Below are 57,671 nucleotides of genomic sequence, written 5' to 3'. Positions count from 1 at the left end.
ATGGCTCACCGACGAACCGTTTGTGCTGACAACGGTAGATACCATCTTCCGCGAAGACGAATTCAAGGCGTACATCGACGCTTTTACACGGGCTATCGGCAACGGTGTGCAAGCCTACATGGGCGTAACGACTTACATAGACGACGAAAAGCCGCTCTATGTAGGTACGGACGACGAACGCAACATTACAGGTTTCTACGACACGAACGAGGCGAACTGTGTCTATATATCGGGCGGCATCTACGGATTGCACCCGAAAACGCTCCGCACGCTCGACGATTGCATGCAGCGAAACGAAAGCCGAATGCGCAATTTTCAGCGTGCACTGATTGCCGACGGACGCAAAGCGGTGGCACACCCCTTTACAAAGGTGCTCGACATCGACCACGCTTCCGACATAGAAAAGGCGGAACAGTTCTTAAACAGCACGGCATGCGGACAATAGCCATACAGCGCGACCCACGCTTTTCGCCCAATTCGGTGGAGAAAGACCTTGCCATTCTCACGGCAGTGGCATTGCCGATGGGGGGCAGAATTGTAGCCGAGAGTCGGCTGAATATCGTCGATGTTGCCGAGGCGGACACGATATTGAACATGGGACGAATGCCCCAAACACTGGCTTTGCTCGAAGAAAACGCAGCCGAAAAGTGCATCGTGAACCCGGTGGCAGGCATCAGAAACTGCCAACGCAGCCGAATAACGGCACTGATGCGCAACGCCGCCATTCCCATGCCGCCCCAAGAGGGCAACAACGGCTATTGGATAAAGCGTGGCGACGAAGCTGCGCAGACACGAAACGACATACGCTATTGTGCCGACGAGGCGGAACTGGAAGCAGCAAAGGCAGCTTTCCGCAGTCGGGGCATCGCAAACACCGTGGTGCAGGCGCACATCGTGGGCGACATCGTGAAGTTTTACGGTGTCGAGGGTACGGCATTTTTTCGCTACTTCTACCCTACCGACGACGGCACGACAAAGTTTGGCGACGAGCAACGCAACGGTATTGCCCACCATTACCCCTTCGATTGGGAAGCATTGGCAACGACAGCCAACCGCCTTGCCGCAATTGCCGAAACGCCGGTGTACGGGGGCGACGCCATTATAACGGCTGACGGAGCGTTCTGCATCATCGACTTCAACGATTGGCCGAGCTTCTCAAGGTGCAGAGACGAGGCTGCAAAGGCAATAGTTGCCTACGTTGCGGCACGGCAGGAAATGTAGGAACGAAACCTGTCTGTTTCGTTTCCGAAGTGTAAGAAAACGAATTATGAACATAGAAAACAAATCTTTCAGCGAGCTGTTGAAGGCCTCCATGAAGTCTGACGAAACGGAGGAATGGCTCGATATATACTTCACACGCCCCGTCGGCTTGGCTTTTGCCTTGCTGTGGTATCGGTTGGGTGTTACGCCAAACACCATTACAATCTTGTCAATCTTCTTGGGTGTGGCGGCAGGGGCTATGTTCTACTTCCAAGACGTGTGGTATAATATAATAGGTGTAGTGCTTTTGGTGTTGGCAAACCTTTGCGATTCTACCGACGGACAACTTGCCCGGCTCACCAACCAACGTTCTATGAAGGGGCGATGCTTGGACGGTTTCGCAGGCGACACGTGGTTTGCAGCCATCTATCTTGCCATTGTACTGCGCATTTGGCATCAGCCCATGCCGGGCACAACAGAGGTTTGGGGATTTCTCGGACTCGCTTTGGGTGCCATTGCAGGGTTTGTTTGCCACGCACAACAAAGTTCGTTGGCTGACTACTACCGACAAATACACCTTTATTTCCTCAAGGGGAAGGCGGGTTCGGAGCTTGACAGCTATGCAGCGGAGCATGCTATCGTGGAGCGTTTGAAGGGAAAGAAGGGCGTGTTTTGGGATTGGGCGTTCCATTCCAACTATCAGAACTACTGCAAAAACCAAGAACGACGCACGCCGGAGTTCCAGAAACTGCGCCAAGAACTCAACGAACGCTACGGAACAGTGGAGAATATACCCGCAGAATGGAAGGAAAAGTTTCTCGAAGGTAGCCGTCCGCTGATGCCGATAGCCAACTTCCTGACGTTCAACTCGCGTGCCATACTTATTTATATAACGGTGTTGGCAGGCTGTCCGTGGGTTTATCTCTTCGTTGAAATTCTGCTCTACACCGTCGTCTATATGTTTATGCACAAACGACACGAAGACCATTGCCGAGTAATGAGAGAACTGTTAAATGCTTAAAGCACTATGATAAAAGGATATATATTCGACTATGGCGGCACCATAGACACCGCCGGCTGCCATTGGGGTATGAAGATTTGGCACGCCTGCGAGCAGCTTGGCTTCCCGATAACAGAGGAACAGTATCGCAAAGCCTATGTTTATGCCGAGCGAACATTGGGCAAAAATCCGATTATACAGCCCGACTTCACCTTCCGCCGCACATTGGAAGAGAAGATAAGGCTGCAATCCGAGCACCTGCAACTGCAAGGGCTTGTTGCCGCAACGGGCTTTTCGCTTGCCAACAAACGCGCCAAGATGGTGGAACTGCTCTACAACGACGTTGTCAGAACAGTGGCAGAAAGCAAGGAAGTGCTGCTGAAACTCAAGGAAAGCTATCCGCTTGTATTGGTGAGCAACTTCTATGGCAACATCGGTGTGGTGTTGCAGGAGTTCGGTTTGGACGGTATCTTCCAAGAAATCATAGAGAGCGCAGTGGTAAACGTGCGCAAACCCGACCCACGCATCTATCAGTTGGGCGTAGAAACCTTACAGTTGCCTGCCGAAAACGTCGTTGTGGTGGGCGACAGCTACACAAAAGACATTGTGCCTGCCCACTCCATCGGCTGCAAAACCGTATGGATAAAAGGTGAAAGCTGGACGTCCGACGAGCCGGAACAGGGCGTGGCAGACCGCGTAATAACGAGTTTGAAAGAACTGAATATATGAAAAAGACTAAAAGCATATATAAAAATAACAATAAATAGTCTAACAATCCGTTCAAAATTTTAAAACTAATAATAATGAAACAGGGAAAAGTTGCACCCGCAGAAGGTAAATTGGGAATTATGGTCGTAGGTTGTGGAGCTGTAGCGACTACATTCATGACCGGTGTGTTAATGGCTCGTAAAGGCTTGGCAAAGCCTATTGGCGCAATGACACAGTACGACAAGATACGTGTCGGGAAAGGAAAAGACAAGAAGTATCTTCACTACAAAGACATCGTACCGATTGCCGAAATGAACGACATCGTGTTCGGAACATGGGACGTGTACCCGCAAAACGCTTATCAGGCGGCTGTATATGCCGAAGTTTTAAAAGCAAAGGACATCGAACCTGTACGCGATGAGCTTGAGGCAATAAAGCCATTGAAGGCTGCTTTCGACAAGAACTATGCGAAACGCATCAACGGCGACAACGTGAAACAAGGCGTAACGCGTTGGGGAATGGTGGAAGAACTGCGCAAAGACATTCGGAACTTCAAGCAGGAGAAAGGCGTCAGCCGCATCGTAGTGCTGTGGGCAGCATCGACAGAGATATATGTGCCATACGAAGAAGACTTCCACGGCACGCTCGAAAAGCTCGAAACAGCCATGAAAACCGACGACCGCGAACACATTGCACCCTCTATGTGCTATGCCTACGCTGCACTTGCCGAAGGCTGTCCTTTCATTATGGGTGCGCCAAATACGACGGTAGACATTCCTGCCATGTGGGAACTGGCAGAGAAAACACGTATGCCGATTGCGGGAAAGGACTTCAAAACAGGGCAGACACTCGTGAAATCGGGATTTGCGCCTATCATTAAAACACGGTCTTTGGGCTTGAATGGCTGGTTCTCAACCAACATTCTGGGCAACCGCGACGGACTTGTGCTCGACGAACCTGCCAACTTCCGCACGAAAGAAGTGAGCAAACTCTCTACCTTGGAGACGATTTGCAAAGCCGACGAGCAGCCCGACCTCTACGGAAACATCTACCACAAGGTGCGCATAAACTACTATCCGCCTCGCAACGACGACAAGGAGGGGTGGGACAACATCGACATCTTTGGCTGGATGGGCTATCCTATGCAAATTAAAATTAACTTCCTCTGCCGCGATTCTATCCTCGCCGCACCGCTGTTGCTCGACCTTGCGCTCCTGAGCGACCTTGCTGCGCGCGACGGACGCTACGGCATACAACGCTTCTTGAGCTTCTATCTCAAGAGTCCGATGCACGATTATACGCAAGGAGAGGAAGCTGTGAACAACCTCTTCCAGCAATACACCATGCTGAAGAATGCTATCCGCGAAATGGGCGGTTACGAAGCTGATGAAGAAATTGATTAAAAGAACACAAAAAAACCGGGCAGCAAGAATGGCTTTCTTGCTACTCGGATTATTTATCGGGATAACAACGGCAGCAGCGCAAGACTTGCACTGCACTGTAATTGATGCACAGACGCAAGACACTATTGCGTATGCAAATGCCACATACAGAAGTTTAAAGATTGCAACAGCGGGCGACCAGTACGGCAAATTCACCATTGCAAGGCACAACGGACAAATGCTCGAGGTTACCGCAGTAGGCTACAAACCACGCAAAATAAGGATAACGGAAAAGACACCGAACGAACTTTTAGTTACTTTAATATCAATAACGAAGCAATTGGAAGGTGTTGTGGTAAAGGCGAAACGACGCCACAGGTATTCAAGAAAGAACAATCCGGCTGTGGAACTTATGCGAAGGGTTATTGCTGCCAAGCATAAGACCAACTTAAACAACCACGACTTCTATCAATACGACAAGTATCAAAAGGTTACGATGGCACTCAACAACATCACCCAAGCACAGTTGGAGACGGGAATGTTCAAGAATGCGCCGTGGTTAAGGGAACAAGTGGAAATGTGTCCTTACAATAACAAGATGATATTGCCTATCTCCGTAGACGAAACGGTTACGCAACACGTTTACCGAAAGTCGCCGAAAGATGAGAAAGAAATCATAAAGGGGCAGAGCACAAAGGGTATTTCGCAACTCATACAGACAGGCGAGGCGATGAATACCATCGTGAAAGACCTTTTTAAAGACATCGACTTGTACGACGACCAGATAGAATTGCTGCAGGCACGCTTCCCCTCTCCCATCGGTTCTACTGCCATCTCGTTCTACCATTTCTACATCGACGACACGGTAAAGGTGGGCGACGACGAGTGCATACGCCTCCAGTTTATGCCCGCAAACCAGCAAGACTTCGGTTTCCGTGGCGAATTGTACGTGCTGAACGACAGTTCTCTGCACGTAAGACGTTGCGATATGCAGCTCCCGGCAGGCACGGGCGTGAACTTTGTCGCAGCTATGAAGTTCAGACAGGAATATTCCAAGCTCACAAACGGCGACTGGGTGCTTACCACAGACGACATGATGGCAGAGTTGGAACTTGTTTCCATGCTCCGGCAAGTGCTCGTTATACGCACCACAGGCTTGCAGAACTACGCATTTGAGCCGATAGACCCTCACCTTTTCAAAGGAAAAGCAAAGAAAGCATACGACCCGAACGCGAAAATGCGCGACGATGGCTTCTGGGAGCAGCACCGCACCACTGCCCTATCGAAGAGCGAACACAATATGGACAACTTTATTAAGCGCATGGGGCGCACCAAAGGTTTCCAAACCGTTATGTTCGTGGTAAAGGCTTTCGCCGAAAACTTTGTGGAAACAGGCTCGGAAAAGACAGCAAGCAAGGTGGATATAGGACCTGTAAACACCTTCATTTCGAAGAACTACATAGACGGAATACGCCTGCGAGCTGCCGCACGAACCACTGCCAACCTAAGTCCGCACTGGTTTGCAGAAGGCTATTATGCCTACGGAACAAAGTCGAAAGAACACTATTACGGCGGTAAGCTGACGTATTCGTTCAAGAAACCCGAGTACCAACCTACGGAATTTCCTATCCGCACACTCTCTTTCGAGTCGTATCGCGACTTGGAATCGCCGTCAGACAAGTATCTCATACACAACAAAGACAATATCTTTATGACTTTCCGCCCCGTAAAGGTGGAGAAACTGTACCTATACAACAGGCAAAGACTGGGCTTCCAATGGGAAACCGACTACGGTCTTTCCACACAGATACAGCTGAACACCGAGAGCAACCGCCCATTGGGAAAACTCTATTACGAACGTATGGACGGCTCGTTTGTCGATAAAGTGCGCATGACATCGCTCACCGTAGGCTTCGATTACCGCCCCGGACAAAGCTACATCAACTCGAAACAGCGTCGCTTCGAGGTGAATTTAGACGCTCCGCAGTTCACGCTGACCCACACTATCGGTCTTAAAAACGTCTTAGGCGGACAGTTCAGCTACAACCTTACCGAACTTTCGGCATACAAACGTATATGGCTCGGCAGCTGGGGCAAGTTCGACATGCGACTAAAAGCAGGTGCGCAATGGAACAAAGTGCCCTATCACCTGCTCATTATGCCCCCTGTAAACACGTCGTACTTCGAGCATCAAGGGTCATTCAACTTAATGGAGAACCTCGAATTCCTCAACGACCGCTACGCACAGTTCAACCTTGCGTGGAACTTGGAGGGCAAAGTGTTCAACCGTATTCCGCTCGTGAAGAAACTGAAGTGGCGCGAATACCTCGCTTTCAAAGGTATGTGGGGACACCTTACCGACAAGAACAACCCACTGTTGCCGCAGAATGCCGCCGATACAGAGCTTTATAAGTTCCCCGAAGGCACCAACGTAATGGGCAAAAAGCCTTATTTGGAACTCGTAATAGGTGTGCACAACATCTTAAAGATGTTTGAAGTGGACTATGTGCGACGCCTCACCTACACCGACCTACCGGGCATTTCAAAGCACGGCATACGCTTCGGCTTCAACTTGGTATTCTAAAACAACGACACAAAAGGTCTGAAACAGCTATATAAAAAAGAATGTAGAGGCAAATCGAACATTTGTCCCTACATTTTTTTATTGCCTATTTGGCATTACACCTTATTATATATAGTAGCTCTTAGTTTTATTTATAAGTATTTAATTTACATATTTGAGAGCTTTCTTCAGTATCTCATATCCTTTTATAGTTAAAGAAGCATACCGTAGAAGTGCTTCGTTATTAGAGCTATACTTTGCACCTCTAAAGATACTATATCCATCTTGGTCAAGACTAAATATCATTCTATATAATCGTCCGTTATAATATATATGCTTATATTGGCAAATAGAATCTGTATTCATTGCAAAGCAACCTAATAGTCCTATAAATTCTTCTTCTTTTTGCTCTTCTTTATACTTATCTCCTACTTTATCAAGCAACTCTACCATTTGAATTCTTTCTACTCCTAATCTTCCCAATGTCGCAAGTAACTTAACAAAAGGTGTATCAGATAAGAAGCAAAAATCATCTGTTACACTTACTTTCTCTTTTCTATAAGCATCTTCAAAGTTGTCAAGAACTTTGGCTATATCTCGCACAGATTTCAGTTCTATTTCGACACCTATTGAGTTTAAAGCCCAATCAAATATTCTCTGATTCATTCCACATTTTTCTTCAATATGTGTATACAGTAATTCGTGTGCATACGCAGCTATTGAATAATGAAAAACGCGCTTCGAGAAAAACTTGTTAATGTAGCCTTCATAGTTAGAGTTACCATAGAAATTCTCGAAAGCTGCTTTTGTTGAATCAGAGTCCATAACAAAGATTATCTTATCGAATCCAAACTTATTTGGAAGTTCATCAAATTGTTTTTCTTTACCATCTTTATTGATAGTCTTGTCGCTGCATAGATAATGCCTATCGATATGGGCAGAAAAGATATTCAAGATTCTGAACAAATGTGCAGGGTCTATGCGGTCGAGGTCTTCTATAATGAGTACAGACTTTCCACCTTTGTTAGCAATACTCTGCGCAATCAACCAGCTTATTAAGTCTAATTCGTATATATTTCCTGCACCTTCAGAGAGGTTACCAATAATTTTTACAGCTTTTTCAAAATTTCCTTCTGTAATTCCTGCTTTGAAATCGTCAAACTCTTTACTTTTCTTTTCGATACCTTTTACAAGTGCCGTTACTCCTTTTAAGACAGCAGCAAACTGATTTCCGCTCCCAATTATAGAGGGAGCAAACTTGATAATATCCTTTAGTATATCGAATGAATTCTCATATACATACCACTGAACCAAGATATGGTCAGGAATATCGTCAATTGGAATGAAACTGCCATTTTGAATCAGCTGAAAAAGCAAATCGTGCTTGATATACTCCATTATTTGTTCGTTGGGCGCAATCTGGTAATTGACAGGATAGAGTGTGTAGAAAGTGTATTCATTGCTATACTTTTCTTTGAACTGATGCAGAAACTCCGTCTTGCCATCACCGAATTTTGCCGAGAAGATAGTTCTGTCTACATCGGATGCATTCAAATGATGGTAAAATTCTTCCAACTTTTCTGTTATGTCTATGTATTTCATTGACTAAGTGTTTTTGAAGTTAATAACGAGCGAAAACGGTTCTAATTTTGCCTTTCTGCAACGCAAAGAAAAGCAAACAATTGTCGCTGCGGCTAACGAGAACAAAGGTACGAAATTATTTGTTATGCGAAATGGTTTCTGCAAAGTTTCTTAAACCCAAATCGGTAATTAGGACGCATTTGCTTATATTTGCTATTACTCTAATGCCGATTTGGGTTAAAAATGGTAGAAAAACAGCTGTAAAAAGGCTGCAAAAGCGTAAATATTTTTCGCAGAAATATGTGTTGCGTAACCATCTTATTACCAACACTTTACAATACCTATTGTTTTGCGTTCCAAAACCGTAGGTTTTGCACGGTAAAAGCGTAGGTTTTGCAATGCAAAACCTACGGTTTCGCAACGTCAAAGCGATTATATCACTTTTTAACAGAATTATCTTTACAGAATAAGGGAGATTTGGGGGTGTTTGCATCGAGCTGCAAAACGAAAACGATCGGACTAATTTTGTGTTGCCTTATCCTCCGTAGTTTGCGATTTTCTTGCTGTCCGTGCCTGCTCAATTTTATCCTTCATGCTCTTTACATGTGCGATGGCGTGTTTGCGGGCACTGATTATCTGATAGCGATAGACAAGGCAGGTGATGGAGAAATATATGGCGGCTTGCACCCAAAGGGCAAACACTTGGGTGCGTATGTCGGCAAATGTGCCCCCCATAGACGACAGACGGAGGAAGCCACGCACACCGAAGGTAGACGGAACGAGCCACGACAGACCTTCCCAAGCACCGGGAATATTGCTCTGCGGCCAACTGACACCCGTCAGGAAAAGGAAGGGAATAGAAGTAAACACGACAAGCAGCATTACGTTTTCGCGATAACGAACAAGGCACGAAAGCGTCATACCGAAGAAAATAACCGATAAAAGATAGGGCACAAGCAAGCGGATAAGGTCGGTGGGCTGCGCCAACATCGTGAAGTGGAAGAAGCGTGGCACTGCCAAAGTGATGTAAGCCGACACCACACAATATATCATGAAGTAGCAAAGCGACTTGCCCAACACTATTTTCAGTATGCCGTTGTGGTGCTTGCTGATGGGTACAAGGTCTTGATAGCGGTTATTTTCGCGTGCCGTACCTGCCGAAAGACCAATACCGAGCAGCAGTGTTTGTTGCAAAATAAGTATCAGCACGCCGGGAAGAATGGCGTTTCCGTATCCGCCCGTAACGTTGAAGATGGGTTCTTCGACTATCTCCATGGGTTGCGTTCTCAATTCTTCGTCGCGCACGGTAACCGTTCCTATCATTTCTTTTTGCCGTTCCTTGCCCATGTCGAGCGACACATAGACTGCCGTTAGGTAAATGGCTTTGTAGGCAAGCATTATGCTCATGTCGCAATAAATGCTGACATGGGCTTGCTCTCCGCGGTTCAGTGTGCGCTCAAAGTCTTCGGGAAAGAGCATAATTCCGTTGGCTTTTTGGTGTGCCACAAGGGCTTTGGCTTCGGGAAGACTGTTGCAATAGTAGGCAGCCTTTACTTCGGGCGAGGCATCGAACATACGAATGAACCGGCGTGAGGTAGCCGTGTGCGATTGGTCTACTATCACAACGGGCACATCGCGCACCACTTCGTTGTTGTAAATCCACGAGTAAAGGAGCGGATAAAGCAACGGAACAAGAATGAAGAAGATAAGCACGCCTTCGTCTTTGATGGTGTTCTTCATCTCTATCCACCAGATGTAGCAGATAGAAACTATCAAGTTGCCATTAACGTCAGTGCGACGATTGTTTGATTTCTTACCCATAAATCACGCTCGAGCCCTCTTTCTTGCAAAAGGAAATAAACTTAATGCAGGGTTTTATAATGTTTTATTCTATTATTGTTTTGTATGAAAAGCATTGCGAACCACGCTCCGACAGTTGCCTCAAGGTATATATACATACTCCAACATCGCCCGTCGAATATTGCGAACCGTGAGCAAAGGAAGGGCTGCAAATGCCACGAGTGCCACCACGTGCGGCCATGCGTCTATGAGCGGATAACCGTTGAAAATGCTCATTTGGTACACCATATAATAATGTCGGAGCGGTATGAGCTGTACAATTGCTATGATGGGCGAGTCCATTGCAAACAGCGGATAGGTGGCACCGCAAGCCGAAAAGCCCACTACTGCCCATAACGAACAAACACTCATCGACATACGGAGCGACGGCATCAGTCCGAAAACAAATATGCCGAAGCCTTGCGACGATGCCACGGTGAGCAGTGCGAGCAGCAGTATCTTGGCAATTCCACCGGGGTGAGGGAAGTCTAAGTATCCGTAAACATACCATTCGTAGCCCAAAAAGATGGTGAAGAACACAAGGAACTGCGGCAACAACTTGCCCGAAATGGCGATGAAGATATTCTTTCCTGCCATTTGCATCCACTCTCTCGAACGTCCGAACTTCAGTTCCGTACCAATCGAATACGCCGTAATGAGCAACATGAACAGCATTAACACACCCGGCACCATAATTGTAGACAGGTAGATGTTGTAGCTCAGCCACGGATTGCCTATCGTATGCACATCAAGAGCAATGGGTTGGAGCTTTGCTTTTATCTCGCGTTCGGTTTTTCCGAGCATCTCAAGCTTTGCCGAGCCGATGGCTGCAGAGCCAAGTGTGGTGATGATTTTCAGGTCTTTGAAGAGCAAAGCCCCTGCCATAAGGCTCACATTGCTGTAGTAGAACGACACTTTGGGCTGTCTGCCACTGATGAGTTTCGCCGTGGTGCCTTCGGGAATGTACAGAAACGCATAGATTTTGCCTTGCTGAATGGCGCGCCGTGCTTCGTTTACGTTCGTGTAATGTGCCACCACCTTAGTGTTCTGAAAGGCATCTAAACGACGCACAAGCGAACGGGTTACGGTGGAATTGTCGTTGTCTACCACACCACAAGGCATATCTTTGGGTTGTCCGGCATTCATAAGCGACGTGAAAAAGAACAGCACGATAATCGGAAAAATTACCATGCAGAACAAGTAGATAGGCGTATGTAGCATCTGCCCTACCTCTCGTGCAGCTATTCTTATGATGCGTCGGAACACGGTCGGGGTTGTTTTTGCTTTGCTTGTTCTATTCTTTTTGGCGTTATTTCTTCAGTATCACCGACATACCGGGGCGTAATCCGTCGAACTTGCCAATGGGTTTTGCTTTCACTTGGAAGGTTTTCAGGTCGTATTGTCCGTTGGCTTTTGTAGCTTTCCACACCGCATACGTACCTTGGTCTTTAATAGAGGTTACCTGCAAATCGATGTCTTTGTTGAACGCAGGCAAGAAAGCCTTCAGCTTTGTGCCCACTTTCATACCGTTCAGCTGGTCTTCACGAATGTTGAAGGTTACCCAGACGTCGTTCACCATCGATATACTCATGATGGGACTGCCCAGTCCTACGAGTTCGCCCACCTTCGGATAGATGGTAGAAACCTCACCGTCGGCAGTTGCCCGCTGCACTGTTTCTTTCAAAATAGACTTCACCACGTCTACCGCCGAGCGTGCCGCCTGTGCTTGTTTCTTTGCTGCCCGCTTCGTTTCCTCACGCTTTCCGCTCGTTGCAAGCTCGTATTGAGCACGTGCCACATCTACTGCCGACTTCGTTGTCTCGAAAGCGGCTTCGGCTTCGTCGCGCTTTTGGGCAGAAATAACGCCCTCGTTGTATAATCGGAGCAGGCGTCCGTAGGTCTTTTCGGCTATGTCGTTGGCAGTAATGGCTTGTTGATACACCTTGTAGGCTGCTGTTATAATCTCCTGTCGGTTAGGTGCTTCCGACAAGTCGCTTAATGCTTCGGTTGCGCCTGCTGCGGCGGCGGCAACCTTTTCCTGTGCGCTGACCTCCGGAATTTCGAGCACTGCCAGCACATCGCCTTTATGAACGTAGTCGCCTTCCTTTACTCGCAGCTCGGTAATGCGCCCCGGCAGTTTGCAAGCCACACGGTATTCGCTGACTTCCACTTCTCCTTGTATAATCTCTTCTTCGTTTCCTAATGTGAAATAGCCTATTACTGCCACCGATACAACTACGGTGGCAAAGCCGAGAATGGCTAAAAGAATATTGTTATGTTGCGATTTTGCTGACATAATGAAAGCCTTTTATATTGTTGGTTTTATTTCTGTTGCAATTTTGTTTCGATATTTTGAAGCATACGAAGCGAAGTTTGGCTGCTGCATTTTCTGCTGTCTTTAGCCGTTTTTACAGTTCGCCAAGTGCCTTTTTCAGTCCTACCTGTGCGGTGCGCACGGCTATTTCGGCATCTATAATGGCTGTTTTTGCCGACAGCCACGCCGTTTGTGCCTGCATAACATCGGTAACAGTCATTACACCTTCGGTAAACCCGAGGTTGGCTACACGCAGGTTTTCTTCTGCCGATGCCATATTCTTGTTCGCCGTAGCAAGGCGCGAGTTTGCATTTTTCAAACGGAAGCGGTTCTGTTCCATCTCCAAACGTATCTTGTGGCGCACATCGCTCAGTTCCATTTGTGCCATTTGGGTAGCCGCACGAGCAGCCCGCACCTTGTATTTGCCTTCTCCCCAGTTCCAAATAGGTACGTGCAAGACGAGTCCAACGCTCCAAACGTCTCTGAATTTCTGCTCGAAACCGTTGAACGCATTGGGGTTTGTAATGGTGTAACCTGCTGTCAGGGCAAGGTGTGGTCGATAAAGCGACTGAATGAGCTTAGTGCTTTGCTTGGTTATATCGACCGTATTCTGCAATATTCGTACTTCGGGACGAGCATTGAAGGCTGTGTCCACATTATTATAATTGGTGGGCGTGAAGGCTGAAAGCTCATCGGTATCTTCGTCTTCGAGTTTCAAATCGCCATCAAGAGGCAGTCCGCAGAGTTGGCAGAGTGCCATTTTCGCAAGCGAAATGCCGTTTTCTATTTCCGTAATGGTAAGGTTTGCCGTGTTCACGGCTACCGAAACCTTTAGTCCGTCTGCCTTTGTCGCTACGCCGGCATCGTACATTTTGTTCACGTTATCGTGCAGTTTGCTTATCAAATTGCGATATTGTGTGGCAAGTTGCTCCTTTTTTCGTAGCGAAACTATGAGCCAATAGGCGTTGTCTACAGCGAAAAGCACAGTCTGTCGTTTCAGTTCGATGTCGTTTTGGGCAAACTCTTCACCAATGGCAGCTATGTCGTTCATGGCTTTTATGCCACCTCCCATGTATATAGGTTGCGTAACCATGATGCCTGCAGCGTACATATTCTTTGTATTTGTGCGCAATCCTTGACGTATTGTCTCGCCAATGTTGTTGCCTGCCTGCGACAATGGGGCGGTTATATTGCCCAAAACATCGCCCAGACGTTGTGCTGCTTCGGCTGAAATAATGCCCTGCTGCACCAGCTGACTGATGTTTTGTCCTATTTGTCCGTTTAGTTTATCCACCGTAGCCGACCCCAACGACGATAAAGTTTTCTTCTGTTTATCGTTGAGCAAGGACACTTCGCGCGACAGGTGTTCGTATCCTGCAATACCTGTAACGCGCGGCAGATATTTTGTCTTGGCTGCTTTGTGTGTATTTTCGGCTATATCGGCTGTAACACGCGATATTGCAAGCTGCTTATTGTTCGCCAAAGCCATCTCGCGGCAGCGTTGCAGCGATAACGTTTCTTGCGAAAAAGCCGATGGAACAGCTGTGAATAATATGCTGAAAAGCAACGTTAGTCTCATCATATAAACTTTGTTGTAACCAGAATGCAAAAGTAGAATATTTTAAATGCAAAGCAAAGAAAATTGTTCTATATTTTCTTTATTTTCGTTAAAGGGCGGAATTTTAGAGATAAAATGAACAAGTTTTATTTTTTTTTCTTACTTTTGCATAAACAATTGAACTTAATACAAAACTTAGAACAATTTCATTAAATGAACAAGAAGGGCTTTTTATATAAGGTATTCGACCTTTACTATGACGGTTTCAGAAGTATGACGATAGGCAAGACGCTATGGCTGGTAATTTTAGTAAAGCTCTTTATCATGTTTTTTATTCTTAAATTGTTCTTTTTTCCTAACTTCATCAAGCAGAATGCGAAGAAAGGAAACGAAGCCAAATTCGTAGAAACGGAAATGCTGAAACGGAATTAACCCCGTCAGCATGGGACTTACGGAGCCCTTCGACGATGAAAGACTACGAACAACGAGAGGTTCTCGAAACGCTCTGAAAGCAAAAACCGTGAATTAAAAAAGCGAACAAAATAAATTCTAACAGTTATATTATTCAACAATGGGAAATCTATTATTAACCATCGACCCCGATGTAGTGAACTGGTCGCGTGCCCAGTTTGCGCTCACAGCCATTTACCACTGGCTGTTTGTGCCGCTCACGCTTGGCTTGGCACTCATCATGGGTATCATGGAGACGTACTATTATCGTACGGGAAAAGAGTTTTGGAAAAAGACCGCCCAGTTCTGGCAACGTCTTTTCGGTATTAATTTTGCGATGGGTGTTGCCACCGGCATCATCTTGGAGTTCGAATTCGGAACCAACTGGAGCAATTACTCTTGGTTCGTGGGCGACATTTTCGGTGCACCGCTTGCCATCGAGGGTATGTTGGCTTTCTTCATGGAGTCTACTTTCGTAGCGGTTATGTTCTTCGGTTGGAAGAAAGTGTCGCGAGGATTTCACCTTGCATCTACTTGGCTCACAGGTATTGGTGCCACCATATCGGCTTGGTGGATTCTCGTTGCCAATGCGTGGATGCAAAATCCTGTCGGTTGCGAGTTCAATCCCGACACGATGCGCAACGAAATGACATCGTTCTGGGAAGTGGCTTTAAGTCCGATGGCCGTGAATAAGTTTACGCATACCATTACTTCGGCTTGGGTTTTGGGTGCTGCTTTCTGTGTCGGCGTCAGCTGTTGGTACTTGCTGAAGAAGCGTCATGTAGAGTTTGCACGCAAGAGCTTGAAGATAGGTGCTGCCGTAGGGCTTGTATCGTCGTTGCTTACAGCGATGGTTGGCGACGAATCGGCTTATCTTGTTGCAAAGCATCAGCCTATGAAGCTGGCAGCCATGGAGGCTTTGTACGAAGGCGGTAAGGGCGAGGCACTCACGGCAGTAGCCCTTGTCAATCCGTTCTCGCAGCCCGACTATATGAGCGAAACCGAACCGCCAATGAAGATAGCTGTGCCTAAGGTGCTTTCGTTCCTTGCCACACGCGATTTCAACGGCTATGTACCCGGTATTCGCAACATTATAAACGGTTATACAAAGGACGACGGCACCGTCGAACCATGCTCAAAGAGAAGATGGAACGCGGAAAGCAAGCCATAGCAGCTCTCAAGGACTATCGCGGCGGACAGAAAACGGAAGCCAATATAAAGACGTTGAAGGAGAACATGAAGTACTTCGGCTATGGCTATATTAAGAATGCCGACGAAACCGTGCCTCCTATCGGCATCAATTTCTGGGCATTCCGCATCATGGTAGGCTTGGGTGTGCTGTTCATTCTCGTATTTGCCGTTATCTTGTTTGTGCTTTATCGCAAGGACATTACCCGCGCCCGCCTTTTGCAATTGGCAGGTGTTGCCCTTATTCCATTGGCTTATATTGCCAGCGAAAGCGGTTGGTTGGTAGCCGAATTCGGGCGTCAGCCTTGGACAATTCAGGATATGTTGCCAACGTGGGCAGCGGTTAGCGACCTCAACAGCGGAAGCGTAGCTCTTACGTTCTTCCTCTTCCTTTTCCTCTTCACTGCCATGTTGTTGGTAGAAGTCAGCATTATGTGTAAACAAATAAAGAAAGGACCGGAACTATGACATACGAATTTTTGCAACATTACTGGTGGTTTCTCATTGCACTCTTAGGCGCATTGCTCGTCTTCCTGATGTTTGTGCAGGGTGCCAACTCCATGATTTTCCAATTAGGAAAGACCGATGTAGAACGCCGTATGCTGGTAAACTCTACCGGACGCAAGTGGGAATTTACCTTTACAACGCTTGTTACGTTCGGCGGTGCATTCTTCGCATCGTTCCCGCTCTTTTACAGCACCAGCTTCGGCTCGGCTTATTGGGTATGGGTCATCATTCTTTTCTCGTTCATCATTCAAGCCGTAAGCTATGAATTTCAGAACAAAGCAGGCAATCTTCTCGGTGTTAAAACCTTCCAGACCTGCTTGATTATCAACGGTATCGTTGGTCCGCTGCTCCTTGGCGGCGCAGTGGCAACTTTCTTTACCGGGTCGAATTTCATTGTAGAAAAGGCGAACATCGTGAACGAAATGCAGCCCGTCATCTCGCATTGGGCGAACGCTTCCCGTGGTCTCGACGTGTTGTTGAACCCTTGGGTGGTAGTTTTCGGCATTGCGGTTGTATTCCTCGCTCGTGTATTGGGCATACTCTACATTAATAATAATGTGGCAGACGAAGCCATTCGTTCGCGCGTTCGTCCGCAGTTGCTCGTAAACACGGTGCTGTTCCTCGTCTTCTTCCTCGCTTTCTTGTTGAAAACACTGCTTGGCGAAGGCTATGCGGTAAACGCAGAAGGCACCATCGTGATGGAACCGATGAAGTATCTGAACAATCTTCTCGATATGTGGTACTTGGCTATCGTTCTCTTGGTGGGCGTGCTGCTGGTGCTTTTCGGCATCGTCCGCACCCTTATGCAGAAAGATTACATCAAGGGCATCTGGCCAACGGGCATCGGCGTGGTGTTGGTTGTTATCGTGTTGTTCCTCATTGCAGGCTACAACAACACGGCTTACTACCCTTCTACCGCCGACTTGCAAAGCTCCCTGACCATCAAGAACAGTTGTTCGAGCGAGTTCACCCTCACCGCAATGTTCTATGCCAGCCTGATTGCACCGTTTGTTCTCGCCTATATCTTCTATGCTTGGCGCAGTATCGACAGCAAGAAGATTGACCGTAAGGAGATAGAAGACGACGACCACGCATATTAAAATTCTTTTTCATTTCATCGTTTTATCCTAAATAGCGATAAAACAATAGCTTCCGCACGATGTGCCACAATGTTGGTGCATCGTGTTTTTTGTGTTTTAACAGGGAAGGAATAGCGGGGGGGGCTAGAAAATCTAGTTTTCCTAGAATTTCTAGAAACTCTAGCATAGAAGTTAATAATAATTTTGCTTCTGCCTCCACAAAATTTCTACTGCTCCGCAAGCGCATTGCAGCGAAAAAAAATGGCTTGCAAAGCACGATTATGGCACAATTATTGTACCTTTGTCCATCGAAAATATCAATATAAATCATACATTATATAATATATGGAGAGAAACGATACACCCGTCTTGCTGCTTACAGGATACCTCGGAAGCGGAAAGACAACACTCGTGAACAAAATTCTTAGCAACAATAAAGGTATAAAGTTCGCTGTCATCGTAAACGATATTGGCGAGGTGAACATCGACGCCGACCTGATAGAAAAAGGCGGCGTGGTAGACCAACAGGACGATTCGTTGGTGGCATTGCAGAACGGTTGCATCTGCTGCACGCTGAAAATGGACTTGGTGCAACAGCTTAGCGACATCGTAAAGCAACACCGTTTCGACTATATCGTAATAGAAGCCAGCGGCATTTGCGAGCCGGCACCCATCGCACAGACCATCTGCGCTTATCCGCAAATCTATCCCGACCTTGCAAAAGACGGGCGTGCGGTATTGGACAGCATCGTTACGGTGGTGGACGCACGCCGTATGTGCGACGAGTTTTCGGCAGGAAACGACCTGATGAAGAAGGAATTGGGCGACGACGACATAGAAAACCTGCTGATACAGCAGATAGAATTTTGCAGCTTCGTGCTGCTGAACAAGGCTGACGACGTATCGCCCGAAGAACTGCAGAAGGTGCGCAACATTGTCCGCGCACTGCAACCGAAGGCAGAAATAATAGAGTGCAACTACGGCGATGTAGATTTCGACCGCATTCTCGACACCAAGGACTTCGATTTCGATAAGGTGGCAACGTCCGCTTCATGGATTGCTGCCATAGAAAACGAGGGCGACGACGAGCACCACGAACACGATGAGCACCACCACGACGAGCATCATGACGAGGAACACAGCCACCATCATCACCACCATCACCACCACGACCATCTTGAAAACGAAGAGCACGGCGAGGCATTGGAGTACAACATCGACACATTCGTGTACTACGCACGCCGCCCATTCGACTTAAACTTCTTCGATGACTTCGTTGCACGCAAGTGGCCGAAGAGCATTATCCGCTGCAAAGGACTGTGCTACTTCGACAACGAGAAAGATATTTGCTACGTTTTCGAGCAGGCAGGCAAGCAGGTTACGCTGCGCAATGCCGGTCAATGGTACGCCACCATGCCCGAATTTGAACTCCGTGAGTTCCTTGAGCGCAACCCACGCTTGAAGAAAGACTGGGAAGAACCTTACGGCGACCGCATGCAGAAGTTGGTATTCATCGGTCAGGATATGGACAAGGCTGCCATTAAGGCAGAATTAGATAAATGTTTGAAATAAGCCAATAAAGCAATTGTTATGAAAAAAACTATCGTCTTTCTTCTCTTCTGCCTCATTGCCGTATTGGCACAGGCGCAGACCGACACCCGCCGCGAGGTGGAACTCGTTACCGACAGCGGCACTATCCGCATTGCACTCTACAACGAAACGCCCTTGCATCGCGACAATTTCCTGAAGCACGTGCAGGCAGGCGATTACGACGGTGTGTTGTTCCACCGTGTCATCAAAGATTTTATGGTGCAGGCAGGCGACTTGGCATCGAAAACGGCAAAGGCAGGACAAATGCTCGGCGATACTCCCGAGGCTTACAGCATACCTGCCGAGATTTGCTTTCCAAAACTCTACCACAAGCGTGGCGCATTGGCGGCTGCACGCGAGGGCGACAACGTGAACCCCGAACGTGCCTCGTCGTCTACTCAGTTCTACATCGTGTGGGGACAGAAGTTCAGCGACCAACAGTTAGAATGGGCACAAAGCCGCATCGACAAGTACACCGACGGCAAGGCAAAGCTGACTCCCGAACTCTGCGAAACCTATAAAACGCTTGGCGGTACACCCCATCTCGATGGTTCGTACACCGTGTTCGGCGAAGTGCTCGAAGGGCTCGGCATCGTTGAAAAGATACAACGCACAGCCACAGACGACAACGACCGCCCCATCAACGATATTCGCATCGTAACGGCAAAGGTAGTTAAGTAAAAGTCCACACGCAGTTTTTATCGGTACAATCGCAAGTCATTGCGCACCGGAAGCGGTAGCAGCAAAGTGTAGGGGCGTGATTTATTACGTTCCTAACGTCTGCGAAAGGTAAACAAAGTACCTACAATTGGTAAACGAAATACCTGTGGTTGGTAAACGGAATATCTGCAAAAGGCAGACTGTACAACCCACGAAGAATAAAAAAAGCCCCGCAATTGCGGGGCTTTTCTGTTATTACCGGCTTGCTGTTTATTGCAAACCAAGGCTTTTCTTTATAGCTTCTATCTTCTCGTAAGCACGTGCACGGCAAGCCTTAAAGTCGGCTGCGGTCTGCATCTTGTCTTTTATTTCGAGATAGAACTTAATCTTTGGTTCGGTTCCCGATGGGCGAACGCTTACTTTTGTGCCGTCGGTGCAGAACCATTGCAGCACGTTGCTGGTATCGGGCATAACGAGTTTGGTTTTGTTTCCTTCAGCGTCTGTAGCCTCAAGACTTTGATAATCTTTCCACAAACATACGGTGCTGCCGCCCAAATCTTTCGGTGGGTTGGCGCGGAAGTTGCGCATCATCTGCTGAATTTCGTCTGCGCCGCTCTTTCCGGGACGTTCTACGTTGATTGTGTGCTCCTCGCTGAAGCCGTATTCCAAGTATATATCCATCAGCAAATCGTAGAGCGTCTTGCCCTTATCCTTTGCGTAAGCGCAGATTTCAGCCAAGAGCGCGCAGGCACTGACGGCGTCTTTGTCGCGGTTAAAGTCGGAAGCCATGAAGCCATAGCTTTCCTCACCGCCGCCGATATAGTTGTATTTGCCTTCGGAAAGGGCTATTTCGTGTGCAATCCACTTAAAGCCCGTGTAGCAGTCGCGCATTTCTATGTGCTGTTTCTTGGCGATTTCGGCAATCACTTCCGTGGTTACGATAGTCTTCACGATGTAGTCTTTCGGTGTCATCTTGCCCAATGCCTGACGGTTGGTGATGATATACCAAAGGAAAATCAAGCAAGTTTGGTTGCCGTTGATGAGAATCCACTCGCCGTTGCTGTCCTTGCAAGCCATGCCAACACGGTCGGCATCGGGGTCGGAAGCCATCAGAATGTCGGCATCGAGCTTCTTTGCATCGCGCAAACCGAGTGTGAGGGCTTCTGCTATTTCCGGGTTCGGACGGTCTACGGTAGGGAAATTGCCGTCTTTCACCATTTGTTCCTCTACGCAATGAATGTTTGTGAAACCCCAGTCGCGCAGTGCCCGCGGTATCATGACGCGACCCGCACCGTGCAACGGAGTGTAGACGATGCAAAGGTCGTGCTGCCGTTTGATTACCTCAGGGTCGATACAAACCGTCTTTACCTTTTCGAGATAAACCTTGTCTACCTCTTCTCCGATGATTTCGATAAGGTCTTTGTTGCCCTCGAACTTCACATCTTCTATCTTAACCAAGTTCACTTGGTCGATGATGCCTTTATCGTGCGGAGCCAGCACCTGTGCGCCGTCGTCCCAATAAGCCTTGTAGCCGTTGTATTCGCGAGGGTTGTGGCTCGCCGTAATGTTCACGCCGCCTTGCGCTTTGAAATGCCGAATGGCGAAAGAACATTCGGGTGTGGGGCGCAAATCATCGAAAAGATAAACTTTAATGCCGTTTGCCGAGAAGATGTTGGCAACGGTTTCGGCGAACAGACGAGAGTTGTTGCGGCAGTCGTGGCACACAACAACCGAGATTTGCTCTTTGTCTTTGAAGTTTATTTTAAGATAATTGGCAAACCCTTGTGTTGCCATGCCAACGGTGTAGACGTTCATACGGTTAGAGCCTGCGCCCATAATGCCGCGCAAACCGCCCGTTCCAAACTCAAGGTCTTTGTAAAACGACTCGACAAGAAGGTCTTTGTTTTCGCTGTCCAACATCTCCTGAACAGCCTTGCGGGTTGCTTCGTCGAAAGCAGGGGCGAGCCATTGTTTTGCTTTCTGCTCGCATTGGGCAATAAGTTCTTTGTTCTGCATAGTTTCCTGATAATTTTTTAGAGGGCTCTTTTTACGTCCCTCAAACGATTAGAAAATATAGTTGATGCTACCTGCGCACTGTTGCCATTGAACGAACGAAGGTATATCGCACGCATATAGTTCTGCAAATATACTGAAAAGATTGAGATTAATGGTGTAAAATCGCAATTATTTTTGTATTTTTGTATCCAATTTAGGAAAAAGAAATAAAACTAAAAGATAATGGAAATATATTTTCAGGGTGTCGTTCTTGCTGTCTGCACCTTTCTTATTATAGGATTGCTGCACCCCGCAGTGATTAAGTGGGAATACTATTTTGGCACGAAAGCGTGGTGGCTGTGGCTCGTTGGCGGCATTGTCTGCTGTGTCTGGGCATTGTTTGTTGCCGATATATTCTGGTCAGCACTGCTCGGCGTGGTAGGCGCATCGCTGCTTTGGGGCATCGGCGAGCTGTTCGAACAGGTGAAACGTGTGGAAAAAGGGTGGTTTCCGATGAACCCCAAGCGCAAGGAGCATATAAGCGCAAGGAATGAAGGCAACTTTAGTCTTGGTGGGGAAAACCACCGACGATGTTTTTATGCGTGCCATTGCCGATTATACAGGGCGCATAGCCCACTATCTGCCGTTCAACATTGTTACGCTGCCCGAACTTAAGAACACCAAAAAACTCTCGGAAGCGCAACAGAAAGACCGCGAGGGCGAAATGATATTAAAGGAAATACAGACGGCAGACACGGTGGTACTGCTCGACGAGCACGGCAAAGAGTTTCGTTCGGTGGAGTTTGCCGTGTGGTTGCAGAAGAAACAGAACACTGCCAAGCGGCTCGTGTTTGTCATTGGCGGTCCTTACGGTTTCTCAAAAGCGGTGTACGACCGTGCCGACGAAAAGATTTCGCTTTCCAAAATGACCTTCTCCCACCAAATGGTGCGCCTTATTTTCGTGGAACAACTCTATCGGGCGTGCAGCATTATCAAGGGCGAACCGTATCACCACGAGTAGAAAGCAGTGCGATATAAATACGAAAAACACGGTCGCTCCACTCTCCAACCTCCCCTTGTGCAGTAGAAAGCGGTGCGATATAAACACAGAAAATACGCCATAAAAGTGTAAACATTTTTCACAAGTGTATCTGTTGTGTAACTCATTCGCTGTCAATGCGTTGCAAAACCTATTGTTTGGCATTGCAAAACCGTAGGTTTTGCACGGTAAAAGCGTAGGTTTTACAACGCAAAACCTACGGTTTCGCAACGCCAAATCGAAATTATCACTTTTTAAGGGAATTATCTTTACAAAATCAAAGCTGTTTTTCGAAGAACCGACCTTAAATATTAAAAGGAAAATCAGCTGCGTTCACTTTCTACCGAACGTTTTCGTTCAGCCGGATGAGCAATGCCAAATTTATTTGAGCATTGCCATGGCGAGAAAACGCACTTTTCGAGGAAAGAGAAAAGAACCATTGTTTGCGAAAAAGAAGAATTATGAGTAACTTTGCAGAAAAATAAGAAAGCAGTATGAAAGTTTGCATTGCCGAAAAACCAAGTGTGGCACGCGACATTGCCCGAATACTTGGAGCAACAAGTTCGAAAGACGGATATATGGAAGGTAATGGTTATCAGGTAACTTGGACCTTCGGGCATCTGTGCGAACTAAAAGAGCCTAACGACTATGCTGTGAATTGGAAACACTGGAGCTTGGCAGCCCTTCCGATGGTTCCTGCAAGGTTCGGAATAAAGCTGATAGAAGACGAAGGGATAAAAAAACAGTTTGCAGTCATCGAACGTCTGTATCGAAATGCAGAAGAAATTATAAACTGTGGCGATGCCGGACAAGAAGGCGAACTTATTCAACGTTGGGTAATGCAAAAGGCAAAAGTAGCCTGTCCCGTCAAACGACTGTGGATTTCGTCAATGACCGATGAGGCTATACGCAACGGATTTGCCAATCTGAAAGACCAAAAAGACTATGAGCCGCTTTATTTGGCAGGACTTTCGCGTGCCATCGGCGATTGGTTGCTGGGCATGAACGCCACTCGTCTTTATACATTAAAGTATGGAAACAACCGTTTTGGCAAGAACGCACAAGTGCTTTCCATAGGGCGCGTACAGACACCGACGTTGGCTTTGATTGTAGAACGACAGAAAGAAATAGACAATTTCAAGCCGGAACCTTACTGGGTGTTGGCTACCATCTATCGGGAAACGCAGTTTACAGCGACAAAAGGTAAATTCACATCGAAGGAAGAAGGGCAAGAAGCCTTCGCATTAATAGAAAACAAACCTTTTGAAGTAACTGCCGTAACAAAGAAAAAAGGTATCGAACAACCCAAGCAACTTTACGATTTGACTTCTTTGCAAGTAGATTGCAACCGCAAGTTCGGGTATTCTGCCGAGATGACACTCAACACTATTCAAACACTTTACGAACGAAAATACACCACATACCCACGTGTCGATACGCAACATCTTACGGACGACGTTTACAAAGAGTGTCCGCAAATAATGAATGCGCTGTTTCAAGTCGCCTTTGCCGCACGGAAGCCATACGCAGACTTGGTGAAACCCTTGGGAGGAAAGCCACTTCCTAAAAGCAAACGTGTATTCGATTCGTCGAAAGTAACCGACCACCACGCCATTATACCTACCAACGTAATTCCTCAAGGATTAAGCGATGCGGAACGAAATGTGTACGACCTTATTGCAAGGCGTTTCATTTCGGTGTTCTACCCCGATTGCAAGTTTTCCACAACCACCGTTCTCGGCAAGGTAGACCAAATAGAATTTAAAGCGTCGGGGAAAGAAATACTCGACGAAGGCTGGCGGGTGGTTTACAAGCAGAATACTGAAAAGCAAGCCATAGAGGAAGGAAGTGAGAAGAATGAAGCTGCAGAGAGAATACTTCCCACATTCGTTAAAGGGGAAAAAGGGGAACACTCTCCTACTCTAACTGAAAAACAGACGGTTCCGCCAAAACACTATACAGAAGCTTCATTGCTTCGCGCAATGGAGACGGCGGGCAAATTGGTAGACGACGAAGAACTAAGAGCAGCACTAAAGGAAAACGGAATCGGGCGTCCGTCGTCTCGTGCGGGTATTATAGAAACGCTTTTCAAGCGCAATTACATTCGCAGGCAGCGTAAAAACCTAATTGCAACCGAAACAGGAATTGCACTGATAGATACCATTCACGAGAAATTGCTTACTTCTGCCGAACTTACCGGCATCTGGGAGAAGAAGTTACGCGACATCGAACATAAGAGATACGATGCCGGACAGTTTATAAACGAACTGAAAGAACAAATATCGAACATCGTAAACGATGTGCTTGCCGACAACTCTAACCGAAAAATCGGAGAAGCAACACAAAGCACATAAGATAAAGAAGAAATAGAAAAGCAGTATCTTGCAATATATTTGCCGTTGTTACGTTTAATATAAATATGAATAAACGCCAACTTGCATACAATAAAATAAAGCACCAAAAACATTACGGCACACAAGTTTTTGGATTGTTTCTGCTATGTACCATTGCTTTGCTTCTGCACAGCTGCGGTATTGATAGAAACATAAAGAAAGGTGAAAAGTTTCTTGCCATCGGCGAATACCACGATGCTGCAACGCAATTCAAGACTGCTTATCAGCGCACACCTGCAAAAGACCGTGCCCAAAGAGGACAATTGGCTGCAAAAATGGCATTATGCTACGACCGGATAAGCTCGTCGCAAAGAGCCATTGCAGCCTATCGGAATGTCATCAGATATAAGCAGGACGACAAAGACACCCACTTGAAGCTGGCTGCCAACCTTATGAAGGTGGGTGCTTACCCTGAAGCGATAAAGGAATACAATATCGCATTGGACTCTATGCCTGACAACGACATTGTAAAAGAGGGCTTAACGGCTGCCACCAAGGCATCTGCAATAAAGGAACAAGGGTCTTACTACCAAGTTAAAAAGATGGATAAGTTCAACTCTCGCAGGCAAGACTACTCGCCAATGCTTTTCGGCGACCAATACAACCAACTCTATTTCACCTCTACGCGCAACGATGCGCAAGGCGATGAAGTAAGTAGTATAACGGGCGTAAAGCCCGGCGACATCTTCGTTAGCGAAAAAGATGAGAAGGGAAAGTGGACTACTCCTCACACAATAGAAAGCGGTCTGAACTCTGAAGCTGATGAAGGGACACCCGCTTTCTCCGTAGACGGACGGGAAATGTATATCACTCAATGCCTTACCGACCCTACTTATCCTCGCTTTGCACAAATAGCAGTAAGCAACCGTGCTGATGCAGCATGGGGAAAGCCCAAGAAATTGGAGATTACACGCGATACTTTATCGAGCTTTGCCCACCCCGCCCTATCGCCGGACGGCAACTGGCTCTACTTTGTCAGCGATATGCCGGGTGGTAAGGGAGGCTTCGATATTTGGCGAGTTCGCCTCATAGGCGGTACAACCGGCGGCGTTGAAAATCTTGGAGCACCTATCAACACACCCGGTAACGAAATGTTTCCCACGTTTCGCCCCAACGGTGATTTGTATTTCTCATCGGACGGACATGGCGGCTTAGGCGGTTTAGATATATTTATTGCCAAAGTCGGCAAAGACAGACACTACCACATAGAGCACCCGGGCTTCCCATTAAACTCGCAAGGAGACGATTTCGGTATGACTTTCGAGGGGAAACATAATCGCGGTTTCTTCTCTTCCAACCGGGGAGATGCCCGTGGTTGGGACCATATTTATAGCTTTGAGTTGCCCGAAGTCATACAAACCATAAAAGGTTGGGTGTACGAAATGGAAGGCTACGAGCTTCCTGCAGCACAAGTTTTCTTGGTTGGCGACGACGGTACGAACTTAAAACTGTCGGTAAAAGGCGATGGTTCGTTTGAGCAGGAAATCCGTCCGAACGTGAATTACATCGTCTTAGCAACTTGCCAAGGATACTTAAACCATAAAGAAGAGTTAAGGGTGGAACCCGTTACGGTGTCGAAAGAGTACACGTTACAATTCCCATTGGCAAGTATTCGTGTACCCGTATTGATTGATAACATCTTCTACGATTTCGACAAAGCTACCCTTCGACCTGAATCGGAAGCTGCATTGGACAAACTTGTGAAGCTCCTTGAAGAGAACCCGAATGTTACTATCGAGCTTTCAGCGCATACAGACTATAAAGGTTCGGCAGAATACAACAAACGTTTATCGCAACGCCGTGCTGACGCCGTGATTACCTATCTCATTAAGAAAGGCATTGCAGCCGAACGCTTGTCGCCTGTCGGGTATGGAAAGGAGAAGCCAAAGGCAATTCGCAAGAAAGTTGCTGAGAAGTATCCATGGTTGAAAGAGGGCGACGTACTTACAGAAGAATATGTAAAGGCATTGCCAAAAGACAAGCAAGAAACGGCAAACCAGATGAACAGACGCACAGAATTTATAGTCCTGCGCACCACTTACGGCATGTTCGACGAGAAGGGTAACTTGAAAAATCCGCCGAAACCGAAAGAGAAAGAACGTTTGGAAGACGAAGGAGATGTTTATTTCGATTTCCAATAAGCAGTTGAACAGAGACAATAATGAGCGAGAATAAGCAAGCTATAGAAACCGTTTTAAACAAAGAAGTCGTTGGAACCGTTCTTCCAACGGCTTTTGAAGTTTACACAAAAACGCTGTTCGGAGAGGAACGTTACAACGTTTTTTGCAAAGCATTGCAGCAACCTTCGCCCGTCAGCATACGTCTAAACCCTTTTAAAACAAGCGAGACGACAAAAGTAGCCGATAGCTTTGCCCCCGCTCCTGTAGGTTGGTGTAAGGAGGGTTTTTATCTAAATGCACGCCCAAACTTTACGTTCGACCCGCTCTTTCATGCAGGTGCGTATTATGTTCAAGAGGCTTCGTCGATGTTTCTCGCCCATATCTTACGCTGTTTGGTAAGAAAACCTGTTGCCTTACTTGACCTTTGTGCTGCTCCCGGTGGCAAAACCACTTGCGCAAGAACCGCAATTGCAGAAGGCAGCATTGTGTTTTCCAACGAGCCGATAAACAAACGAGCACATATTTTAGCAGAAAATGTGCAGAAGTTCGGGCACTCCGGCGTGGTTGTTACCAACAATTATCCAAGGGATTACAAGAAAACAAAGCTCGCTTTCGACGTGATTGTAGCCGATGTGCCTTGCTCCGGTGAGGGTATGTTTCGCAAAGAACCGCAAGCTATCGGCGAATGGAGCGAGCAAAATGTAGAGAACTGTCGGCAACTACAACGTGCCATTATAGCAGATATATGGGACAACCTGAAGCCGGGAGGGCTGTTGGTTTATTCTACTTGTACGTTTAATGCGCACGAAAACGAGGAGAATATAGCGTGGATATTGAGCGAATACGATGCAGAACTATTGGAAATGCCCACCGAAAAAGCTTGGAACATAACCGGGTCGCTCATCGATAATCCGCTGAAAACGCGCGAACCCTTCCCTGTTTATCGTTTTATTCCCGGCTTTACACAGGGAGAGGGCTTGTTTATGGCTGTTATAAAGAAAGGTGGAACAAGCACAAACCTTGAGCCAAACGCAGAGAAACTTGTGGCAGAAGCCTACAAGAAGCTGAAGGTTATGGCACACGGAGTAAAGCAAAGCACCACGAAAGGCAAAAAAATAATACCCGACCACAGTCTGGCACTTTCGATAAATGGCGACAGAAGTGCCTTTGCCGATGTAGAAATAGACTACGATACGGCGATAAAGTACCTGCGCCACGAAGCCATAACGCTCCCTGCAACAGCCCCAAAAGGCATTGTTACCCTTGTGTATCGCAGCCACGCCATTGGTTTTGCCAACAATCTCGGCAACCGTGCCAACAATCTTTATCCGCAAGAATGGCGCATTAAAAGCAGCCATATTCCAAACGAACAAATCATTCTAACATAGACAGCAACATGAAACAATATCTCGACCTACTTCATCGCATCGTAACCGAAGGTGTGCAGAAAGGCGACCGCACAGGTACCGGCACGTTATCGGTATTCGGACACCAAATGCGCTTCAACATGCAAGACGGCTTTCCGCTTCTCACAACGAAGAAACTCCATTTGAAAAGCATTATCTACGAGCTGCTATGGTTCTTGAAAGGCGATACAAACGTGAAGTTCCTGCAAGAACATGGGGTAAGAATATGGAACGAATGGGCTGACGAAAACGGCGAGCTTGGTCCTGTTTACGGACACCAATGGCGGTCGTGGCCGGACTATAAAGGGGGAACTATCGACCAAATTCAGCAAGTTGTAGATGCTTTGCGCCACAATCCGAACTCGCGCCGCATGCTCGTTACGGCTTGGAATCCGGCAGAAGTAGAAGATATGGCACTACCTCCCTGCCACTGTTTGTTCCAGTTCTATGTGGCTGAAGGCAAACTTTCGCTTCAGCTCTACCAACGTTCGGCAGACACATTCCTTGGTGTGCCGTTCAACATTGCTTCCTACGCACTGCTGTTGCAGATGATGGCGCAGATTGCAGGATTGGAAGTGGGCGACTTTATACACACAACGGGCGACACGCACTTGTATCTTAACCATTTGGAACAAGCAAAGTTGCAGCTTACACGCACGCCACGCCCACTGCCAAAGATGAAAATCAACCCTGACGTAAAAAGCATTTTCGACTTCAGATACGAGGATTTTGAACTGACCGACTACAACCCGCACCCGCACATTGCAGCTGAAGTGTCGGTTTAACCCAAATCGGTCGTTAGCGTCCTTGACCGGTTTTGTTCGATTGTCGAGCAGATGTGCCGACGTTTCATCGAAGGCGTAGCGGGCTACGGCGAGATGGAATGGCTGCGCAGATGCCGGCAAGCGGACGAAAGCGGTAAGGAAGCATGACGGTAATAACAAAGATAAGCAAATGCGTCCCAATGACCGATTGGGGTTTAAAAGAATACTGACAAATTAAGAAACATGAAGATAAACATTATAGCAGCGGTGGCAAAGAACCGGGCCATCGGCTACAACAACGACATGGTCTACTTCATTAAAGAAGACTTGCGTAGGTTTAAACAACTCACAACGGGACATACGGTTATCATGGGGCGGCGTACATTCCACTCGCTTCCGAAAGGAGCGTTGCCCAATCGCAGAAACATCGTATTGAGCCACACCCAAACCGACTTCCCCGGTTGCGATGTCTATACTTCCCTCAGCGAGGCTTTAAAGCATCTTGCCGACAACGAAGAAGCCTTCATCATAGGTGGCGCGAGCCTTTACAAAGAAGGTCTGGCAATTGCCGACCGCCTATACTTAACTGAAATAGAGGCTGTTCCGCCCCATGCCGACGTCTTTTTCCCGGAATATAACGATGGTACGTGGGAGGTGGAAGCAAGGCAAGAACGCCCCGAAACCGCCGACACTCCGGCTTACGCATACGTGGACTACGTGAGGAAAAAATAGAAAACGATAAAAGAAAGGCAAACAAAGCCTTAGTTGTATCATTATTCGGCGCAAGCAATAATTCAGGTGTGCCTACTTTAATAAATACGTTAGTTCGGTATAAAAAAGCAGGCTAAGCAAGTCATCGCGCAGATGTTTTTAAGCCAAATCGCTGATGAACCGGTGAGCGTTTTTCGGTTTGACTTTGTAAAGATAATTCTGTTAAAAAGCGACAATTTCGATTTGGCGTTGCGAAAGCGTAGGTTTTGCGATGCAAAACAGCCGCTTTTACCGTGCAAAACCTACGGTTTTGGAATGCGAAACAATAGGTTTTGCAATGCGTTGGTAACGAGATAGTTACGCAACAGATATTCTTGTGAAAAATATTTACGGTTTTATGGCCTGATATTCGCCTATTCAGAACACAAAAGCCACGCACTTTACGGTGCGTGGCTTTGCTGTTTATGAGGGTAAAAATCAGTATGAACGAGCAATGATGACACGGTGCTTTGCAGGTTTTCCGCTCACCATATCCACACCTTCGGTTTGTTCAAACATGAACGGAACGCAGCGAATGGTGGCTTGCGTGTCTTCTTTAATCTTCTCTTCGGTCTCGGTTGTGCCGTCCCAGTGGCAGAGGAAGAAGCCGCCGTCCTTTACTTTCTCCTTAAATTCTTCGTAGTTGTCGCACTCGCGAATGTTTGCGTTGCGGAAATCCAATGCCTTTTTGTAGATGTTGGCTTGAATATCGTCGAGCAAATTCTTTATGCGTTCAACAATGCCGTCGAACGAAACGTTTTCTTTTTCCAAAGTATCGCGACGCATTATCTCGATGGTGTTGTTCTCCAAGTCGCGTCCGCCCATTGCCAAACGTACAGGCACGCCCTTGAGTTCGTAGTCGGCAAACTTGAATCCCGGGCGTTTGTTGTCGGAATCGTCGAACTTTACGCTGATGCCGAGCTGTCTAAGTTCGTCGATAACGGGTTGCAGCTTTGCCGTAAGGGCTGCCAACTGCTCTTCGTTCTTGAAGATTGGCACGATAACAACCTGCAGCGGAGCTATCTTCGGAGGCAGCACGAGCCCGTTATCGTCGGAGTGTGTCATAATGAGCGCACCCACAAGGCGTGTGCTTACACCCCACGATGTTGCCCAAACGTATTCGGGTTTGTTCTCTTTATTGAGGAAAGTAACATCGAACGACTTTGCAAAGTTCTGCCCAAGGAAGTGCGATGTACCGCTTTGAAGTGCCTTTCCGTCCTGCATCATCGCCTCGATGGTATAGGTGTCCAATGCTCCTGCAAAGCGTTCGGTTTCGCTTTTCACACCCTGAACCACAGGAATGGCGAGCCATTGTTCGGCAAAGTCGGCATAAACCTTCAGTATTTTCTTTGCTTCGTCTACGGCTTCTTCGCGTGTAGCGTGCGCCGTGTGCCCCTCTTGCCACAGAAATTCCGATGTGCGGAGGAAGGGACGGGTGCGCATTTCCCATCGCATGACGTTGCACCACTGGTTGCACATCAATGGCAGGTCGCGGTAAGAGTGTATCCAATTCTTATAGGTGTTCCATATAATGGTCTCGCTTGTCGGGCGAATAACGAGTTCTTCTTCGAGCTTTGCCGCAGGGTCTACCTCCACGCCGCCCTCTTTCTCGTTGGCACGCAGGCGATAGTGTGTAACCACGGCACATTCCTTGGCAAATCCTTCTACGTGTTCGGCTTCGCGAGAAAGGAAGCTTTTCGGGATAAGGAGGGGGAAATAAGCATTCTGTGCACCTGTTTCTTTAAACATTTTGTCTAACTGTGCCTGCATGTTCTCCCATATAGCGTAACCGTAAGGCTTAATTACCATACAGCCGCGAACAGGCGATTGCTCTGCCAAATCTGCTTTTACAACCAAGTCGTTATACCATTGCGAGTAGTTTTCGGCACGCTTGGTAAGTTCTTTGAGTTCTTTTGCCATAATCTATATCTATTTTTTTTCTTATTCATCATTATAGGTAAATTCCCCAACAGAATAGGAAATTCCCCTTGACAGATTAGCCTAATAAGCGTAATTTTGTGCAAAATTACAAAAAAAATGTTGGCAAACGACGTATCAAAACGAAAATTGTTGTATCTTTGTTCTGCTAAAGGCGGACAACACTCACATAGCTGATGCAGGATAAACATTAACAAGCGGGTTCGCCGACACGTAACATATATAAGGTAAAAAGTTTAAAATTATATACATTATGAAGAATTTAAAGACTATCGTAGCGGGACTTTGTGTAGCTACTCTCGTATCAAGTTGTGCAACAAATCAGGGAACTTACAGTGCCGGAGGTGCCGGCGCAGGTGCTGTGCTCGGCGGTATCGTGGGCAACATTATCGGTAAGAACACGAAAGGCACCATGATTGGTGCGGCAGTAGGTGCGGCGGTAGGTGCCGGCACAGGTGCGATTATCGGTCGCCACATGGACAAAGTGAAAGAGCAAACTGCTGCTCAGGTGGACAATGCCAAGGTGGAGACAGTGAAAGATGCCAACGGTTTCGACTGTGTAAAGGTTACATTCGATTCGGGTATCCTCTTTGCAACCAACAGTTCAACCCTCAACGCAGCTGCAAAGAAAGACCTTACGAACTTTGCCGGCGTATTGAAACAGAACAGCGATTGCGACGTTGCCATTCAAGGATATACCGATGCATCGGGCAACGACAACATAAACATTCCGCTATCGGAGAAGCGTGCCAAGTCGGTATCTACCTACTTGCGCGGTCAGGGTGTATCTTCAAGCCAAATTCGCACCGTCGAAGGTCTTGGCAGCTCTAACCCAATAGAGAACAAACGTGTAAGTCAGGCGAACCGCCGTGTAGAAGTTTACATGTACGCATCGAGCAAAATGATTGAAAAAGCCAATAATGGCAGATTGTGATAAATATTTTTAAAGACTGACAAACATCTACAAACGAGGCGCACTCCATTCGTGGGGTGCGCCTTTTTTATGGGTATTCGCAGAGGGGGTTCTAGTATTCCTAGAGGTTCTAGAGGTTCTAGTATAGAGCCTAAAAGCAACCTTTCCTTTGCAAAGATTATTCCCAAGAGGTGTGCAGGTAAAACAGGCAGCTCTCCGCATGAAACTTCTGCCACGCCGTTTTTTTGTTTACATCAGCATCGGAACAACGAAGCGTGCCAAGCAATAGCCGCCAACGATGAGCCAACAGAAAATAATGGCAGCAAGCAGGAAGGGCTTGAAACCTGCTTTCTTGAACTTGTCGATGCTCGTTTCAGCACCGAGTGCCGTCATAGCCATCGTAAGCAGGAAGGTGTCTAAGGTAGTAATGCCTTTCACAACTTCTTCGGGCAGCAGGTTGAAACTGTTGAAACATATAACGAGCAAGAACATAATGGCAAACCAAGGCACCTGTATCTTGTTCTTCTGCCCCTCTGCACCCTCACGTCTTGCAACGTCTTTCGCCACAAAAAAGGCGATGACGAGCAGCACGGGCACAAGCATCATTACACGAATCATCTTCACAATAATGGCGTTGTCGCTGATAGCAGCCCCCATGGCATTGCCTGCTCCTACGACGTGGGCTACTTCGTGAATGGTGGAACCTGCAAAAATGCCCATCTGTTGAGCGGGCAAATCGAACACGCCGGCACGATAAAGAACCGGATAAAGGAACATTGAGAGCGTGCCGAAGATAACCACCGTTGCCACAGCCACAGCGGTTTTGTAGGGTTTCGGACGTATTGCACCGTCCACACCCATTACCGCAGCAGCACCGCAAATGGCACTGCCGCAAGCCGTAAGCAAGGCTATACTGCGGTCCATCTTCAACAGTTTGCCCACGAAAAGACCAAGCAGAATGGTAACGGTTACAACAATGGCATCGATAATAATGGCAGGCAGCCCGACAGCAGTAATGTCTTGAAAGGTCAGTTTAAAGCCATAAAGGATAATACCGAAGCGAAGAATGCGCTTTGAACAGAACACAATGCCGGGCGTCCACGTTTCCGGCAGGTTGTTGCGCAGGCTGTTGGCATAGAGCATACCGAGGATAATGCCGACTATCATGGGCGAAAACGACAAGGCTTTGGCGAAACGCATGTCGCCCAAATAGAAAGCTGCGCACGCAAAGAGTGCCATCAGGAGAATTCCGTGAAGCATACTGCTCCGTTGTTCTGTAATTTTCATATTGTTGTTTCTTGTTTTAGGTTCTGTCAAATCGTTCTTTGTAAATCCGAAAATTCGGGTTTGCAAAGCATCATAACATTATTATTCAAATGCAAAGGTACGGAAAAAACAACAAGTCGGTTATATGAAATTGCAATAATTTAGTACATTTTACCGTGAAATAGGCAGGCTATCGTGAAACAAGTCTGTGTCTTATCCCCATTATTAGGTATTTTCGCGAACTTTTCAAAGGGCGGTTTTTCCTTCCAACGATTTCTTTGTACTTTTGCAGAAAAGGAACAAGAGTATGAAGTTATCAGAGCTGAAGACGGGCGAAACAGGTATTATCGTGAAGGTTTCGGGACACGGCGGCTTCAGAAAACGAATTATAGAGATGGGCTTTATCAACGGCAAAGAGGTGAAAGTACTGCTCAATGCGCCGTTGCAAGACCCTGTGAAATATCGCATTATGGGCTACGAAGTGAGCCTGCGGCACAGCGAAGCCGACCTGATAGAGGTGATGGCGGTAGACGCTGCACCCCACACAACGACAGAAAACACACAATACAATCCTGCCATAGAGGTAGACCAAGCCGACCCTTACGAACCGGTGCTGACGCCAAACGAAGCAGTGGCAGCAGCCAACCGACAGCGACGCACCATAAACGTGGCATTGGTGGGCAACCCCAACTGCGGAAAGACTTCGCTGTTCAACTTCGCTTCGGGCGCACACGAGCGGGTTGGAAACTACTCCGGCGTTACCGTCGATGCCAAATATGGCTATACCGACTTGTTGGGCTACCACTTTGAACTGGTAGACCTGCCCGGAACGTACAGCCTTTCGGCATATAGTCCCGAAGAACTCTACGTGCGCAAGCAAATCGTAGAGAAGACACCCGACATCGTTATCAACGTAATAGATGCTTCAAACCTTGAGCGAAACCTTTACCTGACGACGCAACTCATTGACATGCACGTACCTATGGTGTGTGCATTAAATATGTACGACGAGATAGAAAACCGTGGCGACCACATCGACTACAAGCTATTGAGTACCCTTTTCGGTGTTCCGATGGTGCCTACGGTGTTCAAATCGGGCAGAGGCGTGGAGGATTTGTTCCGCACAGTGATACAAAACTACGAAGGAAAAGAGGGTGAAACACCGTCGTACCGCCACATTCACATCAACCACGGACACGAATTGGAAAACGGTATCGCTGAAATTCAGGAACATCTGAAGCGTGAACCCGACATCAGACAGAAGTATTCTACCCGCTATTTGGCTATAAAACTACTTGAAAACGACTCGGAAACCGAGAAGCTCGTGGCGACCTTCCCCGATGCAAAGGAGATTATCGCACACCGAAACGAAACTGCAAAGCGCGTAAAAGAAGAGACCGGGAAAGACAGCGAGACTGCTATCATGGACGCAAAGTACGGTTTCATACACGGAGCATTGCAGGAAGCCAAGTACACGAAGGGCAAAGGCAAAGACGCTTACAGCATAACGCACAGCGTAGACAACGTTCTGACGCACAAGTATTTGGGTTTTCCGCTCTTTTTCCTCTTCCTTTTCATCATGTTTACGGCTACTTTCACGCTCGGACAATATCCGATGGACTGGATAGACGCAGGTGTGGCGTGGCTATCGGACGTTGTAAACGGTCTTTTACCTGACGGACCGGTGAAAGCAATGATAGTAGACGGTGCCATTGCAGGCGTTGGCGCAGTCATTGTCTTCCTCCCGCAAATCCTGATACTTTATTTTTTCATTTCCTACATGGAGGATTGCGGCTACATGGCACGCGCCGCCTTCATCATGGACCGTCTCATGCACAAGATGGGGCTGCACGGCAAATCGTTCATTCCGCTCATTATGGGTTTCGGTTGCAACGTTCCCGCAATCATGGCAACAAGAACCATCGAGAGCAGACGCAGCCGACTGGTTACGATGCTGGTGCTTCCGATGATGAGTTGTTCGGCACGACTACCTATTTATATAATGATGACAGGCTCGTTCTTCGCTGCTCAATACCGCTCGGCGGTGATGATGTCGCTCTATCTCATCGGTATTGCGATGGCAGTACTGTTGGCACGCCTCTTCTCAAAAACCATCGTGAAGGGCGAAGACACACCTTTCGTAATGGAATTGCCCCCCTATCGCTTCCCGACATGGAAGGCAATCGGTCGCCATACATGGGAGAAAGGCAAGCAATACTTGAAGAAGATGGGTGGAATTATTCTCGTTGCATCTATCATCGTGTGGGCATTGGGCTACTTTCCCCTACCCGACGCCCCCGATATGGGCAAACAGGCACAGCAGGAACAAAGCTATATCGGCAGAATAGGTAAAGCGGTAGAACCCGTTTTCCGCCCGATGGGTTTCGATTGGCGGTTAGACGTGGGCTTGTTGGCAGGGGTTGGAGCAAAGGAAATCGTAGCTTCGACGATGGGAGTGCTTTATGCCGACAACGATTCGTTCGGCGACGACAACGAATACAACGACGAAGGCGGCAAGTACGAGTTGTTGAGACACCAAATGACTTCCGACATTGCCAAGCGAAACAACATGACTTACGACGACGCACAGCCCTTGGCAACCCTCACCGCTTTCTGTTTCTTGCTCTTTGTGTTGCTCTATTTCCCGTGCGTAGCCACGATAGCAGCCATAAAAGGCGAAACCGGCAGCTGGAAATGGGGCATCTTTGCCGCCGTCTACACCACGGCTCTGGCATGGATAGTCAGCGCGATTGTCTTCCAAATAGGCATATTGTTCTTGTAGAACAGCGTACGTTGTGCCTATAAACGGGGTGTATTGTTCTTGTAAAATAAGGTAAAAAACGTAAATTCCGCTACGCATATAGCGCAGAAAACTTGATATTTGCATATCTTTGCACACTCAAATCAGCAATTAAAAGAGTATGAAAAGATACATTGTAGGGGCAGTCTGCACACTCGTGACAGCAACCGCAACCGCACAGGAATACCACGGGGAAATGGAACGGCTATACCCCGAAAAGGCTAAAACGGCGCAGCCTGCCAAGCAAACAACCGCCAAGACAACCGCCGAAGCACCCACGACGCTGCTTCCGGAGTTGCAACAATTGGCTACCGAACTGCTGAAAGAGCGCAAAGGCAGCGTGGTAGCCATTCGTCCGAGCACCGGCGAGATTATCTGCATGGCGACAAACTCGCCCGAAGGTGCCAACAACGACCTTGCCATAGCCACCGCTTACGCCCCCGGCTCTACGTTTAAAACGGCACAAGCCTTAGCCCTTCTGACGGAAGGAACCATTACAGCCACCACAAAGCAGGCTTGCTTCACGGCTTTCCGCGAAGGCAACATCAGGATTGGTTGCCACAAACACGCTTCCCCGCTGATGCTCCGAGCTGCCCTTGCCAACTCGTGCAACACTTATTTCCTAAAGTCTTTCCGTGCCATGATTGGCGATAAAGCCAAGTATGCCACCTATGCTGCCGCCATCGACAAGTGGCACAGCTACATCGTAAGCATGGGCTTCGGCGGTCCGCTCGGCGTGGATATACCGGGCGAAAAGGGCGGTTTGGTGGCAAACTCGGCATATCTGGCGCGTCGATACCAAGGCGGATGGAACCCCCTCACCATTATTTGGGCAGGAATGGGACAGGGCGACATCACCGCAACGCCGCTACAGCTCTGCAACCTTGCGGCACTGATAGCCAACCGCGGCTATTTCTACACACCGCACATTCACGCCAACACGGTAGAAAACCCACTTCCGAAACGCTTTCTCGAACCGCGCCAAGCTCTTATCGCACCCGAAGCCTACACACCCGTGATAGAAGGCATGCACAACGCCGTGATGTGGGGCACCGCACGCGACATAAACACAAAGGAATACAGCATTTGCGGAAAGACGGGAACGGTGGAAAACGACGGCAAAGACCATTCTGCCTTCATCGCCTTTGCCCCTATGTACAAACCGCAGATAGCCATTGCGGTGTTCATAGAGAACGCCGGCTTCGGCGCAGACGTAGCCGCGCCCATTGCTGCAAAGGTGATACGGAAGGCGTTAAAGAAGTAGATTGCGCGGTAATTCCCGAACACCGACAAATTATTTACATGTAAATAAATATTTTTTTACACGTAAATAATAATTTCTTTACACGTAAATAAATATTTCTTTACGTGTAAAGAAATTGGCGGAGAAAGAAAATAGCAAAAGCAAAACCCAACTTTAACGTTCTGCCGACGCTGTTTCGGCAGTATTTTTTTGTATTTCTGACAAAACATTTTTATTTTTGCAAACAATAAAACAAAAACAAATGAAGACCGGATTGGTATTGGAAGGAGGCGCAATGCGTGGACTGTTCAGCGCAGGCGTCATCGATGTATTGATGGAAAACGGCATACGGTTCGACGGCGCAGTGGGTGTTTCGGCAGGCGCAGCCTTCGGTTGCAACTACAAATCGCAACAGATAGGGCGCGTCATTCGCTACAACAAACGCTTTGCAAACAACCGGCGGTATGCTTCGATGTGGTCGCTCATCACCACGGGCGACTACTTTGGTGCCGAATATGCCTACCATTACCTTCCCACCGAATTAGATATTGTAGACTTCGATACCTTCCGCAACAACCCAATGGAGTTTTGGGCAGTGGCAACAAACGTGGGTTCGGGCAAGGCGGTGTACAGGCAGCTGAAGGTGTTGGACTACGAAGAGCTTGAGTTTGTGCGTGCTTCGGCTTCCATGCCCTTGGCTTCAAGAGTGGTACGCCTTAACGGACAGCGGCTGTTAGATGGCGGCGTGGCTGACTCTATCCCCTTGGCTTTCTTCCAACGGCAGGGCTATGGGCGCAATGTGGTGGTGCTCACCCAACCCATGGGCTATGAAAAGCAACCCAACAAGCTGATGCCTTTGTTGCGTTTGCAGCTTCGCCGCTATCCCAAGATGCTGAAAGCATTGGCAGAACGGCACATTATGTATAACAAACAGTTGGAATTTGTGCGGCAGGAGGAGCTGAAAGGCAACGCTTTTGTTATCCGACCGAAAGCAAAACTCACCATCGGACACACATCGCACGACGCCGAAGAGATGCAAACCATCTACGAATTGGGACGCGAAGTGGCAACGGAAGAGTTGCAGAAGATGAAGCAGTTTTTGGGAAAATAGCAGAAACAAGCAACAAAAAGCAGTTGAACAATTAAGAAATAAAACCATCGGAAACACAACAGAGAATACATCTTTTTGGAAAACTTCGCAAGTAAAGTTTTCCAAAAAGTTTTCCAAAAAGAAAAACAAACATCGCTTTTGCCTTGTTGTTACTCTTCCGTTTTTTCTAAATAAGATAATAATATTATCTTTAAAGAAAAATTTTAGTTCTCTGATTTACAATATATTAAATCATAAAACAAACAATCCGCGCTAAAAAGACAGATATTTTTTGCTGCAAAAAGTAGTTGTTATTCGTTTTCTTTTTTATATCTTTGCAGAGGATAAAGTTTACCAAAACACATATTCCGATATTCAAAAACAAGAACATAGTAAAGATACTATTAACATAAAAAAGTAATAAGGATATACTAAAAAGAAAAAATGAAGAATTTCACCATCACTAAACGCGACGGTTCCAAGGACCGTTTCTCGCTCGACAAAATCATGAATGCCATCATAAAGGCATTCGACAGCGTAGGCGAACCCACCGACCTCGGCACAGTTTCTAAAGTTCTCTCGAACATTAAAATCCACGATGACATAAAGGTGGAGGACATTCAGAACCAAGTAGAAGAAGCATTGATGAAGGAAGGACACTACCACGTGGCTAAAAGTTTCATTGTTTATCGGCACCAGCACAGCGAAGACAGAGAGGTATTGGAGAAGATGCGCTTCCTGACAGACTATTGCCATGCCCAGAATGCAGCCACCGGCTCGAAGTTCGACGCCAACGCCAACGTGGAAAACAAAAACATTGCCACCCTCATAGGCGAACTTCCAAAGCAGGGTTTCATTCGTCTGAACCGCCGATTGCTTACCGACCGCATCAAGAAAATGTATGGCAAAGAACTTTCCGACGAATATATACACTTGCTGACACACCACTTTATATATAAGAACGACGAGACCAACCTTGCCAACTATTGCGCTTCTATCACAATGTACCCATGGCTTATCGGCGGCACATCGTCGATAGGAGGAAACTCTACCGCACCTACCAACTTAAAAGCTTCTGCGGAGGCTTCATCAACATGGTGTTCATGGTATCCAGTATGTTGGCAGGCGCATGCGCAACACCGGAGTTTCTTATGTACATGAACTACTTTATACAGCAGGAATACGGCAAAGACTATTGGCAAAACCCCGACAAAGTGGTGGATTTAAGCCTGAAACAGCGCACCATCGACAAAATTATCACCGACTTTTTCGAGCAGATTGTCTACTCTCTCAACCAACCGACAGGCGCACGAAACTATCAGGCTGTGTTCTGGAACATATCTTACTACGACAAATTCTATTTTGAATCGCTCTTCGGAAACTTCTATTTCCCGGACGGTTCGCAGCCCGATTGGGAAGGCGTATCGTGGTTGCAGAAACGCTTTATGAAGTGGTTTAACCAAGAACGCACCAAGGCTGTGCTCACTTTCCCGGTAGAAACGATGGCTCTGCTCTCTGAAAACGGAGAATGCCGGGATACGGAATGGGCTGACTTTGCTGCACAGATGTATGCCGACGGACACAGTTTCTTTACGTATATGAGCGACAATGCCGACTCGTTGAGTTCGTGCTGCCGTCTTCGCAACGAAATTCAAGACAACGGTTTCTCGTACACGCTCGGCGCAGGAGGTGTATCTACAGGCTCGAAGAGTGTGCTCACCATCAACTTGAACCGCTGCATACAATACGCTGTAAACAAGAACATTGACTACAAAGAATACTTATCGCACGTCATCGACCTATGCCACAAAGTGCAATTGGCGTACAACGAGAACCTGAAAGACCTTCTGCACCACCACATGTTGCCACTCTTCGATGCCGGTTACATCAACATCGACCGTCAATACCTCACCATCGGTATCAACGGACTGGTGGAATCAGCCGAGTTTATGGGCTTGGACATTACGCCGAACAACGAGTATAAGGAGTTCGTGCAAGGAGTTTTAGGACTGATTGAAGCCTTTAACAAGCAATACCGAACCAAGGAAGCCATGTTCAACTGCGAGATGATACCTGCCGAAAACGTGGGTGTAAAGCACGCAAAGTGGGACAAAGCCGACGGATATTTCGTGCCGCGCGACTGCTACAACAGCTATTTCTATCGCGTAGAAGACACTTCGCTCACCATTCTCGACAAGTTCCGTCTGCACGGTGCGCCCTACATCGAACACCTTACGGGTGGTTCGGCACTGCACATGAACCTCGACGAACACCTTTCGCAACCACAATATCGACAGCTTATGCGCGTGGCTGCCGAAGAAGGGTGCAACTACTTCACGTTCAACATACCGAACACGATATGCAACGAGTGCGGACATATCGACAAACGCAACTTGAAAGAATGCCCGCATTGCCACTCTGAGAACGTCGATTACCTAACACGCGTCATCGGATACATGAAGCGTGTGAGCAACTTCTCGGCTGCCCGACAGGTAGAAGCAGGCAAACGCTACTATGCAACAAAAGAGAAATACACTGTATAACCCTCAGGCGTGAGGAACGTTGGAGATGCTTTGAATATCTTCAAGGATTTATATTTTCGTTGAGAGTGTGTGCATACTGCGCTTAAGCAGTGTGCACACCATTATTAATACCACTTTTTCCGATGCTTAAATTTGTAGACACCGACATTGTTTTCCAAGAGTTTCCCAACGAGGTAACGCTGGCAATCAACCTTTCAAATTGCCCTTGCCGCTGCCCGGGCTGCCACAGCACCTTTCTTTGGAAAGATGTTGGCAACCCTCTGACAACCGAAGCAATAGAGCAGATGCTGGCTGAAAACGGCGAGCGCATCACGTGCATAGGTTTCATGGGGGGCGATGCCGAACCCGAAGGCATCGACCGCTTGGCGGCATACATGCGGACGCACCATACCGAACTGAAAGTTGGGTGGTACACAGGGCGCACCACGCTGTCGCCTGCCATTCACCTGCCCCACTTCGACTACATCAAAATAGGTCCTTACATTCGTCATTTGGGCGGATTGGACAGCCGTCGCACCAACCAGCGCATGTATCGGATAACGAACGGAAAAGAAATGAACGACATTACAAACTTGTTTTGGAAGAAGTAAAAACCTGCCTTCAGCCACCCACATTGCTGCATTGGAAAGCAAAGAAAAAGCCAATGCAAAGTGGTCGCCATATACTCTAATGCTTAGAAAAACACTGCAAATATACATATATATAATTGATTAAACAACATAATGTGCGTTTTTGTGGCATTTCAATGTGCACTTTTGTGGTGTTTCAATGTGCGTTTTTGTGGCATTTCGATGTGCACTTTTGCGGTGATTTAATGTGCGTTTTTGTGATTTGCATACATCGTTTGCAAGATTGGCGAGCACCAATAGGCAATGCTTCATATCGGTATTTTCTTACTTAGAAATTAAGAATTAACCATAAAGTTGGAGCATTTTTATTAGAAAACTCGGACTAAAAGAAGGCAATAAAACCGTAAGGATTTATTCAAACGGCAACTTCCGTGTAACCATCTTTCTATCAACACATTGCAATACCTATTGTTTGGCGTTCCGAAAGCGTAGGTTTTGCACGGTAAAAGCGGCTGTTTTGCGATGCAAAACAGCCGCTTTCTCAATGCCAAAACGCTACTGACGTTTTTCTTCGGAATTGTTTTTACAAAGTTAAAGGGATTTTTACACACAACCATTTAGCTATCATAGGAGAGCCCGAATTATTGTGTTCCTCTTATCTTATCCATTTTTGGGCTATTCAAGCATAACATAATTAGTTTCATTCTCCCCAAAAACAAGATACAAGCAACAATGCGGTATAAGATAGTATCTGAATTATTCTTCGATAAGTTCTGTGTAAAGCCTGTGTAACCTTTTTCTTATGGCTTTAACAGCATAATGCTTACGCGAAAGAAAAGTATTGAGGGTGCTCCCCATTTTCTCGGCAGCCTCCTTGCTACTGAGTCCTTCCATCTCTGTGAGAACAAACGCAGTACGCTGTTCATCGGGGAGTTCTAAAAGGGCATTATCGAGTTCAGCCCAGACAAGCGAACGGAGATAGGCTATGTCGGGAATATTGTCGCTATCGGCTGACAGAAGGTCGGAGAAATCGCTCAACACGTTATCGTTATCATCGTAAGTTGTTTCGGGTAAGGAAACCTCACGTTTCTTTTTCCCTTTGTTTATAATAAGGTTGCGCGCTACGGAGAAGAGCCACGAAGAAACCTGCTCGATGGGTGTCTCAACCATCTCTACAGTCTTAACCAACCGAAAGAACGTGTCTTGAACAATGTCGTTAGCATCATCACGATTGCTCACACGGCTCCTGACAAAGCGACGGAGTCGTGGCTCGTTCTCTTCGATGAGTGCATTGAGTTTTTTACTACTGTCGCTCATTATCGTCATCGTTGCCGTTCTCGTCTTCTGTCTTCTTTATTGCTCCATCTATTCCACCGGAGAACGTGCGTTTATGGCGGCTCATGAACCAACGGCGTTCTTCTTCGCTCATGTTCTTCCAACGCTCGCGGATAGGATTGTTTCTCGTTCTGCCATCAAAGCCCTCGTTCGTATCGGACTCATGTTCGCCGTGCCTGAATCTGTCGTAGCGTGCATAGCGGTGGGCACCGAAACCTCCGAAAAGCAGCTTACAGAGCAGGAGTAAACCCAATGATTGCCAAAATGTAATTATCGGTAAGCCGAAAAGGACAGGCAGAAGCCAGTTCCAAAGAAGCATTACACATAGAGCGAACAAGGCTGTAACAGCCAATATTGATACCGGGATAAATAAAAAATACTTTCTCATGTTCTTTTTGTTTATGGTGCAGCACCGACGTTTTCGTGCCGATAATTGCAAAGGTAAGCATAATACACGAATTATGATGCTGCACCGTTTTATATTCTGTTTCTAATTTATCTGTCATAATTATAGTAGAAGCCATCGCCGGAGGTATATTTGTTTTTTGTTTCCAACTTCTGTTTTGTACTGACAACGCAGATTATCGGCAACCCCTTGCATGCCATTGCAGTTGATGTAAACATCATATTGCCGTTTTTGTTTTGCTTCTATAAGTAAGACAATCTTGATGAAAATATATTTTAAGGCATAGTAATAATTTAACTTTTATTTAAAAACGATTCCGCTCATCTACGCCTGCTCCCTTGCCTTTATACTTATTCTGGCGTGCGTGGAGACGGTAGCTGACGGTCAGTTTAACGTTTCGACTGTCGGTTTTCGTCATGCGCTGCAGGTAGTTGATGTCCATTCCTTCGCGACGGGTATGGAACAGGTCGTTGATTTCGAGCAAAACGTTCCATCGTTCGTTGGCAAATCCACGCGTTGCGCTTACGTTCACAAATCCGTTTGAGCGGCGGTAGATGTTCTTGGTGTTGCCTTTGGTAGCAAATTCTCCATCTATGCGCAGCGTTATGTCGGCAGGAAGCGAGAAACTGTTACTCCATTGCAGGTCGAAAACTGTTCCATTCTTATTTATCTGCCCCATATCGGGCGTAAGACGGAGCCATTGTGTAGTGCCGACCACCGTCAGTTCGGGTTTCCACCAACCAATGGTGGGAGCGTAAGTGAGTCTCAATGACAGCTCGTTACGGCTTCTGAAGTTGGAAAACTTGTTAAGCGTTATCTCTGCGTTGTCTGCCTTCTGACCGACGGTTAGGAATATATCGTCCTTATAATGGTTCAGGTCTATACCTCCGCTCAGGTCTTTCCACGAAGCATTCATGCCAATGGTATGAATGAAAGTTGGCTGCAATTCGGGCGTTCCCTCCATATAAACGTACCGATTGCCGTAGTTCACGGCACTGCTTAGCATCTGATAGCGAGGGCGAACGGTACGCACCCGATAACTGACAGCCACGTGAGCGTTGCCAATAAGCGTATTGACAGACAAGCATGGGAACAGATTGTGATACAGTCGCGATAGGTTCGTGCGTTTTGTTACAAAGGAATAGAAGTTGTAATCCACGTGCTCATAGCGCACGCCCATGCCGATTGTGGTTGCATTCAATCGCAAGTTGTAGTCGGCAAACCACGCCATGTTGCGTTCTTTTATCTTGTCGTCAGAGGGTTCTATCACACCTTCGTAGCCGCTTGAAGCCGACCGACGGAGCGTATTCGTGTACTCCATGCCTGCGGAAAACATTCCTTTCCAAACAGGATAGGCAGCCGACAGTCGCACGGCGTGCATAATATTGCGGTCTCTGCTGTTGGCTGACAGGTTTTCAGGCAGGGCAATAAGACTGGTTTCGGCAACGGTTTCTCTACTGCTGCTGCGTCCGAAGAGAAAATCGTAGTTCATATCCAACTCCATCTTACCCACCTTTCCGATATAATAAAGATTGGTGTGATGTGTAGGATAGGTACGGCTGCGGGTGTCGTCGTGCGTAACAAGACGGTCGTGGGGCAGGTTGTCCTGTGTCAGGTCGGTGGTATTCAGACTTCGTACCACGGTGTAAGGGGCGGCTGTCATTTCATACATCACGCCCATGGAATGTTTCTTGGATAATTGCCATGCTACACCGGTTTGAGCGGAGTAAGTCTGTGCGACATGACGGTCTAAAGACAGTGCATTCTGATGCCGGTTCCTACCTGCCACCCGTGTATCTATCAGGGTTGTGCCGTCCTCGGTTGAGCGGCTGTCGGAATAGCGTACGTTGCCAAATATTTCCACTTTGCCGTGTTGCCAGTCGAGCCCCAACTGCTGTTCGTTGCTTGTTCTGCCACTGTATTGTAGTGCTGTCGATGCGTTGATGCCAATGCCGTTTTCTTTCTTTCGAAGCGTATTGACACGAACGACAACACCCATCGAAGCATCGTATTTTGCTCCCGGTTGCGTAAGCAGTTCGATATTCTTCAGCTCGCTTGCTTTCAGTCGGGTCAGTTCTGCGAGGTCGTAGACTTTCCTATTGTCAATATAGATGACCGGTGCCCCTTTACCCACTACCTCAAACGTGCCGTTGAGCTTCTTCTTGAGTGTCGGGATAAGTGCCAGTACATCTGTTGCCGTCCCCACTTTACGCAGGTCGGTGGCTGCAATGTTGTAAGCTGTGCCTCCTTCCACGTGCTTTCCTTTCGGTAGGCGCGCCTTTACAACAACTTCTTCCAACTCCATTGTCTTGAAAATACTGTCGGGTAGACTGTCTTGCCGTATGGCGGTTTGGGCGTAACCGCCGATGGTTATCATTGCGGTTGCGCATATTGTCGCTATCTTTTTCATTATTTTTATCTGTTTTCTTTAATTATATTATTCGATTTTCGTTCTGTTTTAAGAATTTACGGTATTAGGAATACTTCCCTGACAGAGCAGGTAGACCAGTCCGCAGAGTGCCATAACCGATATACACGTCATTGCTATGGTTGCGGGCAGACAAGCCCCAAGCAGTCGGGCGGCAATTCGCGTGGTGAATATAACGGCAAGTGCGCCTGCCAGCCAGCTCCCGTTTTTGCCTGTATCGTGCAAGCGTTGTACGGTGAGTGGTATCGTTGCGGTAAACACCAAGATGCTAATAGGTGGGAAAAAAGCGGTTAATAGGATAATGCCCCATAGCCCTGCCATCGACCACCAGTAGTCGGAACGAGGGCAACAACCCTTCATATTGAACTTATTACGCCATACGCGCAGAAGTCCTTCCTTGAGGCAGTGCATATAAAAACTAAATCTTTTCATTTCTTTTTCTTTAAAATTCAACATATTCTATTGGTAAGACAAATGAGAAAAAGAAATATTTTAAAGGAAGTATATTTTGTCTACCGATTTACTTCGACAGCAAATCAATTCACTTGCAGCTATGTAAGTGCAAGAACACATACCAATATCAATGTTCGCTTCAACAGTTGTCCATCTGTCAAAGCTTTTTCAATAGAGGAATAATCGTATAACTTTATTATTCTATAAACAGAAAAAAGTTTTCTTATTTTACAGGCGGAAAGCAGACGAAAACACTATAAATATTTTTCAGAAGCGTATCTATTACATAATCACCTCGCTATCAGCGCATTGCAAAACCTATTGTTTGGCGTCCCGAAAACGTAGGTTTTGCACGGTAAAAGCGGCTGTTTTGCGATGCAAAAACGATACTGACGTTTTTCTTCGGAATTGTTTTTAGAAAACAAGAAAAGCGAAACGCCGTATGCAGCGTTTCGCTTTTTTGTTTCCTTTGCGATGAACCGACCGTCCGAAACGTGAGAAATCGGAACATCGGCATCGCACTTTCGTCGCATCGGACGATTAGTAGTTCTCGGCTTTTACTTGGAAGAAACTCTGTGGGTGTGCACAAACCGGACACACTTCGGGGGCTTGTTTGCCTACAACAATGTGCCCGCACTGGCGACATTGCCAAATAGCCGAACCGTCTTTAGCAAACACAGCCTTGTCTTCGATGTTCTTCAACAGTTTGCGATAACGCTCCTCGTGCTTCTTCTCGATAGCTCCAACGGTGCGGAACTTAACTGCCAATTCGGGGAAACCCTCTTCCATAGCATCCTTAGCCATAGCATCGTACATATCGGTCCACTCGTAGTTTTCGCCGTCAGCAGCATCTTTAAGGTTCTGCTCCGTACCCGGAATGCCGGCATCGTGCAAGAACTTGAACCACAACTTGGCGTGCATGCGCTCGTTGATGGCGGTTTCTTCAAAGAGAGCCGCAATCTGCTCGTAGCCGTCCTTGCGTGCCTGACCGGCATAATAGTCGTACTTCATGCGTGCCTGACTTTCTCCGGCAAACGCTGCCATAAGGTTGGCTTCGGTCTTTGTACCCTTCAGGGCTGCACCGTTAAACTCTTTGAACTTGTCAGCCTTTACGTGGCAAACGGGGCATTCGGCGGGTGCTTCCGTTCCTTCGTGCATGTAGCCACAAACGGTGCAAATAAATGTCTTCTTCATAATGTTTTTGTTTTTATATTAAATGTATCTTTGTTCGCGAGCAACCGGGTCGTTCCTTAATACCATTATTACTTTTTTAAAACGGAACAGACGCAGTTTTTCTTCTTTTTCGCCCTTATTTCATAATCCTTTTACCTTGTTGGAATAAATCCAATGTATCTTGTTCGTGTTGCAAAAGTACGAAATATATATTGCAACAAGTAACAATTTGCAACTATTTTTCGCCAAACTGCTATGTTTAGACAGTGGCTAAATAAAGTACACAGCACACAAAAGGCACAGTATCAGAACCTCCCCCGCACTTTGCACAGACATAAAATAGCTTGAAAAATCTTCGTTTATGTCCGATAAAAATGCTACCTTTGTAGGAGAAATTTAATACTCTATAAACGTAAAAACATTATCGTTAGGTGCTAATGGTTAGTAGTTGATATGGAAGAAAAGAATAAAATAATCATCTATACAGACGAAAGTGGCTCGACAAAGTTAGACGTAAGGCTTGAAGATGAAACCTTATGGCTTACGCAAGCACAGCTATGCAGCTTATATCAAACGAGCAAATCGAATGTAAGTGAACACATAAAGCATATATTTGAAGAGGAGGAACTGCAGGAAAACTCAGTTGTTCGGAAATTCCGAACAGCTGCTGCGGACGGTAAGATGTACCTGACCACCTTCTATAACCTTGATATGATTATTGCTTTGGGGTATCGTGTGCGCAGCATCATAGCTACTCGCTTTCGCCAATGGGCAACACAACGCCTGAAAGAATACATCACCAAAGGATTTACAATCGACGACGACAGACTGAAAAAGCTTGGCGGAGGCAGCTATTGGAAAGAGCTTTTAGACCGTATTCGCGATATTCGGGCAACCGAAAAGGTACTCTATCGGCAGGTATTGGAAATTTACGCAACCAGTATCGACTACGACCCACGTGCTTCCGTATCGCAAATATTCTTCCAAAAGGTGCAGAATAAAATACATTATGCTATTCATGGGCATACCGCAGCCGAGCTGATAGTAGAGCGTGCCGACGCCGAAAAGGACTTTATGGGGTTGCTTACCTTTAAAGGAAACCAACCAACGCTGCTTGAAGCACGTACAGCCAAAAACTATCTGAACAACAAAGAGCTTCGGGCAATGGGACAATTAGTGTCCGGATATTTGGATTTTGCCGAGCGACAGGCTGAGCGCGAGCAGCCCATGACGATGGAAGACTGGGCAAACTACTTAGACAGAATACTCACAATGTCGGGCGAACAGCTTCTGAAAGATGCCGGAAAGGTGTCGCACACCGAAGCAATGGAGCACGCAACAAACGAATATCGCAAGTATAAGCAGCGTACTGTCAGCGATGTGGAGCAAGATTACCTCAACTCTATCAAACGATTGGGGAATATAAAATAGTTGGTAGCCATTCGTATGTAAAGCTGTTTTTCTGCTATATCCAACGAAAACGGGAACATTTGCCACAGCAAACAAAGCATAGGGGACGAAACTTTACGCTTTGTCTCCTATGTTTATATAAACCTATAAAAGTATAAATATTCTTCAAAAGCATATCTATTGCGTAACCCATTAGCTACCGGCGCATTGCAAAACCTATTGTTTGGCGTTGCGAAAGCGTAGGTTTTGCACGGTGAAAGCGGCTGTTTTGTATCGCAAAACCTACGCTTTTGCAACGCCAAATCGAAATTATCGTTTTTCATCAGAATTACCTTTACAAAAACAAAGCAATTTCCTTGCCGAACCAACATAAAACTACGAACAGGCGATAAAGACCAACTAAAGCTATGATTTAGTTAAAAAAAATATACATAAATTTGGAATTGTCAGATTTAATCTCTACTTTTGCAATCTAAGGCATATATAACATATTTCTAATTTAACGCTAAACGATTATGAGAAGAATAATACTTTTGTTGTTGCCATTTGTGTTTGCCTGTTCTCAAAAAGTATGTGGACAAGCCTATTTCCTCGATGCGAGAGTGAGCAAGTACGGAGAATTGGAGCAAGTCTTGGGCGATAAGTGGAACAAGACAGATTCGCTGATTGTGCACGGACCTATCAATGAAACCGACTTTAAGACGATGGTGCGTTGTGCAAGATACGGCATCTTGCGCATCATCAACCTGCAATATGCGCAAGTAGAGAACCATAAGATACCCTATTGTGGCTTCGCCGACAGAGAATTGGCATCGGCCGGCTACTACTTGGATATTGACCGAGTTATCCTTCCCGATGATATTACAGAGTTTGGCGACTTTGCTTTCGCTAACCTGACACTGCGCAAGGTCAATATTCCTTCATCTTTGAAGAAGCTGGGAGAAGGTTGTTTCTATTTAGACAAGTGGCTTGACATCAATCCGATTGTGTTTCCTGAAGGCGTAACCGAAATACCCTCCCATTGTTTCCTTTATGCTTCCAAAGTAAAGGCGGTGGTTTTGCCCTCTACAATCAAAACCATTTCAAACGCAGCGTTTAACAATACGTATATATCGGAACTGATTTTACCCGAAGGACTCGACAGTATCGGCATCATGGGCTTAGGCAGTTCGTCGTTCAAAGAACTTATTCTGCCTAATTCGGTAAAGAGATTGGGTAAAAATGCATTATACGACAACCACAAGTTAAAGCGGGTTGTGCTGCCCAAAGGGCTTACCGAGATTCCCGAAGGCTTATGCTGTATGTGCAGAGAACTGGAAGATGTCGAAATCCCTGCAAACGTAAGAACCGTTAAAAGAGAGACTTTCAGACACTGCGAGAAACTGAAAATAGCCCTTCCGTACGGATTAGAACGTATAGAAGCACTTGCCTTTGAGGATTGTCTGGCAGATTCCATCGTGCTGCCCTCTACCGTAAAGTATCTCGAAGGTGCTCCGTTCAGACACATTCAAGGCTTGAAGAAAATCTATGCCCTCGCCGAAACGCCCCCTGTGTGTACGATAGACCCACAGAAATTTACTCAGGATATAAATCCTTTCGCCGGTTCTGCTCCGAAAGGCATACCTATTTATGTTCCAATCGGGTCGGCAGAGAAGTATCGGAAAGCTGCCGGCTGGGACTATTTCACCAATTTCATTGAAACAAGCAAACTCCCTGCAGGGATAGAAACCCCTCAAATGGGCAGCAACGAGCCATATAAGGTGTACGGAAAAGACGGCAAATTGGTCATCGAACTGCCGGTAAGGCTCGCTTCTCCCGTTCGTTACTCTGTTTGCAGCATAGCGGGCGCAACGATAGCGCAAGGTTATCTCACAGCTTCGCACACCCTGCAAATACCCGAAAGCGGTATTTACGTCGTCCGTATCGGCAATGCTGTGTACAAGATATTGCTATAAAGCATAACAACAGCAGTTACACGGACTGCCCATTCAAGTTATAACAGACCGCATCGGTGCTGTTTGAACGAAGAGAAAACATAGCAAGAAGAGCCTTCCCAAATGTGCTCGAAGACGCTGCAAGGCTGTTTGAGCGGAACGGAAACATAGCAAAAAAGGCATAGGGGACGAAACTTTGCGTTTCGTCTCCTATATTTTTATAAGCCCATAAAAGTATAAATATTATTCAAAAGCATATCTCTCGCTTAACCATCTCGCTATCAGCGCATTGCAAAACCTATTGTTTGGCTAAGCGAAAGCGTAGGTTTTGCACGGTAAAAGCGGCTGTTTTGCATCGCAAAACCTACGCTTTCGCAATGCCAAAACGCAATTATTGCTGTTTAACGGAATAATTTTTACAAGGTCAAGGGGATTTGCTGAGAGCACAAAAAAGGTCGGCAAGCGATAGCGGTGCATCGGTTGCCAACCTTCTGTCATATAGACAGGTTGCTCTGTTCTTACGGAACGAGGACTCTGTTTTCGAGGGGTTGATATTCTTTTTCTCCCGGTTCTGCCCCCGGAATACCGAATGGCATTTGGGCAATGAGTTTCCAATCGGCAGGAATGTTGAATGTTTCTGCCACCTTTTCGTCGATAATCGGATTGTAATGCTGCACGCTTACGCCGAAGCCGGCGTCTTCGAGCATTGTCCAAATGGCAAACTGGTGCATGGCATTGGTATGCTCCGACCATACGGGAAAGTTCTGTTTATAGAGTGGGAATTGCTCTTGGAGTGCCTTAACGGGTGCTTGGTCTTCGTAGAAAAGCAGTGTGCCGTAGCCGTTTTGAAAGCTCGTTTCAATTTTTTCCTTGGTGTTTTCAAAGGCTTCGGCGGGCATCATGTCCTTTAAAATTTCTTTCGTGATGTCCCAAACCTTCTTGTGCTTGTCGTGCAGCAACACAACAACACGTGTAGACTGGCTGTTGAAAGCCGACGGCACGTGCTTAACGGCTTGCTTTACTATTTCTACGATTTCGTTATCGCTGATGGGTGATTTGTCTTCCAATACATAATACGAACGGCGGTGCGCCATTGCTTCCTGAAAATTCTTTGTCATAATCTTTTTATTTTTGTGTTTATATAAGCCCGTCTTTACCTATGGGCGTAGGTTTGCTTATGCAACCCGACAGCAAATATAGGTAAATTTTCTTGAAATAACGAACTTTTGAGCATTATTTTGTGCTTTTTTTACGTTTCGTCGTGCTATCGCCAATATGCTGACAGATACAATCGTTTGAACAGAATTTATAGGAAAGAGGGAGGAAAAATAACGAATTTCGGAACTTTTTTAGTATCTTTGTCGGCAAGAAACAAAGATAAGGAGAAAACAATGGAGAAACTAACAGTAAACAACTACGAAGAGTTGGCAAGTTATTTGGGCAAGAAACTCGGCGAAAGCGAATGGGTTGAAGTCAATCAGGAGCGCATCAACCTTTTTGCCGATGCTACTTTAGACCATCAGTGGATACACGTAGACACGGAGCGTGCTGCGAAAGAAAGTGCTTACAAAACCACGATTGCACACGGCTACCTTACACTTTCGTTGCTGCCACACATGTGGAACCAGATTATGGAAGTACATAATCTGAAGATGATGGTGAACTATGGTATGGACAAAATGCGCTTCGGCCGCCCTGTTCTCGTAGGTTCGCGCATTCGTTTGGTGGCTTCGCTCGACAGCATCGATAACTTGCGCGGCATCTGCAAGGCGGGTATCAAGTTCCAAATAGAGATTGAAGGCGAGCGCAAACCTGCTTTGGAAGGTGTTGCTACCTTCTTGTATTACTTCGATTAACTGCTTTCTCGAGGAACGAGAAAAGAACGGAAAGAAGTTAATAAAATCGTAAATATTTTTCGCAAGCGTAGCTGTTGCGTAACTATCTCTACATCAGAGCATTATAAAACCTATTGTTTTGCATTCCAAAACCGTAGGTTTTGCACGGTAAAAGCGTAGGTTTTGCGTTGCAAAACCTACGCTTTCGCAATGCCAAAACGCAATTATCGTTTTTTAAGAGAATTATCTTTACAATATTAAACTGCAAAACGCTCACTGCTTCATCAGAAGATTTGCTTGAAAACATCTGCGAGATTGCTTGCTTAAACCTACTTTCCTTACATGGGAACTCACGTTTGAATGGGTTTAAACATTGCCGATTTGGCGGAACGAAAACTTTGATTTTCCGGCTGAACGACAGTCCGTTGCGACGATAAACAAAAAAACTTCGATAAGCCAAATACTTGGTTTATCGAAGTTTTTCCGTTGTATCAATATTTTAGTTTTGCAGGTTCGGTAGGGTTGTTCTGACGATAAAATCGGGTTTGTCCGCCATTTCAACTTTCCTAATCAGCAGATTTTACGCCTTTCCCTCCAATATCTGCTGTGCATGTTGCACGCGTTCGGGCGTGGGTTCGGGTATTCCTTTCAGGGTGTAGGGCATGTTGAGGTTTTCCCATTTATAGATGCCGAGCGTGTGGTAGGGCAACACTTCTATCTTCTCCACGTTCGTCAGCGAGGCTATAAACTCGCGCAAGCGCAGCAGATACTCGTCCTTATCGGTTATCGTGGGCACAAGAACGTGCCTAATCCAAATGGGTTTGCCTATTTCGGAGAGGTAGCGTGCGCAGTCGAGAATGTTCTCGTTGCCCCACCCCGTCAGCTTTTTATGCTCGTCGGAGTCGATGTGCTTAATGTCGAAAAGCAGCAGGTCGGTGTATTGCATCAGCTCTTCAAACTTCGCGAAGAACGCTCCGGTACGGCGGAAAGGCTGTGCCGATGTGTCGAGACAGGTGTGAATGCCCTGTGCTTTTGCCTTGCGGAAGAACTCGACGAGGAAGTCTATCTGCAACAACGCTTCTCCCCCACTCACCGTTATTCCTCCTTTTGTGCCCCAATAGCTTTTAAAGCGGACGGCTTTCGCCAAGAGTTCGTCGGCTGTCATCAGTTGGTCGGAATGCGTATCCCACGTGTCCGGATTGTGGCAATAGCGGCAACGCATGGTGCAACCTTTCAGGAAAACGATGAAACGAATGCCCGGACCGTCTACCGAACCGAACGATTCGATGGAGTGAACCCTTGCAAGTTTCTTGCCGTCGGCACGTTCGGTATTCTCCGTACTGTATTCTATTGTGGGTATTTGTTCTTCCATAATGTTCTTGCGATTGGCTATTTCGTGTGTATTATCAGTAAATCCTCACGCAAGCCATACTGTTTTCAATATAAAAAAAGTAAATCGGGCTAAGCCGAAAGCCATGATATTTCAGCCTAAATAAACTATCAGGCTAAGCCGAAACCCATGATATGTCAGTGTAAAAAAAGTAATTGGGCTAAACCTATCAGCCCAATTACTTCTTATATATATAATGTGTATCGTTTACATCTTGCCGTGAGCACGACGTGCGATAACATCTTCTTGCTGCTCGCGGGTGAGGTCGATGAACTTCACAGCGTAGCCGCTGACGCGGATAGTGAAGTTTGCGTACTCCTCTTTCTCCGGATGTTCCATTGCGTCGATGAGCTTTTCAACACCGAATACGTTTACATTCAAGTGGTGTGCACCACGGCTGAAGTATCCGTCCATCACGCCAACGAGCGTGTTTGTGCGCTCTTCGTCGTCCTTGCCCAATGTATCGGGAGCAATGGTCTGTGTGTTTGAAATGCCATCGAGTGCATATTCGTAAGGAAGTTTCGCTACCGAGTTCAACGAAGCCAACAGTCCGTTCTGCTCTGCACCGTAAGATGGGTTAGCACCCGGAGCCAATGGCGCACCCGAAGCGCGACCGTCAGGCATACAAGGTGTGTACTTACCGTAAACCACATTAGAAGTAATGGTCAAGATACTCGTTGTTGGTTCAGATTTACGGTAGGTGTGGTGCTTCCTAATCATTGTCATAAAGGTCTTTAGCAACCATACTGCAATTTCGTCGGCACGGTCGTCGTCGTTGCCATAGCGTGGGAATTCCCCTTCAGTCTCGAATTCGAGAGGGAACCCGGTCTCATCACGGATAATCTTAACCTTAGCATACTTGATGGCAGAGATAGAGTCTACCACGTGGCTGAAGCCTGCAATACCTGTTGCGAACGTACGGCGCACGTCGGTATCGATAAGCGCAAGCTCGGCTGCTTCGTAGAAATACTTGTCGTGCATGTAGTGAATGAGGTTCAAAGTATTCACATAAATACCCGTGAGCCACTCCATCATATCCATGAACTTAGGCATAAACTCTTCGTAAGTTACCACGTCGCCTTCTATTGGGCGCAGTGCGGGACCGCATTGTTCGCGTGTTTTATGGTCTACACCGCCGCTAATGGCGTATGTCAAGCACTTTGCGAGGTTCGCACGTGCACCGAAGAACTGCATTTCCTTACCTGTCTGTGTTGCAGAAACGCAGCAGCAGATAGAGTAATCGTCGCCCCAGATAGGACGCATCACCTCGTCGTTCTCGTATTGGATAGAGCTTGTCTTGACCGAAATCTTAGCAGCGTACTTCTTAAAGCCTTCAGGAAGCGTAGGAGAATAGAGCACTGTGAGGTTTGGTTCGGGCGATGGACCCATGTTTTCCAATGTGTGAAGGAAACGGAAGTCGTTCTTTGTTACCATATGACGGCCGTCCATGCCAAGACCGGCTACTTCGAGGGTTGCCCAAACAGGGTCGCCGGAGAAGAGTTGGTTGTAAGAAGGAATGCGAGCGAACTTCACCATGCGGAACTTCATAACGATATGGTCGATAAGTTCCTGTGCTTCTGTCTCGGTCAATGTGCCTTCTTGGAAGTCGCGGTTGATGTAAATATCGAGGAAAGTAGATATACGGCCTACCGACATAGCGGCTCCGTTCTGTGTCTTGATGGCTGAAAGGTAGCCGAAGTAGAGCCACTGAACAGCCTCGCGAGCATTGTTTGCAGGGTTTGAAATGTCGTAACCGTAAATCTTCGCCATTTCTTTCATCTCGTTCAATGCCTTGATTTGCATTGAGATTTCTTCGCGCAGACGGATTATTTCTTCTGTCATTTCACCGCAACCGCAGTTCATCAAGTCCTTTTTCTTCTCTGCAATGAGGAAGTCTACACCATAAAGAGCCACACGGCGATAGTCGCCTACGATACGACCGCGGCCGTATGTATCGGGAAGACCTGTAAGAATGTGGTTGTGGCGCACGATTTTCATTTCTTCCGTATATGCGTCGAACACACCATCGTTGTGGGTCTTGCAATATTTCGTGAAGATTTCGTGGAGCTTTTCAGAAGGTTCATAACCGTATGTGGTGCAAGCCTGCTCTGCCATCTTGATACCACCGTATGGCATAAAGGCACGCTTCAAAGGCTTGTCGGTCTGCAAACCCACCACCTTTTCAAGGTCTTTCATGCTTTCGTCGATATATCCTGCGCCGTAAGCTGTCATGCTTGACACTACTTCTGTTTCCATATCGAGAACGCCGCCTTTGGCACGCTCTTCCTTTTGGAGTTCTTTTAGCTTGCCCCAAAGCTTGTTGGTTGCCTCTGTTGGCTCTGCAAGAAATGCCGCATCGCCATCATAGCCGGTATAGTTTGCCTGAATAAACTCACGCATGTTTACTTCATCAAGCCACTTGGTGCCTGAGAAACCTCTCCATTCTTCTCTCATAACAGTATTATAATTTAGTGAATTTTGTAACCAAGCACCTCGAAAGGCACAAAGTCGTTTGATTAATTCTCGATTTTTCTGCTGCAAAGGTACTTTCTTTCCGTATTTATGACAATACTTACATATCGGTATTTTGCGTTGCACATGTTTTCCGAGATGTGCAAAAACGGGGTGTTTTCGTCCTTTGTGTACCTACTTTTAGGTATTAAGCCTATTTTCTTATCCTACAAAATGCTATCTTCACTTTGCAAAACGAACCCTTTCAAGCAATACACATGCCCATTTATAGGTATTATAACTTATTGTTTCTTTATTCGTTTTTTCTGCTTTATTGCAGAAGCAGCGGCTCTTTTGCAACGCCCCTGTTTCACGATAAAAATCTTATAGCGTTACTTAAAACGTTAA

The 57,671-nt window shown here is 46.7% G+C and carries 40 protein-coding genes and 3 pseudogenes (1 of these 43 running past the window's edge); 27 read left to right on the top strand and 16 right to left on the bottom strand.

What is annotated here, in order from left to right; genetic code table 11:
* The 6 genes from JCM15124_RS05565 to JCM15124_RS05540 all read left to right on the top strand — a co-directional run.
* Positions 1-445, top strand: partial view of a sugar phosphate nucleotidyltransferase gene (locus JCM15124_RS05565; protein WP_024998638.1) — the 3' portion only. 293 nt of this gene lie to the left of the window's left edge; 445 of the gene's 738 nt are visible here — the last part of the coding sequence; its start codon lies beyond the left edge, outside the window; its stop codon occupies positions 443-445.
* Positions 433-1,221: a hypothetical protein gene (locus JCM15124_RS05560; protein ID WP_024998637.1), complete on the top strand. Its 789-nt coding sequence runs from the start codon at positions 433-435 to the stop codon at positions 1,219-1,221. The genes JCM15124_RS05565 and JCM15124_RS05560 overlap by 13 nt, the downstream gene beginning before the upstream one ends.
* A 46-nt stretch (positions 1,222-1,267) precedes the next feature.
* Positions 1,268-2,221, top strand: a complete 954-nt coding sequence (locus tag JCM15124_RS05555; RefSeq protein WP_024998636.1) for a CDP-alcohol phosphatidyltransferase family protein — start codon at positions 1,268-1,270, stop codon at positions 2,219-2,221.
* A 6-nt stretch (positions 2,222-2,227) separates the two neighbouring features.
* Positions 2,228-2,929 carry an HAD family hydrolase gene (locus JCM15124_RS05550; RefSeq protein WP_024998635.1) on the top strand — a complete coding sequence of 234 codons (702 nt, stop codon included), beginning with the start codon at positions 2,228-2,230 and terminating at the stop codon, positions 2,927-2,929.
* A gap of 74 nt (positions 2,930-3,003) precedes the next feature.
* Complete coding sequence (locus tag JCM15124_RS05545) at positions 3,004-4,311, top strand: inositol-3-phosphate synthase (protein ID WP_024998634.1); 1,308 nt, start codon at positions 3,004-3,006, stop codon at positions 4,309-4,311.
* Between the two features lie 28 nt (positions 4,312-4,339).
* The gene (locus JCM15124_RS05540; RefSeq protein ID WP_084608898.1) at positions 4,340-6,874 is read left to right on the top strand and encodes a DUF5686 family protein; all 2,535 of its coding nucleotides are present in this window, start codon (positions 4,340-4,342) and stop codon (positions 6,872-6,874) included.
* A 141-nt stretch (positions 6,875-7,015) separates the two neighbouring features.
* Here JCM15124_RS05540 and JCM15124_RS05535 read toward each other — a convergent pair whose 3' ends face one another.
* The 5 genes from JCM15124_RS05535 to JCM15124_RS05510 all read right to left on the bottom strand — a co-directional run bounded on the left by JCM15124_RS05535 (position 7,016) and on the right by JCM15124_RS05510 (position 14,166).
* A complete protein-coding gene (locus tag JCM15124_RS05535; RefSeq protein WP_051527365.1) occupies positions 7,016-8,455 on the bottom strand; it encodes a hypothetical protein in 1,440 nt (479 codons plus the stop codon).
* Between the two features lie 498 nt (positions 8,456-8,953).
* Complete coding sequence (locus tag JCM15124_RS05525) at positions 8,954-10,255, bottom strand: ABC transporter permease (protein WP_024998631.1); 1,302 nt, start codon at positions 10,253-10,255, stop codon at positions 8,954-8,956.
* Positions 10,256-10,375: 120 nt separating this feature from the next.
* Positions 10,376-11,539, bottom strand: a complete 1,164-nt coding sequence (locus tag JCM15124_RS05520; RefSeq protein WP_024998630.1) for an ABC transporter permease — start codon at positions 11,537-11,539, stop codon at positions 10,376-10,378.
* A gap of 43 nt (positions 11,540-11,582) precedes the next feature.
* Positions 11,583-12,569 (bottom strand): HlyD family secretion protein, encoded by a 987-nt coding sequence (locus JCM15124_RS05515; protein WP_024998629.1) that lies wholly within the window; start codon positions 12,567-12,569, stop codon positions 11,583-11,585.
* A 112-nt stretch (positions 12,570-12,681) separates the two neighbouring features.
* Positions 12,682-14,166, bottom strand: a complete 1,485-nt coding sequence (locus tag JCM15124_RS05510; RefSeq protein WP_373277529.1) for a TolC family protein — start codon at positions 14,164-14,166, stop codon at positions 12,682-12,684.
* A gap of 192 nt (positions 14,167-14,358) precedes the next feature.
* Between JCM15124_RS05510 and JCM15124_RS05505 the strand changes: the two genes are divergently transcribed.
* The 5 genes and pseudogenes from JCM15124_RS05505 (at position 14,359) to JCM15124_RS05480 (ending at position 19,640) form a co-directional block, all read left to right on the top strand.
* Complete coding sequence (locus tag JCM15124_RS05505; protein ID WP_024998627.1) at positions 14,359-14,577, top strand: DUF4492 domain-containing protein; 219 nt, start codon at positions 14,359-14,361, stop codon at positions 14,575-14,577.
* Between the two features lie 139 nt (positions 14,578-14,716).
* Positions 14,717-16,251, top strand: a pseudogene (locus JCM15124_RS13395) (cytochrome ubiquinol oxidase subunit I).
* Positions 16,248-17,390 carry a cytochrome d ubiquinol oxidase subunit II gene (locus JCM15124_RS05495; RefSeq protein ID WP_024998626.1) on the top strand — a complete coding sequence of 381 codons (1,143 nt, stop codon included), beginning with the start codon at positions 16,248-16,250 and terminating at the stop codon, positions 17,388-17,390. The pseudogene JCM15124_RS13395 and the gene JCM15124_RS05495 overlap by 4 nt, the downstream one beginning before the upstream one ends.
* Before the next feature lie 324 nt (positions 17,391-17,714).
* Positions 17,715-18,941, top strand: a complete 1,227-nt coding sequence (locus JCM15124_RS05485; RefSeq protein WP_024998624.1) for a CobW family GTP-binding protein — start codon at positions 17,715-17,717, stop codon at positions 18,939-18,941.
* 18 nt (positions 18,942-18,959) lie between these two features.
* On the top strand, positions 18,960-19,640 hold the full coding sequence (locus JCM15124_RS05480; RefSeq protein WP_024998623.1) for a peptidylprolyl isomerase: 681 nt from the start codon (positions 18,960-18,962) through the stop codon (positions 19,638-19,640).
* Between the two features lie 249 nt (positions 19,641-19,889).
* Here the strand turns inward: JCM15124_RS05480 and JCM15124_RS05475 are convergent, their stop codons facing one another.
* On the bottom strand, positions 19,890-21,635 hold the full coding sequence (locus tag JCM15124_RS05475) for a phospho-sugar mutase (protein ID WP_024998622.1): 1,746 nt from the start codon (positions 21,633-21,635) through the stop codon (positions 19,890-19,892).
* A gap of 222 nt (positions 21,636-21,857) precedes the next feature.
* Here JCM15124_RS05475 and JCM15124_RS15060 point away from each other — a divergent pair.
* From JCM15124_RS15060 to JCM15124_RS05435, 7 genes and pseudogenes are all read left to right on the top strand, one after another.
* Positions 21,858-22,151, top strand: a pseudogene (locus JCM15124_RS15060) (DUF4491 family protein); the annotation flags it as partial.
* 13 nt (positions 22,152-22,164) lie between these two features.
* Positions 22,165-22,635 carry a 23S rRNA (pseudouridine(1915)-N(3))-methyltransferase RlmH gene (gene rlmH, locus JCM15124_RS05470; protein ID WP_024998621.1) on the top strand — a complete coding sequence of 157 codons (471 nt, stop codon included), beginning with the start codon at positions 22,165-22,167 and terminating at the stop codon, positions 22,633-22,635.
* Between the two features lie 512 nt (positions 22,636-23,147).
* Complete coding sequence (locus JCM15124_RS05460; protein WP_024998619.1) at positions 23,148-25,007, top strand: DNA topoisomerase 3; 1,860 nt, start codon at positions 23,148-23,150, stop codon at positions 25,005-25,007.
* A 65-nt stretch (positions 25,008-25,072) separates the two neighbouring features.
* Positions 25,073-27,187: a PorE family type IX secretion system protein gene (porE, locus tag JCM15124_RS05455; protein ID WP_024998618.1), complete on the top strand. Its 2,115-nt coding sequence runs from the start codon at positions 25,073-25,075 to the stop codon at positions 27,185-27,187.
* 20 nt (positions 27,188-27,207) lie between these two features.
* A complete protein-coding gene (locus JCM15124_RS05450; RefSeq protein WP_024998617.1) occupies positions 27,208-28,554 on the top strand; it encodes a methyltransferase RsmF C-terminal domain-like protein in 1,347 nt (448 codons plus the stop codon).
* An 8-nt stretch (positions 28,555-28,562) separates the two neighbouring features.
* The gene (locus JCM15124_RS05445; RefSeq protein WP_024998616.1) at positions 28,563-29,357 is read left to right on the top strand and encodes a thymidylate synthase; all 795 of its coding nucleotides are present in this window, start codon (positions 28,563-28,565) and stop codon (positions 29,355-29,357) included.
* Positions 29,358-29,579: 222 nt separating this feature from the next.
* Complete coding sequence (locus JCM15124_RS05435) at positions 29,580-30,068, top strand: dihydrofolate reductase (protein WP_024998615.1); 489 nt, start codon at positions 29,580-29,582, stop codon at positions 30,066-30,068.
* Positions 30,069-30,524: 456 nt separating this feature from the next.
* Here the strand turns inward: JCM15124_RS05435 and proS are convergent, their stop codons facing one another.
* Complete coding sequence (gene proS, locus JCM15124_RS05430; protein ID WP_024998614.1) at positions 30,525-32,006, bottom strand: proline--tRNA ligase; 1,482 nt, start codon at positions 32,004-32,006, stop codon at positions 30,525-30,527.
* A gap of 271 nt (positions 32,007-32,277) precedes the next feature.
* Here proS and JCM15124_RS05425 point away from each other — a divergent pair, with 271 nt between their 5' ends.
* Positions 32,278-32,958, top strand: coding sequence for a YiaD family glycine zipper/OmpA-like lipoprotein (locus JCM15124_RS05425; protein ID WP_024998613.1), 681 nt, complete (start codon positions 32,278-32,280; stop codon positions 32,956-32,958).
* 228 nt (positions 32,959-33,186) lie between these two features.
* On the opposite strand, the gene JCM15124_RS05420 is transcribed toward JCM15124_RS05425, so the two are convergent.
* Positions 33,187-34,224 carry a YeiH family protein gene (locus JCM15124_RS05420; protein ID WP_024998612.1) on the bottom strand — a complete coding sequence of 346 codons (1,038 nt, stop codon included), beginning with the start codon at positions 34,222-34,224 and terminating at the stop codon, positions 33,187-33,189.
* 286 nt (positions 34,225-34,510) lie between these two features.
* Between JCM15124_RS05420 and feoB the strand changes: the two genes are divergently transcribed.
* The 5 genes and pseudogenes from feoB (at position 34,511) to nrdG (ending at position 42,469) form a co-directional block, all read left to right on the top strand.
* Entirely contained in the window at positions 34,511-36,985 is a 2,475-nt protein-coding gene (gene feoB / locus JCM15124_RS05415) for a ferrous iron transport protein B (RefSeq protein WP_024998611.1), read from the top strand.
* 139 nt (positions 36,986-37,124) lie between these two features.
* Positions 37,125-38,267 (top strand): penicillin-binding transpeptidase domain-containing protein, encoded by a 1,143-nt coding sequence (locus JCM15124_RS05410; RefSeq protein WP_024998610.1) that lies wholly within the window; start codon positions 37,125-37,127, stop codon positions 38,265-38,267.
* Positions 38,268-38,508: 241 nt separating this feature from the next.
* Positions 38,509-39,357: a patatin-like phospholipase family protein gene (locus tag JCM15124_RS05405; RefSeq protein WP_024998609.1), complete on the top strand. Its 849-nt coding sequence runs from the start codon at positions 38,509-38,511 to the stop codon at positions 39,355-39,357.
* A gap of 423 nt (positions 39,358-39,780) precedes the next feature.
* Positions 39,781-41,879 (top strand): annotated as a pseudogene (nrdD, locus tag JCM15124_RS13385) (anaerobic ribonucleoside-triphosphate reductase).
* A 122-nt stretch (positions 41,880-42,001) separates the two neighbouring features.
* A complete protein-coding gene (gene nrdG / locus JCM15124_RS05395; RefSeq protein ID WP_024998608.1) occupies positions 42,002-42,469 on the top strand; it encodes an anaerobic ribonucleoside-triphosphate reductase activating protein in 468 nt (155 codons plus the stop codon).
* A gap of 735 nt (positions 42,470-43,204) precedes the next feature.
* On the opposite strand, the gene JCM15124_RS05385 is transcribed toward nrdG, so the two are convergent.
* The 5 genes from JCM15124_RS05385 to rbr all read right to left on the bottom strand — a co-directional run bounded on the left by JCM15124_RS05385 (position 43,205) and on the right by rbr (position 48,264).
* A complete protein-coding gene (locus JCM15124_RS05385) occupies positions 43,205-43,765 on the bottom strand; it encodes an RNA polymerase sigma factor (protein ID WP_232220094.1) in 561 nt (186 codons plus the stop codon).
* A complete protein-coding gene (locus tag JCM15124_RS14545; RefSeq protein WP_156930672.1) occupies positions 43,752-44,171 on the bottom strand; it encodes a hypothetical protein in 420 nt (139 codons plus the stop codon). The genes JCM15124_RS05385 and JCM15124_RS14545 overlap by 14 nt, the downstream gene beginning before the upstream one ends.
* Before the next feature lie 322 nt (positions 44,172-44,493).
* On the bottom strand, positions 44,494-46,599 hold the full coding sequence (locus tag JCM15124_RS05370) for an outer membrane beta-barrel family protein (RefSeq protein WP_024998605.1): 2,106 nt from the start codon (positions 46,597-46,599) through the stop codon (positions 44,494-44,496).
* Positions 46,600-46,647: 48 nt separating this feature from the next.
* A complete protein-coding gene (locus JCM15124_RS05365; protein ID WP_198019123.1) occupies positions 46,648-47,049 on the bottom strand; it encodes a DUF805 domain-containing protein in 402 nt (133 codons plus the stop codon).
* A gap of 561 nt (positions 47,050-47,610) precedes the next feature.
* Positions 47,611-48,264 carry a rubrerythrin gene (rbr, locus tag JCM15124_RS05360; protein ID WP_024998603.1) on the bottom strand — a complete coding sequence of 218 codons (654 nt, stop codon included), beginning with the start codon at positions 48,262-48,264 and terminating at the stop codon, positions 47,611-47,613.
* A gap of 432 nt (positions 48,265-48,696) precedes the next feature.
* Between rbr and JCM15124_RS05355 the strand changes: the two genes are divergently transcribed.
* A complete protein-coding gene (locus tag JCM15124_RS05355; RefSeq protein ID WP_024998602.1) occupies positions 48,697-49,674 on the top strand; it encodes a virulence RhuM family protein in 978 nt (325 codons plus the stop codon).
* Positions 49,675-50,168: 494 nt separating this feature from the next.
* Complete coding sequence (locus JCM15124_RS05350) at positions 50,169-51,608, top strand: leucine-rich repeat domain-containing protein (protein ID WP_024998601.1); 1,440 nt, start codon at positions 50,169-50,171, stop codon at positions 51,606-51,608.
* A gap of 497 nt (positions 51,609-52,105) precedes the next feature.
* On the opposite strand, the gene JCM15124_RS05345 is transcribed toward JCM15124_RS05350, so the two are convergent.
* Positions 52,106-52,705 (bottom strand): nitroreductase family protein, encoded by a 600-nt coding sequence (locus JCM15124_RS05345; RefSeq protein ID WP_024998600.1) that lies wholly within the window; start codon positions 52,703-52,705, stop codon positions 52,106-52,108.
* A gap of 273 nt (positions 52,706-52,978) precedes the next feature.
* Here JCM15124_RS05345 and JCM15124_RS05340 point away from each other — a divergent pair, with 273 nt between their 5' ends.
* Entirely contained in the window at positions 52,979-53,443 is a 465-nt protein-coding gene (locus JCM15124_RS05340) for a MaoC family dehydratase (RefSeq protein ID WP_024998599.1), read from the top strand.
* Positions 53,444-54,002: 559 nt separating this feature from the next.
* On the opposite strand, the gene pflA is transcribed toward JCM15124_RS05340, so the two are convergent.
* Together pflA and pflB are read right to left on the bottom strand one after the other, a co-directional pair.
* The gene (gene pflA, locus JCM15124_RS05335) at positions 54,003-54,794 is read right to left on the bottom strand and encodes a pyruvate formate-lyase-activating protein (protein ID WP_024998598.1); all 792 of its coding nucleotides are present in this window, start codon (positions 54,792-54,794) and stop codon (positions 54,003-54,005) included.
* Positions 54,795-55,019: 225 nt separating this feature from the next.
* Positions 55,020-57,266, bottom strand: a complete 2,247-nt coding sequence (gene pflB, locus JCM15124_RS05330; protein WP_024998597.1) for a formate C-acetyltransferase — start codon at positions 57,264-57,266, stop codon at positions 55,020-55,022.
* Positions 57,267-57,671 lie beyond the last annotated feature (405 nt).

It is taken from the genome of Prevotella falsenii DSM 22864 = JCM 15124 (assembly GCF_000613945.1).
GTDB classification, from domain to species: Bacteria; Bacteroidota; Bacteroidia; order Bacteroidales; family Bacteroidaceae; genus Prevotella; species Prevotella falsenii.
This window is presented reverse-complemented; position numbering and strand designations above follow the sequence as displayed.

What these genes read in the sequence shown, in the direction of transcription:
- JCM15124_RS05550 (WP_024998635.1), top strand. Translation starts at nt 2,228, where the DNA reads ATGATAAAAGGATATATATTCGACTATGGCGGCACCATAGACACCGCC.
- JCM15124_RS05505 (WP_024998627.1), top strand. Translation starts at nt 14,359, where the DNA reads ATGAACAAGAAGGGCTTTTTATATAAGGTATTCGACCTTTACTATGAC.
- JCM15124_RS05445 (WP_024998616.1), top strand. Translation starts at nt 28,563, where the DNA reads ATGAAACAATATCTCGACCTACTTCATCGCATCGTAACCGAAGGTGTG.
- JCM15124_RS05475 (WP_024998622.1), bottom strand. Translation starts at nt 21,635, where the DNA reads ATGCAGAACAAAGAACTTATTGCCCAATGCGAGCAGAAAGCAAAACAA.
- JCM15124_RS05340 (WP_024998599.1), top strand. Translation starts at nt 52,979, where the DNA reads ATGGAGAAACTAACAGTAAACAACTACGAAGAGTTGGCAAGTTATTTG.
- JCM15124_RS05460 (WP_024998619.1), top strand. Translation starts at nt 23,148, where the DNA reads ATGAAAGTTTGCATTGCCGAAAAACCAAGTGTGGCACGCGACATTGCC.
- JCM15124_RS05355 (WP_024998602.1), top strand. Translation starts at nt 48,697, where the DNA reads ATGGAAGAAAAGAATAAAATAATCATCTATACAGACGAAAGTGGCTCG.
- JCM15124_RS05480 (WP_024998623.1), top strand. Translation starts at nt 18,960, where the DNA reads ATGAAAAAAACTATCGTCTTTCTTCTCTTCTGCCTCATTGCCGTATTG.
- JCM15124_RS05410 (WP_024998610.1), top strand. Translation starts at nt 37,125, where the DNA reads ATGAAAAGATACATTGTAGGGGCAGTCTGCACACTCGTGACAGCAACC.
- JCM15124_RS05495 (WP_024998626.1), top strand. Translation starts at nt 16,248, where the DNA reads ATGACATACGAATTTTTGCAACATTACTGGTGGTTTCTCATTGCACTC.
- JCM15124_RS05365 (WP_198019123.1), bottom strand. Translation starts at nt 47,049, where the DNA reads ATGAAAAGATTTAGTTTTTATATGCACTGCCTCAAGGAAGGACTTCTG.
- JCM15124_RS05525 (WP_024998631.1), bottom strand. Translation starts at nt 10,255, where the DNA reads ATGGGTAAGAAATCAAACAATCGTCGCACTGACGTTAATGGCAACTTG.
- porE (WP_024998618.1), top strand. Translation starts at nt 25,073, where the DNA reads ATGAATAAACGCCAACTTGCATACAATAAAATAAAGCACCAAAAACAT.
- JCM15124_RS05560 (WP_024998637.1), top strand. Translation starts at nt 433, where the DNA reads ATGCGGACAATAGCCATACAGCGCGACCCACGCTTTTCGCCCAATTCG.
- JCM15124_RS05510 (WP_373277529.1), bottom strand. Translation starts at nt 14,166, where the DNA reads ATGAGACTAACGTTGCTTTTCAGCATATTATTCACAGCTGTTCCATCG.
- JCM15124_RS05485 (WP_024998624.1), top strand. Translation starts at nt 17,715, where the DNA reads ATGGAGAGAAACGATACACCCGTCTTGCTGCTTACAGGATACCTCGGA.
- feoB (WP_024998611.1), top strand. Translation starts at nt 34,511, where the DNA reads ATGAAGTTATCAGAGCTGAAGACGGGCGAAACAGGTATTATCGTGAAG.
- JCM15124_RS05385 (WP_232220094.1), bottom strand. Translation starts at nt 43,765, where the DNA reads ATGAGCGACAGTAGTAAAAAACTCAATGCACTCATCGAAGAGAACGAG.
- proS (WP_024998614.1), bottom strand. Translation starts at nt 32,006, where the DNA reads ATGGCAAAAGAACTCAAAGAACTTACCAAGCGTGCCGAAAACTACTCG.
- JCM15124_RS05420 (WP_024998612.1), bottom strand. Translation starts at nt 34,224, where the DNA reads ATGAAAATTACAGAACAACGGAGCAGTATGCTTCACGGAATTCTCCTG.
- JCM15124_RS05555 (WP_024998636.1), top strand. Translation starts at nt 1,268, where the DNA reads ATGAACATAGAAAACAAATCTTTCAGCGAGCTGTTGAAGGCCTCCATG.
- JCM15124_RS05450 (WP_024998617.1), top strand. Translation starts at nt 27,208, where the DNA reads ATGAGCGAGAATAAGCAAGCTATAGAAACCGTTTTAAACAAAGAAGTC.
- JCM15124_RS05405 (WP_024998609.1), top strand. Translation starts at nt 38,509, where the DNA reads ATGAAGACCGGATTGGTATTGGAAGGAGGCGCAATGCGTGGACTGTTC.
- JCM15124_RS05515 (WP_024998629.1), bottom strand. Translation starts at nt 12,569, where the DNA reads ATGTCAGCAAAATCGCAACATAACAATATTCTTTTAGCCATTCTCGGC.
- rbr (WP_024998603.1), bottom strand. Translation starts at nt 48,264, where the DNA reads ATGAAGAAGACATTTATTTGCACCGTTTGTGGCTACATGCACGAAGGA.
- JCM15124_RS05350 (WP_024998601.1), top strand. Translation starts at nt 50,169, where the DNA reads ATGAGAAGAATAATACTTTTGTTGTTGCCATTTGTGTTTGCCTGTTCT.
- JCM15124_RS05370 (WP_024998605.1), bottom strand. Translation starts at nt 46,599, where the DNA reads ATGAAAAAGATAGCGACAATATGCGCAACCGCAATGATAACCATCGGC.
- pflA (WP_024998598.1), bottom strand. Translation starts at nt 54,794, where the DNA reads ATGGAAGAACAAATACCCACAATAGAATACAGTACGGAGAATACCGAA.
- nrdG (WP_024998608.1), top strand. Translation starts at nt 42,002, where the DNA reads ATGCTTAAATTTGTAGACACCGACATTGTTTTCCAAGAGTTTCCCAAC.
- JCM15124_RS05545 (WP_024998634.1), top strand. Translation starts at nt 3,004, where the DNA reads ATGAAACAGGGAAAAGTTGCACCCGCAGAAGGTAAATTGGGAATTATG.
- JCM15124_RS05435 (WP_024998615.1), top strand. Translation starts at nt 29,580, where the DNA reads ATGAAGATAAACATTATAGCAGCGGTGGCAAAGAACCGGGCCATCGGC.
- rlmH (WP_024998621.1), top strand. Translation starts at nt 22,165, where the DNA reads ATGAAGGCAACTTTAGTCTTGGTGGGGAAAACCACCGACGATGTTTTT.
- JCM15124_RS05535 (WP_051527365.1), bottom strand. Translation starts at nt 8,455, where the DNA reads ATGAAATACATAGACATAACAGAAAAGTTGGAAGAATTTTACCATCAT.
- JCM15124_RS14545 (WP_156930672.1), bottom strand. Translation starts at nt 44,171, where the DNA reads ATGAGAAAGTATTTTTTATTTATCCCGGTATCAATATTGGCTGTTACA.
- JCM15124_RS05345 (WP_024998600.1), bottom strand. Translation starts at nt 52,705, where the DNA reads ATGACAAAGAATTTTCAGGAAGCAATGGCGCACCGCCGTTCGTATTAT.
- JCM15124_RS05540 (WP_084608898.1), top strand. Translation starts at nt 4,340, where the DNA reads ATGGCTTTCTTGCTACTCGGATTATTTATCGGGATAACAACGGCAGCA.
- JCM15124_RS05425 (WP_024998613.1), top strand. Translation starts at nt 32,278, where the DNA reads ATGAAGAATTTAAAGACTATCGTAGCGGGACTTTGTGTAGCTACTCTC.
- pflB (WP_024998597.1), bottom strand. Translation starts at nt 57,266, where the DNA reads ATGAGAGAAGAATGGAGAGGTTTCTCAGGCACCAAGTGGCTTGATGAA.